Source organism: Enterococcus sp. AZ080 (assembly GCF_051714945.1).
GTDB classification, from domain to species: domain Bacteria; phylum Bacillota; class Bacilli; order Lactobacillales; family Enterococcaceae; genus Enterococcus_B; species Enterococcus_B pernyi.
The window spans coordinates 1-57,671 of the sequence record NZ_JBIOSV010000002.1; the positions used below are offsets into that span (position 1 = coordinate 1).

A 57,671-nucleotide genomic window follows, 5' to 3' on the forward strand; every position below is an offset into this window, starting at 1 on the left:
TGCTTACCCTGCGGACACAGAATAAGCACAAAGTAACAAAACCATAGACCGGATTTGCTACTACTCAAAATATATCATAAAAGTGAGTAGTAGCAAATAATAATAGCTACACTCCAACTCTGGAGGAATAACTATGTATGCGAACAAAGAAAAAATTCAATGGTTACTGACGAAAAGTGGGAAATCAATAGCTGAATTAAGTAAAAGATCCGGTGTTGCAAAGATGACAATCTCGGATCTTAAACATGGAAAGTCGTCGATTGATAGAATGCGCTTTGATAATGCTTATTTGCTTACTAAACTAGCAGAGAAGCTGATGGCTGAAGAGAGTGACGAAAAGAGTTAGAGTCCTGTCACTATTGACCTATAGAAGAAAAAGGATCGACCGGCTACTAAAAGGGCATGGAAATATTTATTTTAAGGACAATGGAGAAATCCGTAATTATATGAAATAAAAGGAGATTGATATGAAACGTAAGTCAAAATTCATACTCGCAGCATTATTTAGTTTGTTTGGGTTTACTGCTTCTTTGATGGACTTATCTGAAATCAATGTTCAGTTGCCTGCTTTTTTCGGTGATTGGGCCTATCAGGAAGAAATCTCAGTTGAAGAGGTTGAGAATCTGCCTGATTATGATGGTCAGAATGTTGTTATCCAAGTAAACGGCAATTATCCGAGTTTTAAAGCTGAAGAGATGTCGATAGATGCAGGCACTTGGCAAACATTTTCTAATCTCGACTCCCTTAATCGGGTCGGTGTCGCAGATGCACTATTGCACCAATCTATGATGCCAACAGAAGAACGGGGAGATATATCGAACGTTTATCCAACAGGCTGGAATCAGAAAAAACTAGAAAGTGGTGTGTGGCTCTATAATAGAAGTCATTGTGTGACACGTTTCCTTATAAGTATGTAAATACGAAATAGGAGAACTACAAAATATGTAGTTATAACTAATTAAGTGAAGTTTGGAATGAAAGCCTTCAAGTTGAGCTGAAACAAACTATCTGATACTCCTGCATGCAACAAATAGGAATAGCTATTTATTGTGTGAAGCCAGGTGAAGTCGGCTGAACAAAGCCTAAGTCTGTACCTAAGATATGGCTGAGGATAGGTCGGGATGCTATAAATTATCTATGGTAAGAATGTCAAACGTTGACTGACGAACTTGCGAATGAACGGGTCTAAATCGGTAATATAGTGAAAACTATATACTGCGTGCGCAGGGTTAATTACCGAAAAGTATGGTGATGAGGAAGAAATTCGGAATACCTAACAAAGAAGATATAAATTAACAGGCTCAAAGTAAGTACCTAAGGATATATGCAAAGCTAACTTAATTGGAACGTGGAAAGCAAGGAACTGCATGAGAACCATCTAATTCATGAGCAGGTATATATAAGAGAACAATCGAAATTATTTTATCCTTGTGAGAGTAGGGGCACAGTACTGTTGATATGTGGTAATTCGCATGGAGGGATAGCCCCAAGTCTTATTATTATTGAATTTTAAAACAACTGAATGAAACTTACAGGGTCGAGTAAGATGATGGGACTTCCAAAATAGGAGTGAGTTATCCATCGGTGAGTACGTATTTACGATATGTAGAATATTACGGTATGCAAGAAGTATTAGACGATTTATATGAGAGAAGCAAAAACAAATCCACAACATTTGTCCCTTTGTATGAACGAATTATCTCCAGAGAAAATATCCTCTTGGCATACAGGGTGATTAAAAATAATACAGGTTCAAAAACAGTTGGAGTAGACGGGATCGCGATCGATGATTATAAACTAGCAAATACAGAAATGTTTGTCAGATATATTCGAAGTGTACTGTCGGATTACAAACCTCAGAAAGTAAGAAGGGTTTATATTCCAAAAAGTAACGGTAACAAGAGACCACTAGGAATTCCAACAATGAGAGACCGAGTTATCCAACAAATGTTTTTACAGATCTTAGAACCAATATGTGAAGCAAAATTCTATAACCATTCGTATGGATTTAGACCTAATCGGTCAGCTAAACACGCAATGGCAAGATGTAAATTTCTAACGCGAAAGAATTTTCACTACGTGGTAGATATTGACGTAAAAGGATTCTTTGACAATGTAAATCACAATAAGCTGATAAAGCAACTATATACGATAGGGATAAAAGATAAACGAGTTTTAGCAATTCTAGCCAAGATGTTAAAAGCCCCAATTGAAGGAGAGGGTGTTCCGAAAAAGGGGACTCCGCAAGGAGGGATATTGTCTCCCTTGTTATCTAATGTGGTATTAAATGAGCTTGATTGGTGGATTGCCAACCAATGGGAATTCATGAAAACGAGAGAGCCATATCACCCATCTTCAAGATTAAGGGGCTTAAGGCGGAAAACAACGCTAAAAGAAATGTTTATCGTTCGTTACGCTGATGATTTCAAGATATTTACTAAAAATCACCAGTCAGCAATTCGAATTTACCACGGTATAAAAGGCTATTTGAACAATCATTTATCTTTAGATATTTCACAAGAAAAATCTAAAATAACTAATCTAAGGAAAAGAGAATCAGAATTTTTGGGCTTCACGTTAAAAGCTGTCAAAAAGCGAAAATCCTATGTCGCTCATACGTATATAACAAAAGCCAAAAAGAAACAGATAAGTGAAAAACTTAGATGCCTTATTCGTGAAATTCAGAAAAGCCCTATACAAAAATCAGCCTACAAATACAATGCGTATTTACTAGGAACAAAGAATTATTTTCAATCAGCTACACATGTAAATAAAGACTTTCACGAAATCGCCTATCGTCTTATGCAGACTTTCCGTAATCGGTTGAAATCAGCAGGGAAATATGGACCACCCACTAAAGCAAACGCAACTTATAAGAGATTACACAAGAACAGCTATAAAACCTACAATATTGCAGGAGCGTACCTATATCCGATATCAGATGTCCAAACGAAAAATGATATGTGCTTTAGCCAAGATATATGTTTCTATACAAAGAAGGGGCGAAAGAAAATTTACAGCCAACTTTTGCCCAATATATGTACAGAAATTTCAAAAATGGTTATGTACCTTTCTGATAATAAAAATATAGAATACGCGGACAATAGAATTTCAAAATATTCTATGCAACAAGGCTTATGTGCAGTCACAGGAGCATTTCTTAAAGCGGAAGATGTCCATTGCCACCATAAAATACCCAAACATTTAGGTGGTACGGATAGCTTTGATAATTTAGTTATTGTTCATAAATGGGTTCATATTTTGATTCATGCGGTTTCTAAAGGCACGATAAATAACTATTTAAATATCCTTCAGTTAAACGGAAAACAACTGACAAAAATTAAACACTATCGTGAGTTATGTAATTTAGTTGAATTAGAAGAAATGATATAAGATGGAACGCCGTATGAGGTGAAAGTCTCACGTACGGTGTGGAGCGGGGGAAAATCCGGAGATAATATCAAAGGATTACCTATCGCTATTACTCGGATTTCAACTAACAGGCGAAAATGCAAACTGGAAAAACCTATTTACTGGCACACAAGAATTAAATCAGATTCACATGGTCAAGTATGAGAATGAGATTGCGCAATACTTAAAGAGTACAAATAATCATGTACGTTATAGAGTAACACCTATTTTTATCGATACAGAGTTAGTCCCACGCGCTATCCAATTAGAAGCGAAGAGTATTGAAGACAAGCAGATAGATTTCAACGTTCTGATACCAAATATACAGACAGGAATAATGATTGATTACTCAACAGGAAAAGCGACAAAAGAATAAGTAAAAAACAAGAGATCAAGATCAAAACCAAAAGGCAAGTTCAAGGTCAAGGGCATAAATTTCAAAGCGATTTTCAGCTCGTTCGTCCGATGTCTTGATTAAGCTCCATTTCTTCCCAACTGTTACCCTCAGCGTCACTGCTTATACACCTTCCGCATTCAGAAAAAAAGGGGCGGGAAAACTTTTGAGAAAATCACTCAAAACTTTTCCCTACAGCACTCCCTTTTTTTCTGCCTGCTACAGGTGTAGGGCATAAGCACGCCAAGGATGACAGTTGGGAAGAAATGGAACGAAGTTTAATCAAAGAAAGGAGCGAAATCTAACGATCTGAAAATTGAAATTTTTTAAAACCTTTCGCCTCAGAAAAACGTTAAAAAAAAATGTATGTTGAAAAACCAAAACCTTAAAAGAAATGAGCTGAATTTATGGAAAAAGTTTATGAAGAGTTTCCTCCGTTAATGATTAACTTGATTTTTGTATTACAATGTATTACAATAGATATATATAAGGAGGGATTACGATGAGCATTACTACAATAAGGTTAAATGAGCAAGAAGAGGCATTTTTTCAAAGTTATGCTGAACTAACTGGTCAGCCATTATCAACATTAATGAAACAAGCATTGACAGAAAAAATTGAAGATTACCTAGATTTGCAAGCTGGATCTGAAGCTCTGAAAAATTTATCTGGCGAATCTGTTTCTCTTCAAGATATGATGAAGGCTGAAGGTTTATGAAGTATCACGTTGAATTTGATAAACGCGCACATAAAGAATTTTTGAAGTTAGATAAGCCCATTCGAAATCAAATTTTACTTTGGTTGAATAAGAATATAGAGGGTTGCGAAGATCCAAGGTGGACTGGCAAAGGTCTCACGGCTGATAAAAGTGGTTTGTGGCGTTATCGAATAGGAAAATATAGATTAATATGTGATATTCATGATGATTATGCTTTAGTTCTTGTTGTTAAAGCAGGCAAACGAGAAACCATTTATGAAGGCTAGTTATTTCACGGTATAAAGGGGTCAGAAACTTTTAAGTTTCTGACACTTTTTTTATTATTGTCTTTAGACCAAGTTGAGCTCGCAAAGCGAGTGAAACAGAAAACCACCTGCTATGCGGGTGGGGAATAAAAGGTTCTACCAAAAAGCCCTTCCTATCGTTAAAATATGATTGTTCAGGTCATATTGATAACGAAAGGAAGGGAAAAGAAATGGCTAATAAAGCAAATAGTTTAGCCCATACAAAGTGGCTGTGCAAATACCACATTGTATTCACACCAAAGTATAGAAGAAAAATCATCTATAATCAATATCGAGCAAGTATTCAAGAAATTATCAAACGACTATGTAAGTATAAGGGAGTAGAAATCTTGGAAGGACATATGATGCCAGATCACGTCCATCTATTATTGAGTATCCCACCAAAAATAAGCGTGTCAAGTTTTATGGGTTATCTTAAAGGAAAGAGTGCATTGATGATTTTTGATAAACATGCAAATTTAAAATATAAATTTGGCAATCGACATTTTTGGGCAGAAGGATATTATGTAAGCACAGTGGGATTGAATGAAGCGACCATAAGGAAATACATTCAAGAACAAGAGAAACATGATATAGCGCTAGATAAATTGAGCGTTCGAGAATACGAGGACCCTTTTAAGGGTTAGAGAGTAGAACAAAAACCTTTTTAAAGGTAGGCAAAAGTGACAAAGGCAATATGGCTTGAACATGAAATGAGAAAGCCAGCGTCTTTAGGCGCTGGCCGGTGTTAAGGGCTTATAGCCCTAGAGCAAACCACCCTTTTGAAGGGTGGTTATGATTTTTATTGCTCAACTTCAATGTCATTTTCTAATTTAAGTTTTTAACAGCTAAATAGAAAGTCCAGCATTCGCCTTCACATATACTTCAACTTCGTTTACAGGAATTGAGGGGAGTCAATAGTAATCGGACGGATTCCAATTGTTACCATAAGATTGTTTATCATCTAAAAGACAACAGATTGTATTCTATTTTAAATTTCCAGATGATTTAATTTTCAAAATATTTGTAATCTAATGTTTTATAAGTCTGATATTATTTTTTTATTTTTAAATGCATTATCTGCGATACATTTGCTTGTTTTCATCTTTTTACGTAGTTTACTAAAATTCCTGAGCGTTATTTAAGCAATGTTTCTTTTTTTAGTACATAATTATTATAACAATTTAAGAAAGGAGAACTCTAATGAAAACTTTAGATGCTATTGCATTAACCTTATTGATTGTGGGAGGGCTGAACTGGCTGTTAGTCGGCTTGTTCGAACTTGATTTAGTTGCTATGATTGCTGGTGGTTCAACAACTATCTTTGCAAAAATCATTTATATCGTCGTAGGCATTTGTGCAATCTACTGCATGAAATTCTTCCCAATGATTACTAAAAAAGTTGACGAAACATATTAAAAAGCTATTATCTTCATGATCCTTCCCGTTACTGGGAAGGATTTTTCGTTTGTGATCATCTGTTTTACATATTTAAATATAAAAAAGAATCAAAAACTTAAGAGTTTTTGACCCTTTTTTTATTCCTGGTTTAATAGCTCTTTCAGTAGCTCAATTAATTAGGTCAGAAAGTTTCTTTTTAGGAGGACACAAGAGTATACTCCAATGTCATTAAGTTAAGGCAAAAAGCAGGAAAACATTTAAGTTTCCCTGCTTTATTTTTTCTATGTAAAAGGACACTCTCTTGATACAATTATTTTAACAATAATACAACGTCATAGCGCTACTTATTCTGGAGGTGCCCTTATGTCTAATACTATTAACATTTCATCCACACTTCAAGCAGCTCATAAAATCAAACAAAATTTAGAAGATCAAATTCGCGGTATTACAAATCAACCTGAAATTTTTGCTCAATCTCCGACTGATTTTTCTCGAAACAGAAAGTTATCTTTTGAGAAAACTCTCAAAATTATTCTCTCTTTCGGTGGACAAAGTCTTTCTAGTGAATTACTCTCTTACTTTGATTTTACACTTCAAACGCCAACTGCTTCCGCATTTGTACAGGCTCGAAGTAAAATAAAGATTGAAGCTTTCAAACAACTCTTCTACCGAACCATTCCTTCAAATAATCAAAACAAGCAATATAAAGGGTACCAACTATTGGTTCATGATGGCTCCGATATTAATATTCCTTATGATGAAAACGATCCTGAATCCCATTACACCATCGGAAAGTTTGATAAACCTGTAGGATCTTTTCATCTCAATGCTTTATATGACCCATTAAATAAATACTATGCATCGGTAAACTTCCAAAAAATTAGACAGCTAGACGAACGGAGCAGTTTGTGCCAAATGGTTGATGAGTTTACTTTTGAAAAGCCAACAATTATTATTGCAGATCGTGGTCATGAGTCATTTAACGTGTACGAACATATTAGAAAAAGTGGTCAAAAATTCGTAATTCGAGTAAAAGATACCAAAAGTAATGGCTTTCTTAAAGGACTTGGATTACCTCAAAAAGGAACATTTGATAAAGAGGTTAACCTTTGGTTAACAAGAAGACAGACAAATAAAATCAAAACTGACAAGAGCTATCAATTTGTGCGTAAAAAAGCCAGCTTTGATTATCTCCCATCCGATTCAAAAGAAAGCTATCCCGTTAGTCTCAGAGTCGTTCGGATTAAGTTGAGTGAGGATAGTTATGAATCTTTAGTCACGAATCTTGATTCCTTCACTTTTAAAAGCGAAGATTTAAAAGTACTTTATCACTTACGCTGGGGAATTGAAACTTCCTTTAGAGAATTAAAATATGCCTTAGGTTTAAACCAATTCCACTCAAAGAAACTAGAGTTTATTATTCAAGAAATTTACGCTCGTCTCATTATATACAACTTTTCAATGGAAATTGCTCAGGTAGTGGCGTTATCAGCTCCTTTAAAGCAGTTCTATCAGCTTAATTTCACACAAGCTATAGGCATTTGTAAAAGATTTTTTCTTGATCAAACCGTCAATGTAGAAATTTTGATAAGAAGATATTTCCTCCCCGTACGCCAGAATCGGAGTAACCAGAGAAATATAACAAAAAAGAAATTTGTTGGTTTTTTATATCGTATTGCCTAATATTATAAATCGGACTATACCATATAGGACGTTTTATTGTGTTGCTCGAAAATATAAAATTAGTCAAGTTAATAAGAAAAAAGCGATATACTTGAGACTATTATTTGTTTTTTTGTCTTAACTTAATGACATTGGAGTATACTCTATTGGGTTCCTATCAACTATTTAAACGAGCTTAATTAAGTCAACTCTCCATGAACAATTAACTTAATCAAACTTTAGTTTTCCACCTTTTAGAAGGGTTGCTCTGAAAAATAGTGAATGCGTTATTTGACTGAATCTAGATTTCGTAACGATTTATGACCAAAAAATATTTTCTAAATTACATGGATCAATCAAAAGTATCCAGAGAAAAAATTGCTGTACGCTCTTTTTAATGATTCTTTTTTAATATTCGTTTTTCTAAATTTGCATACCGAAGTGAAAATTTCGATTATTTATTTTGGTGAGAATTTTGTAATATAAGAGATGCAAATAAGGCTTCAAGTTGATCCTTATTTTGTTTAATGATTTGCATCAAAAACCATGATTTTTGAGACATCTAAGAATATAGGGGGAGGGATATGAAACACCAAAAAAGATACATACTAAGTATGGGTATGTTACTGATTCAAGTATATGTACCACTAGTAGTTTATGGGACAGAAGTACGCTCTGTGGAAACAGAAGGTACGATTGGTTTTACTGGCATATATGAAACACCAGGAACACCAGATCCAGCACCGGAAGGTGCGATCAAACCAGATTTACCAAAAGAAATTGCTCAACACCCCTCAGGGGTCAATCACCCAACAGCCAGAAGATTACCGAAAACAAACGAGGAAAAGATGCGCATTTGGTCAATGTTTGGTCTCTTGCTTGTCATCATAGTACTTGGCTTTTGGTTTTGGCGGCACAAAAAGAAAAAAACAAATAAAAGAAAGTAGGATTTAAATACATGGAATTTGTTAGATTAGTAACCATTGCAGCATTAAGCTCAACCATTTTTGTCGGAGGAATCACAGCCTTCGCAGCTGAACCACCCGAGGAAACATCAAAAGAAGTACGTAATGTCACTACGGATGGAACGATTGAATTTACACCAAATGAAGAGGAAGACCTAGTCGTTATTCCACCAGAAGATGGGCCAGATGTAGACATTGAGCCTGAAGTGCCAGGAACGACCGGACCTTTATCGATCATGAAAGCTGTCACGATGAATTTCGGTCCACAAGTGATCTCGAATCAGGATCAAACCTACAATATGATTGCAGAAAAGCAACAAAAAGCGGGTACGACGGGTGAAGAAAATAAAGTCCCTTATGTCAGTTTTGCGCAAGTACAAGATGTCCGAGGAACGAATGCTGGTTGGGACCTGCAAGTACGTATGACCGACTTTAAAGCAACGAAAGAAACAGTCAATGATACCTTGCTTGGGGCAGAGATTTCATTGGTAAGCCCAAGAATTCAGTATGAAGGAAGCACGGCTGGAAATGCACCAGTAGCTCATACAAGTGGATTGAAATTGATCCCAAATGCTTCTGCTGTATCCGTGATGACCGCAGAAAAAGATAAAGGTGCTGGTGTTTCTTCCGTTGTTTGGGGCAATCAAGCAGACTTAAACGCACAAGAAGCGGACGATAAGGTTGACGTGGTGACAAATAATGCGATCCAATTATTTGTTCCTGGTAAGACAGCGAAAGATGCGGCACAATACAAATCCACACTAACTTGGGAATTATCCAATATACCTGATAATAATGAAGATATTGATAAATCAGGTGAAAATGGCGCCGTATAGTTTTGACGAAACCGAGGGTTTCAGCTGATAGAAGTGAACGGTGTAGCGTTACAATTTTGTAGCGCTACTTTCTTTAAAGAAAGGAGTAAATGAATGAAACAAGCAAGTACATATCGAAAAAATAAAATCCAACAAGCAGGGCTAGTATTGCTTATGGTGTTCGTCAGTTTGTTGGCACCAATGCGCGTAGGGGCAGAAGAAGGAACCTTAAATTTTTATGTGACACCGGAATTCTCAGATAATCAAACAGCAGGTAACAAACGTTACTTTCAGTTAACCCTTGCGCCAGATACGACAGAAAAACTAACGTTGAAACTACAAAACGCAAACGCAGAAGCAAAGAAAATCAAAATCACGCCACATACTGCTTATACGAACGTGATGGGGGTTGTAGAATACGGGCAAGACGCGGAAAAAGCAGATCCAACACTCAAGCATTCGCTTGCTGAATTGATCGAACATCCCGAAATCATCGAGCTTGGTGGTAACGAAACGAAAACAGTGACACTTGATCTGAAGATGCCTAAAGAAGCCTTCGAAGGCTTCTTAGCGGGTGGCTTACGAATCGAAGAAGTCAAAGAAGACACAACGGAAGAAACAAGCGACGAAGAAGGGGTCGCCATCCAAAATGAGTTTGCCTATATCATCGGTGTGGTGGTGAGTAATAACCAAGACGCCGTGCAACCTGATTTAGAGTTGGTAGATGTTTTTGCCGATCAACTCAACTATCGTAATGTCATCAGTGCGAATATACAAAACTTCACCCCAACATTCGTGAATCGCTTAGAAGTTGAAGCCACGGTACAAAAAGTGGGGGAAGAAGAAATTTTATACCAAGCCAGTCAAGAACAGATGCAAATGGCGCCAAACTCCAATTTCAATTTTCCGATTTCTTTAGAAGGCGATCGTTTTCGCAGTGGTGAATATTTGTTGAAAATGACGGCACGCTCTGGGGAAGAGGAATGGCAATGGGAACGGAAATTTACCATTGATGCGGATGAAGCGAGAGCATTGAATCAACAAGATGTCACGATTGATACGAGTCTCAATTGGTGGATGATCGTCGCTATACTTTTATTGCTATTTTTAGTAAGCTATTTTCTTTTTATTTTTTATAAAAAGAAAAAAATGAGAAAGAACAACCGAAATGAGAGGTGGCAAGACATTGAATAGAAAACTAAGTGACTTATTCAGTATCTTGGTAATTACCATGCTACTCTTACAAATAAGTTTTAATCAAGTAGAAATGGTTGATGCAGATACGCAATCTAGTAATGATGTAGAACCTGTTGAGACATTTAATGCAGAGCAAAATAGTTTATTAAATACAGTTAGCGCAAGAGCAAATTTAGAAAACAATGGAGAAGAGATTCAAGAATTTTCATTTGAGGTAAAATCATTCCGGACTGTAATTGGTCAACCCACTACTTTCAAATTTACTAGTAAATTGCCTTCGAATGAAGTATTGATCCGAATTCCTGAAAACGGAAAAATTATAGAAAATCAGTTTTCTAATGGAGAATCAATTCACCATTCTCATGGTGAATATTGGAGTCTATCTACTAACGATGAACAGAAATCTTTTGAAGTATCCGTTCTTTTTGAAATTCCTGGAAACTACTTTCTTACGCTTGATAACGATGCAGATCATGTCTATGTGGAAGTACAGGATTCTCCTTCAGTAATGAGAACGGAGAAACTCAACGAGTTAGAAGAAGCTGAAATAATTAATCAATCAGAAGAGATGACCGAACAAAATAATACAAAAGACAGTATTAATAATTCAACAACTATTCAACCGGTGATTGCTGTAGAAGAAAACTTATCTATACCAGAAGAATTGATTGTAATAGAAGAAGAACGTATTTTGGAAGAAACAAGAGATATTCAAAATCGATCTATTAGCAGTGTAAATAATTGGAGCCAATTTAGAAGCGCATGGAACTCTTCTACTGTCACGATAATAATTCTTGGTAATATATCTTTTTCTAGTTCCATTTTAGGAGATTCTCTTAATACAAGATTATCATCCATAACACTTAATGGAGGGACTCTTAATTTTCAGAACTCCGGATATAGTTTAGTAATGAGTGGTGTAGCAGGTCTAACTATAACTTCTACAGGACTAACTGATGAGCCAGCTCTAATTGGAAGAGATTCTCGTACAGCTCCCCTCATTATTCATAATGGAAGTGGGCTAATAGAAATTAATCATGCAAATATTACTATGTCAACTGGTACGGCAGGCTCTATAATATCTGGTCAGAATATAAATTTAAATGGAGCTATACAGATTAGAGCTGACACAGCTGGCGGAGCTAGTGCAACAGTGCGTGCGACAGGAATAGAGTTGGTTCGGAATGGTACTCTGAAAATCATACCTATTAGTAATCAATATGGATGGATTCTATCATCCACTAATTCTGGTTTAAGACCGGTTCTTTCAACTGCTGGGAGTACAATAATTATTCAAGCAAATAGGTTCTCTATGGTAGAATCAAGGAATGGAGTGTTTTTAGGTTTAAATTCTTGGAATAGTATAGATGTCATGCTTAGTGGATTAAATGGAGCGACTGTTGTGAATAGCAATAGTAATCCAAATGATTTTAATGAAAGGTATCTTACTACGTTTAATGACCGTCGATATACCGGTATGGTCTTTAATGCTAGTGGTAGTGGATGGGTCACACCTCCTGTTTCTTACAATCTCTCTTTACAAGCTAATCCCGATGTTGGAGGAAATCCGAGTGCAACAAACACAACACTAACGCAAGGAAGTACGACAACATTAAACGCAAATCCCAACAGTGGTTATCGCTTTGTACGCTGGGAAGTTGTATCAGGGACTGGGGCGAATATCGCAAACGCAACTTCAGCTACCACTACCTTCACGATGGGGAGCGCAAACACGACAGTACGTGCTGTATATGAAGAAATCACCTACAATTTGACCCTTGAAGCCAGTCCGAGTGATGGGGGAAATCCGAGTGCAGAGGCTAGTACTTTAGCTCAAGGAAGCACAACAACATTAAACGCAAATCCCAACAGTGGTTATCACTTTGTACGCTGGGAAGTTGTGTCAGGGACTGGGACAAATATCGTAAACACAACTTCAGCTACTACTACCTTCATGATGGGAAGTACAGATACGACGGTTCAAGCTGTTTATGAAACAATTACCCAAGTCTCACCAGTCGATCCTTTGGATCCAGAAGTCGAAGTGGACCCAGAAAATAAACCAGATTTGCCTGAAGGTCAAGGGCTGTTGAGTATTGACTTTGTTTCGCAATTCAACTTTGGGTTACAAGCTATTTCTGCTCGTGATCAAACGTATTATGCTCAACCACAACGTTTAATGAATGAAGATGGAGTAGTTAGCGAGAAAGAAGAACGACCAAACTTTGTGCAGATCAGTGATCGACGCCCAGAATCTGAGCGTAACGGCTGGGAATTAGCAGTGACACAAAAAGAACAATTTAAAGGAAAAGAAAACCAAGTATTGAATGGCGCTAGTATAACTCTATCAAACCAACAAGTTGTTACTGCTCAAGGGAAAACTGCTCCAGAACTTCAATCTGTCCATTCCCTAATACCTGGAAATCGCCAAACATTGATCAAAGCTCAAGGTAGTGAAGGAATGGGAACTTGGATCTACCGGTTTGGTGATGCAGAGACGGCAAAATAGAGTGTTGCACTCAATGTTCCAAAGGGGGCGAATCCAGAAGCAACTAGTTATTCGACAAAGTTGACGTGGGAATTAAGTGCAGTTCCTTACAATTAGAAAAGAATACCGTTTTTTCTCTAGTTTTATCTTTAGAATCTCTGATAAATCAAATTTTTATCCAGAATGATGATCTACAATACTGTATATAGATCAATAAAAAAGTAGAAAATTTTATCAAATCAATCAGAAATGAAGGAAAAGGGCAAGAGAAAGGAGCACACAACATGAACCCATCTCTAACGAAAGATGAATATATGCGTCAATTTCAAGAAAATATACCACAAGATAAAAGAAAATCAGAAGAACTGAATGTTTATCTGGCACAACAGTTCGAACAACTTGACCAATTGACAAGCACAATTTCACCAGAAAACTTTTGGGAAAATCTTCCTATAGTTCTAGGAATTGACGCAAAATTAAGTCTAATCACCGAGCTAATTCATTATGACTATAATAAATTACCAATAAATGAAATCTTACGAATTGTTGAGAAAGATTATCGCACGTACTTCAAGGAACTTTGTGGGAATAATTTAAGTACAAATAATTACTATTCGATGGTATACAATCTGAAATGAAAATAGGCTAAAAAATTGTCCAGAAAAAACTTTCTGGGCAATTTTTTTTTGTATACTTTAGAAAACTCATTTTCCATCATAAAATCCCTTAAATAATTTATGTTCAGTTAATCAATACATTCAAGAGATAATATGGGTCCAACAAGGTATACCCCAATGTCATTAAGTTAAGACAAAAAAACAAATAATAGTCTCAAGTATATCGCTTTTTTCTTATTAACTTGACTAATTTTATATTTTCGAGCAACACAATAAAACGTCCTATATGGTATAGTCCGATTTATAATATTAGGCAATACGATATAAAAAACCAACAAATTTCTTTTTTGTTATATTTCTCTGGTTACTCCGATTCTGGCGTACGGGGAGGAAATATCTTCTTATCAAAATTTCTACATTGACGGTTTGATCAAGAAAAAATCTTTTACAAATGCCTATAGCTTGTGTGAAATTAAGCTGATAGAACTGCTTTAAAGGAGCTGATAACGCCACTACCTGAGCAATTTCCATTGAAAAGTTGTATATAATGAGACGAGCGTAAATTTCTTGAATAATAAACTCTAGTTTCTTTGAGTGGAATTGGTTTAAACCTAAGGCATATTTTAATTCTCTAAAGGAAGTTTCAATTCCCCAGCGTAAGTGATAAAGTACTTTTAAATCTTCGCGTTTAAAAGTGAAGGAATCAAGATTTGTGACTAAAGATTCATAACTATCCTCACTCAACTTAATCCGAACGACTCTGAGACTAACGGGATAGCTTTCTTTTGAATCGGATGGGAGATAATCAAAGCTGGCTTTTTTACGCACAAATTGATAGCTCTTGTCAGTTTTGATTTTATTTGTCTGTCTTCTTATTAACCAAAGGTTAACCTCTTTATCAAATGTTCCTTTTTGAGGTAATCCAAGTCCTTTAAGAAAGCCATTACTTTTGGTATCTTTTACTCGAATTACGAATTTTTGACCACTTTTTCTAATATGTTCGTACACGTTAAATGACTCATGACCACGATCTGCAATAATAATTGTTGGCTTTTCAAAAGTAAACTCATCAACCATTTGACACAAACTGCTCCGTTCGTCTAGCTGTCTAATTTTTTGGAAGTTTACCGATGCATAGTATTTATTTAATGGGTCATATAAAGCATTGAGATGAAAAGATCCTACAGATTTATCAAACTTTCCGATGGTGTAATGGGATTCAGGATCGTTTTCATCATAAGGAATATTAATATCGGAGCCATCATGAGCCAATAGTTGGTACCCTTTATATTGCTTGTTTTGGTTACTTGAAGGAATGGTTCGGTAGAAGAGTTGTTTGAAAGCTTCAATTTTTATTTTACTTCGAGCCTGTACAAATGCGGAAGCCGTTGGCGTTTGAAGTGTAAAATCAAAGTAAGAGAGTAATTCACTAGCAAGACTTTGTCCACCGAAAGAGAGAATAATTTTGAGAGTTGTCTCAAAAGATAATTTTCTGTTTCGAGAAAAATCAGTCGGAGATTGAGCAAAAATTTCAGGTTGATTTGTAATACAGCGAATTTGATCTTCTAAATTTTGTTTGATTTTATGAGCTGCTTGAAGTGTGGATGAAATGTTGATAGTATTAGACATAAGGGCACCTCCAGAATAAGTAGCGCTATGACGTTTTATTATTGTTAAAATAATTGTATCAAGAGAGTGTCCTTTTACATAGAAAAAATAAAGCAGGGAAACTTAAATGTTTTCCTGCTTTTTGCCTTAACTTAATGACATTGGGGTATACTCTATTGGGTTCCTACCAACTATTTAAACGAGCTTAATTAAGTCAACTCTCCATGAACAATTAACTTAATCAAACTTTAGTTTTCCACCTTTTAGAAGGGTTGCTCTGAAAAATAGTGAATGCGTTATTTGACTGAATCTAGATTTCGTAACGATTTATGACCAAAAAATATTTTCTAAATTACATGGATCAATCAAAAGTATCCAGAGAAAAAATTGCTGTACGCTCTTTTTAATGATTCTTTTTTAATATTCGTTTTTCTAAATTTGCATACCGAAGTGAAAATTTCGATTATTTATTTTGGTGAGAATCTTGTAATATAAGAGATGCAAATAAGGCTTCAAGTTGATCCTTATTTTGTTTAATGATTTGCATCAAAAACCATCGTTTTTTAGAATTTATATTCGCTATTTATATTCTGAAATAGAAAGACTAATTTAATAACTTTTTTAAGACATTTGATTCTATCGAATGTCTTTTTTTTTGTCTCCTTAAAAACGATGAATTTTGAGAAGAACATTAAAGGAGGAGGGAATATGCGAAAAACGGTCGGCCAAATAATCGTTCTATGTTTCCTAATAATAGCGATGCAGTTTCCGTTGCTGGTTTACGGTACACAGGTCCAATCCGTTGAGTCAGAAGGATCGATTGGATTTACCGGGGCCTATGAACCAATCGGTCCGCCAGCCCCACCACCTAGCACTAGCCCACAAAAGCCAGACGGTACTTTGCCGAAAACCAATATGATTGATAGCTCACTTGGACTATGGATCGGCAGTTTCTTAGTGGGTAGCGTTTTATTAGCCTTAGGGTACAAAAGAAGAAAAGCAACACAAAAAACAATTAAATGAAAGTAGGAATTTAAGAATGAAATTTATCCGGTTAGCAACTGTAGCTGCATTATCAACAACCATTTTTGCCGGAGGCGTACAAGCCTTCGCCGAAGAAACTGTTCAAGAGAAGGAAACACAAGAAGTTCGCAAAACAACCACTGAGGGTCAAATCACCTTCACGCCAGGAAATGATGACACAGTCGTTGATCCTGGACCGGATGGTCCTGATGTAACTATTCCGCCAGTCACTGGTCCTGATGGAGAAAACAAAGGACCTTTAACAATCACAACTGTGCCAACAATGAACTTCGGTTCACAAATTATCTCAACTACAGATGAGCATTACAATATGGTCGCTGAAAGACAACAAAAAACAGGAACAACCGGTGAAGAAAATAAAGTTCCTTATGTAAGTTTGGCACAAGTCCAAGACACCCGCGGTACCAATGAAGGATGGGAATTAAGTGTAAGTTTAACAGAATTTGAAGCACCTACGGATACATTAAACAAGGTATTAAAAGGCGCAAAAATCACGTTATTCGATCCGGCCCTACGCTACAGTATCGATGATGCAGCTCAAGCACCGAGCATTCATGCAAGTGGATTGGAATTGATTCCAAATAATGATGCCGTACCGATTATGACGGCAGCTAACCAAAAAGGTGCTGGTACCTCGACGGCTGTTTGGGGAGATCATGATGCGATTGCAAAACAAGTAGAAGATGGCGCAGCTGTTGTAGAGAATGAAGCGATTCAATTATTCGTTCCTGGTTCGACTGCTAAAGATGCGGTAACGTATACCTCTACCTTGACATGGGAATTAGAACTAACACCTGAAAATGACCTTTAAGAAGTAACAATTTCCATGTTCCATTAGTCACTAGCAGCGTTACAGATCTCTGTGGCGCTGCTTTTTTTAGAAAGGATTAAAAAAATGAGACACAAACAAATTACGCAAAGCGGGCTGTGGCTCCTAGTGATACTTTTCCTTTTCTTGCCCATTTCAGCCCAAGCTGAAGAGACGGCCTTAAATACACATGTCACCCCGCTTTTTCCCAAAAGTCAAGTCGATGAAGGTAAAGGGTATTATGAGCTATTACTCGCTCCTGGTCAAAAAGAGACCTTGCAGCTGAAAGTCGGTAATTCCAGTTCAGAACCAATCAATGTCCAGGTGACACCGCATACGGCGTATACCAATACTTTGGGAAATGTCGAGTATGGCAAAGATGCCGAAGAAGAAGATCCAACCTTGGTTCACTCCTTGGATGAACTGATGACTCCTTCGGAGGTCATTACACTCGCAGGAAAAGAAACAAAGGTCATAGACATTCCTTTACAGATGCCTAAAGACGCCTTTGAAGGGTATTTAGCTGGTGGTTTACGAATCACCGAAGTAAAAGAAGAGGAAGAAAGTGAAGCACCAGAAGGAGAAGGGGTAGCGATCAAGAATGAATTTGCCCATGTGGTAGGTGTGGTCGTCAGTAATACCCGAGACTCGGTGCAACCGGAGTTGGAACTATTAGATGTGTTTGCGGATCAATTGAACTATCGCAATGTGATCAGTGCCACGCTACAAAACTTCACGCCCACCTTTGTCAATCAATTGGCGGTGGAAGCTACCGTGAAACGAGCAGGAGAGAGCGACGTTCTCTATGAGGCCAGTAAAGAGAAGATGCAGATGGCGCCCAATTCGAATTTTAACTTTCCGATTTCTTTAGAGGGAGATCGTTTTCGAAGTGGGAACTACGTGTTAGAACTAACCGCAAAGTCGGGAGACAATGAATGGTCTTGGACTCGTGAGTTTACGATCGATGCCGACGATGCCCGTAAGTTGAACCGGGAAGACGTCATGATCGACAACAGTCCCAATTGGTGGATGATCGGTGCGATTATTTTGCTCATTTTAATGCTTGGACTTGTGCTTTATCTGATGTGGCAAAAGAAAAGAGCACGTGAAAGTGAAAAAGAAGGATAGAGAGGAGGATTCTATGAGAAAGCTAATGAAAAAAGGAGTGCTCATTTTAGGAACGACGATTCTTATTCTGCATGCATTCCTCCTACCAGTAGGCATCGTCTATGCGGAAACCACGGAGAAAAAAGAAGAGGCGCAGATACAGGGAGAAGAACAGTTGGAACTTCCATCCATAAAAAACTATCTAGAAGTGGAAGAAGAAAGTGAACCTCGCTTTTCCTTTTCTAACTCTCACCTACAAGGAACGATTGAATCGCCATTAAAAGTGACTTTTTTTTCTGATCAAGAAGTGTCCGAAGCACGAGTATTCTTACCTGAAGAAGCAACGCTTCTCAAAGATCAATTACCAACAGGGATTTCAGTTGAGAAAGGAGAGCAGTCTAATGAATGGATTGTTCAGTCAAAACGTGCGCAAAATACATTTGTTCTTCCATTAGTATTCGATGTGGCTGGGATGTATGAAGTATCTGTGGGTGAATCTTCAGTTGAAATTGAAATTTGTGATCAGGAAGAAACACAAATAGATGAGTCCAATTCAATGGAAGGAAATTCGGACCAAGACGTTGTTACTGAGCATGATCTGGAGCATCAGAAAAATAGTGACACTCAATTTCTTGATATCACACCAAGAAGTTGGAATGTTGATAATTTCCCTTTGCTTATAAGTAGAGGAGACCAATTACTACGTCCGGAATTGATACCTGAAACCTATTATTACGTTCAAGCATCTAACGCTAACATGTCACCGACTGCTAGCTTTTTACGGACATCCGATCGTAGTGCAGCTCGTCGTGAGCGAGTGACAGCCGATAGTTATATTCTTCCTGATATTGTTCAAGACACAACTGGAAACAATCTCGATTTATTTTTTGATGTTTCACAAGCTTCACAGATAGATTTTAGAGACTCGCCTGGGGCTATGTGGTCAACTAGTTATGGAACTAGCGCGAGCATTACTGCAGATATATCATTAAAAAATTCCGATGGTTTGTTACTAGAAGAACCCATATACTTTTATCAGTCCGACAGTGAATATACATTATTCATCAAAAAGGACGATCTTATTGGAATAGTACTCCTCACTACTGGACAAACTCTATCCGTAAGTGAATTTGGGGACTCTTACAGAATTTCTGTACCTAGCGGCATCAGTAATAAAGGATTGATACTGAGAAATGGCGCAGAGTTTCGGGCAACTTCTAGTAATGCACATGGGTTCCGTATGTTTATGAATAGGCCAGCAAATTCTGTAGTTAAGAATTTAGCGTTCGAAAGTTTTCCTATAGAAGGTGGTAATGCTAAGTCAAACAAGACTTCTGTGTTTCAAGGGGAAACAGTGGACATTAGCGCTTCCCCTAATCCGGGCTACCAATTTAGTCGATGGGAGATTGTATCTGGATCAGGTGGCGTAATTGAAGATGTAGAAGCGAGGAACACTAAATTTACGATGGGAAGTTCTGATACCATTCTTCGAGCAGTATTTGAGGAAATTAAATACGAAGTCGTTTTAGAAGCCAATCCAATAAATGGAGGAACTCCGGAAGTAGAGACATTCCAACTATCTCCAGGAGAAAAAACAGTGATTCGTGCAAATCCAAACCAAGCATATGACTTTGTTCGATGGGAAATCATTAATGGAGAGGGTAGTACGATTGACGACCCCTTCAATGCAGTAACAAATGTTACAATGGGAAACGAAGATACTACGATTCGAGCAGTTTATGAAATGAAGGTTGTCTCACCAGTAGATCCGATGAATCCAGAAATTGAAGTCGATCCAGAGAATAAACCTGAGCTTCCTGAAGAACAAGGGACACTGAGTATTGATTTTGCGTCACGCTTTTCATTTGGAACCCAAGGCATTTCTGCGCAGACCAAGCGCTATTATGCACAACCCCAACGCTTGTTGAATGCTGACGGAAGCATCAATGACGCAGAAGAGCGACCAAATTATATCCAAGTCAGTGATCGTCGCCCAAAAGAGGAGCGTCACGGTTGGCAATTAGCAGTTACACAAAATAATCAGTTTACGGATCGTCAAGACAATCAACTTAGAGGCGCACGTTTGTTGCTTAATAACCAACAATTTGCATCTGTCCAAGAATCTAACGAACCAATGCTTCAAAATCAAGACGGGATTGTGCTGATCCCAGAAGAAAAAACGCTTCTTGTGACCGCGCACGATGGTCAAGGAGCGGGGACTTGGATTTATCGTTTCGGCAACAGGGAAAGTGCAGGTGAAAGTGTCGCCCTTGAAGTTCCACCAACGGCGAACCCAAGAACAGCTACCTATCAAACGACCCTTACGTGGGAATTGAGTGCAGTTCCCGACAATTAGTTGAAAAAGAAAAGGGCTGCGGCTCTTTTCTTTTTCTTCACAGAAAGAAAAAATTCAGAATTTATTTTATCATTTAGTCTTTATTACCAAAGACTATGTGTGGAGTAATATTTTTAGGGCTATCAGAAAAAGAGTGCATCATAGCTCAGACTCTGATCAATCAAACTGGCTTTGGACGTCGAATGATCATGTAATACATATAAGTAGAAAAAGATTATTTCGATGAGATGATCCAATTGGTCGGTAATGAAAAAGGTTACCAATTTTCTTTTTTTACGCGAAGGAGGTATTATGATAAGAAAGAAGCACTGATTCATGAAGAAAAGCCTTTTTTTGTTTGTGGATCAGTTAACTATGGGGAAAGAACTGACCATCCTTTATAGATGATTTTAGCGAATCAATTATGTTTCCTAAGCCATATCAAAGTAATGAATCAAGTCCCAAAAAAAGTACGCACAGGAAGGCTTGAATTAACAACTTTGCCCACAAGAGAAACAATCTAACGAACATTGTGTGGTTATTGTGAAGGGAAAAGGAACAAAATGAAAAAGTGAGGATAGGTATGCGCGAATTACAAATTGCTTTTATTACGAATGCCGAGATCCGTCGCTGGATGCGGATTTTGACTATTATTGAACGAGAACACCACTTTACGATTGTTGCGGTGAGTGAACGCTTGATGATCTCGCAACGAACGATGGTCAAAGATATTCAAGCAATCAAAAGTTACTTTGGGAAGACCATTGAATTGCTTTCACTGTATAACGGTTTTCATTTTGACGAACGTGACCGGGTAGGATACCAAGAAAAGAAAGAACAACTGTTAGAGAACGAAGTTCTCCTTGATATTGTCGGGACGATTTTTTACGGAGAGCCTATCGCATTAGCTGACTTGGCACACCAGTACAGTTATGCCGAAAGTACGTTGCGTCGGTTTTTAGTGAAAATTGAACCGATCTTAGCTGAATATAATCTAACATTGACTCTTACCCCCGTGAATTTTGTAGGGGAAGAAGCCGACATCCGCAAGTTTTTTTTTGATTTTTATTACAGCAGTGAACAGACCCCCTTTACGATTCGTCCGCCCGAAGGGCTGCATGCATTGGTTCTGGATGAACTATCTAGCAAGCTGGGGGATTATGAGCTGGGGACAGGGACGACCGTTTCTGCTTTTTATTACCATCTTTATATCACGATGGTTCGTGTCAAACAACATCAGTTTATTTCATTGCCTAAGTGGTTGAAGAACGTCGATTATCAGGAAAAAGATTTTCAGCTACTTTATTCTTTACAAGCGAGGATCCATGAGGAATATGAGATCTATCTGCCAAAGGAAGAATTCGCTTGGGTCCATCTATCGATCATTTCCAAGCGAACGATTCATCGAGTAGATCAAGAACATACATTCAGTCAACGATTCAATCAGTGGGATGGCCTTGAACAAGTGGTATCAGATTATCTGTCGGATCCCTTCTTTGCACAATGGGATACCGACACGTTAGGGGAATTTATGACGTCGTTTTTAGTCTCACGTCTGATCAATGAAGCGTTAAGTCCGGTATTGAATAAAGAGTTAGAAGAAGTCCGTATCATGGCCAAGCAAACCTATGGACAGATCCATGAGATCAATTCCTGCTTCTTACAAAAGCATGCACAGACACTTCGCTTTTCAGCAGTGACCTTTGAAGATGTGGCCGTCAGTTTTACGTTATACATGGATATGTTGTTTCATTATTACCAACCCGTCAAGCAGGTTTTGTTTTTACTGGAAGGAGATTATTTGGTGGTGCAATCGATTCGACTGCAGGCCCAGGAGCTCTTAGGTAAGCATTACAATTTACTCTTTCTTCCACTGCAGGAATTGACGCAGGAAAGCTTGAATGATGCGCAAATTGATCTGATTGTCACCAACTACCGACCGTACCTTTTGGATTACGCACTGGAAACCGAGTATATCTTGATGAATAGTCTTCCGACGGCGCAAGACTGGACACGGGTCAAACATCGATTGAATCCATTGATCGACCGGATTGTTTTTTAAAAGAAAGAAGGAAAAGAAGCATGACAGGATTTACGACAAAGGAGGCCTATTTACAGGGCTTTCATAAAACTTTTGAAGCAGCAGGAAAACGAAAAAGCCCAGTCCTAAAGGACTATTTACACAGGCAAACGGACCGATTGGAGACCCTCATAGCACAAATCTCTCAAGATAATTTTTGGCAAGTCTGGCCAGAGATCTTAGGGATCGATGCGAAGCTGGGAATTGTTTCGGAAGTGCTTGTCTTTGATAATTTTTCGGATGAGGCCATTATTCGAATGGTTGAAACGGATTACCACACCTATTTCAAAGAATTATGCGGGTATGATCTCAGTATGGAACCGAAACATTCCATAATTTTCAATGTTCTATGATTGTTTAATGGGTAGATCGTCCAAATTATTACGAAAAAGATTTTGTAGAGTGTTCAAAAAATTACATTTTGAACACTCTTTTTGATAAGTATTGTTCCAGAAAAAAATTTTTCAACTCTATAAACACGACTAAATAATCTTTTAGTGAAAAATGTGAGTAAAGCTTCTTGTTCAGATAGGGGTATGATCAAAATTAAAAGTTATTGCTTCTTATTTATTGTTCTTTTAGCAGTTAAATAAATTAGGGCAGAAAGATATTTTTTAAAGTCCAGCAGAGTATGCTTTTTTGTCCGTTCTGTTTATCTGCTGAAGAACTTAATTAGAAAAGGACATTGAAGTTGAGCAAGAGAAATAAAAGATAAAGTAAGGTGTTTATCGGTTCAAAAATCCATAGAATGTTAATCCAATTTAACAGGAAAGGATTAACAATATATATACATTGTTTCTCGGGTGTGTTATACTATGTATATACGTAAAGGGGTGTCTAATATGGAAATGTTATCTATAAAAAAATGGGGAAATAGTAATGGTCTTAGATTGCCAAAGTATATTATGGAATATCTTGGAATTCATACAGAAGACAAAGTGAAGATAATACAAGAAGAAGTAAACGGTCAAAAGCGTCTAATCATCGAAGCTGCTAATTTAGAAAATGAATTAACAATTGAACAGTTATTTGAAAATTACACTGACGAAAGAAATCAGGTGACGATTCAAAACTTAGGTGAAGCAGTAGGTAATGAAAAATGGTGAGAAAGCCTAGACAAGGCGATATTCTATTATTGAATACAGCACCTCGATCTGGACACGAACAAACAGGAAAAAGACCTTATATTGTTTTAAGTCATGATATTATTGCAGATTATAGTAACGTTGTTACAGTTGCTCCGATTTCTAGTACAACTAGAAACTATCCGTTATATGTAAATATTAATTCAAAATATGAAATGAAGACAACAGGAAAAGTATTATTAGATCAATTAACGACAATTGATTATGAAGCCAGAGAGTGTATTTTCTTGGAAAAAGCACATGATAGTTTGGTTGAGGAGTTATTGATGAAAGTTAGAACAGTATTTCAAAAAGTAAGTAAATAAAATAGAAACAACAGCATGATCAACTATTCGTCATTGATCATGCTGTCTTTTTTTATTCTATATACGGTTTGTCTTGTAACATTGTAGTCTTTCGCAATCTGAGTGATCGCAACATCTTTTTTTAGATCTTCAACGATGCTTTTATAAACAAGGCGACGTTGGGGATCTTTTGTATCTGCGCTGTATAACTTTGGACGGCCTTTATAAACACCATTCGCTTTTGCAATCTTAATCCCTTGTGCTTGTCGACGCTTTGATTCCGTACGCTCTTGCTCTGCAATCATAGCCAAAATTTGAATGATTAAATCCTTGATGAATTTATCTAGGAGCGGGTTTCCAATTGCTTCAGCCATGATTGGTAAACTAGTGATGATTAGTTGCACATTTTTCTTTTTGAGGTAATTGACTGTGTCAATGATTTCGTCATAATTTCTGCCTAATCGATCGATGGCTTCGACAATAAAAATATCTTGTTCTCTTACAAATTCTAAAGTTTCCTGGAAAATCGGTCGTTGAGTGATCGTTGCTCCAGATTGTTTCTCGATGAAAATTTTTTCTGCACCAAACTTTTTCATTTCTGTAATTTGTCGTTGTTCATTTTGATCAATCGATGATACTCGAATATAAGCAACTTTCAATTTTTTACCTACTTTCTCAAACTATTTAAAATACACCCTAATCATACATTAGAAATCGAGATTTTTCAATGATCTCTCGGTGTCTATTTAGGGTAAACTTTAAAAATACAAAATTTGAGCATTTATTATTAAATCAAGAACTAATTTTTTAACATATTCCATATTTTAATTAAAAAATATTTTTGTTTTATCGGTAAAAATAACGTATAATTTAATTTTGGTCTTATTGATTCTTAATAATACCTTTTGGTTATGAGTAATGACTTTGATTTAAGTAATTTTTAGAGCAACAGAAAAAAGAAAGTGGGTAAAAAAATTGAATCAAATATCGAGGCACCAAATATTTGGCAAAATACTTTTTGTGTTTGTGATAATATTAACAATATTTCCAAGTAAAGCTTATAGTACAACTAAAACTACTTTTAATGAAAGTGGCGTAGAACAAAATAGAAAAAATAGAATTCTTAATTTTGAAAATGATTCTGAAGAAAGTATCAACTGGAGTAACAGTAATTTTCCTGATATACCTTCTAAATTAAATAGAAACGAAGATATTCAAATGATCGAAAACCTTAATGATAGTTTAAGAAGAAAATACATGAATAGAAGTGAGTTATACGAAAATACTACGCTGCTTGAAGAAATCGACAGCTTGTTTACAAAATCGTTTAATCAAGAAACTGTATTATATGCAAATCTTTCTATGGAAGATTTTGGAATAAATTCGGAATATTTATTGGATGATTCTGAAACCGTAATAAATTCAACTTTAAATGATAGTTTGTATGGGATTGATCATGGTTATTTATTGGGTAGCCTAACACCGCAGCCATTTAACAAAGAAAGGAAAGAAAACATTCAGCTTAAGCTGACTTTACCTAAAGATACTGAAGCGGTAAGACTAGGTTCATTAAGTAATTCTTATTACATCTTAAAGAGAGACCAAGCGCTTAACTATACTAAAAAAGAAATTATTCGGGAAGGTGATCTTACTCCATCTATCAAAATCAATGCCAATATTGTTCCAAAAAGTACGATTGAAGAAGCGATAGGTGAAGCTAATGAAGATGTACAAAATATTTTGATGGAATATTTTGATATTTCTACTACTCTAGTACAAATAGAAGCTGTTGGTTTAAATGCTGGATTTGTTTTAGCCAATTCAAATTATGAAGATGTTATACTAAAATCCTTAACTAATCTAAGGAAAAAAAATTTTCTAAATGAATATGAAACTAAAAATTGGCAAATCTTCTTAACTAGTGGTTACTGGCAGCATTCTAGTGTATTTGATAATAAAACAATGAATTTAACTTTGGAGGAAAAACGAATTGAGTTTGATAACTCTTTTGATTTATCAGATGCTGGATTGACTTGGACAAAATCAACTCCTGAAGGGTACATAGCTTCTACAGCTATTTCTTTCAATCAGTTAAATCACCTCCAACAAATAAAAGAAAATCGTCTTCTAGATGAATATGCTAGCACTATAATACATGAATACTTTCATTTTGCTATAAGAACTAACTATTTTTTTCAAAGTCACCCTATGCTTAGTGGTCAGATTTTTGATGAGGTAATTGAAGAGTTAAGAGATTTGGAAATAAAAACGTTGATAGATATTTTAGATAGTAACTACGCAGAAGAATCTTGGGAAGAGTACATTTGTGAAGCATTTCGAGCTAAATTGCATCCGTACAAGCCCATTGCTGAAAGATCTGCAACTCAGATGGTTTTAACCAATCGTTTTTTAGATAATTTATTTGACACTGTATCGCCCACTATTCCTAAAAACTTACAAAAACTAGATGTGACAGGAAATACTGTGAAATTCACATTTGATCATTCTACTGACAATGTCAGTGTAGAAAAATACAATATCTACATGGATGGAGAATTAATAGAAGATTACAACACAGTTCCAGATGATAATGTATTACACTCACCAAATCCAGGTGAAAATCAAAAAAGAATTGAGGTAGATGTTAAGAATTTAAATCAGGTGACAGAATATGAATTTAGAGTAACAGCTATGGATGAAGCTAAAAATGAGTCTGAGAAAAGTGAGCCTTTAAAAATAAAAACAAAAGATACTGAGCCTCCAAAGTTGTCCGGAAATTTAAAAAGTCAAGTTTTATCATCTTCACATGCAAATTTTAATTTAGCAACAGCTACAGATAACGTTGGCGTTGTTAAAAAGAAAATAAAGCGCGAAGAAACCTCTTCTTTATTTAATATTTCTTACCTACCAGGAAAAGAAGTTATTTTTGAAGTTGAAGGGAATGCCCGTCATTTTAATGATGTTTCGATACAAAAAGGAAAACGGTATACGTATTCTATGACGGCATTGGACGAAGCAGGGAATGAATCGAAACCAAGTAATGAAGTGATTGTAGAAACGAGCGACGAAGACGATCGAAAGCGGAATGAAGATAAAGCAAGGGATACTACATCAACCAATGCAACACTTGACTGGAGCGGTTCTTTTTCGGAGATTTCACCATCTAGTTTTCAGCTATTTGGATGGGCACAAGGAATTACTGGATGGACATTTACCGGTGTTACAACAATAGGTAGCTCATTAAGCTCAGTAGTTGTTGGATTAACTCCTGGATTATCACATCTGTATTTAGTTCTACCAATTGATGAAAATGGAAATCCCATGGCTGAAGGATTAGATATTAGTGTAGATGCATTGCCTCATTCAGTGATTGATTTGCGAATAACAGATGTACAGCATACACAGATTTCTTTGAATTGGGAGAGTCTAAATAATCAAGCTTCACTTCCTGGAACACTCTATCATGACATTTATCGAAACGATGAGAAAATCGCGACTATTGACGGATGGACAACTTCCTACACAGATTCTGGGCTAACTCACAGTACAAAGTACGAGTATTATGTAGTTGCTAGAATAGGAGACACTCCTTCAGAAAAAAGTAAGACGGTCACAGGAACGACTCTAAAAGTATATGATGACACTATGGTTCGTTTTGAATCCGTTCTTTTTCCGTCTGAAATCCTTACGCATTCGAAACAAGTAAATGAACCGATTACTGTGGCGGAATTCCATAATAAATCAACGCAATTTATACATTTGATATTTGATGAAACTAGGAATGCCTATCAATTATTCAACAAAGAAACAGGTATGGTGTTTGGTATAGATCAAAGAGATAATAGCACAATAATGATGCAAGAGAACAAGACTCAAGATGATCAGTTTTGGGTATTAAATCAAATCGAAAATAATATATTTGAGCTAGAAAATTATCAATACAACAGTAAAGTTTTAACAGTTAATAATAACCGGACAACTCAATTAAGTGATAAAAATGAGTCTACTAAAACGCAACAATTTGATTTATTAATGGATGAAGAGCCTCCAACCGTACCGCAGGACTTCACGTATCACGATTTAACAGATACTAGTGTTCGTTTAAAATGGGCTCCTTCTACAGATAATGTTGGGGTTTCTGGTTATCTCGTTTATAATCAATCTCGTTTAATTGGTCAAGTAGATAGTAAAACTACCGAATATGTAGTGAATGACTTGCTTTCTTATACTGATTACCATTTTTCTGTAGTCGCTATCGACCACTCGGGTAATCAATCAGAATCTAGTGATATCTTAGAGGTGAGAACAAGACCAAAAGTGCCTATGAATTTGAGTGCGTCAGATATGACACAAACTAGTTTTACGCTTCATTGGGAAAATTTAGAAAAAGAAGAAGTTATTACTGAATATGAAATTTACCAAGATGAAACCCTCATTCGAACTGTAGATAGAGATACGCTTTCATTGTCAGTTGAAAATCTAGACACGGCAATGTACTATAATTTTACAGTTAAGGCCAAAACAGCAGTAAACTCGTCCCTAGCAAGTGAAAAACTGACGATTAAAACACAATCACTGCCGCTTTCTGAGATAGTAAAAGGATATTCTTTGACAGATAATGAAATAATCATTACCTTAGATAGGGCGTCGTATGAAGGGCATAATCGAATAGTCTTATTGAATCAGGGAGACTATGTAGGAGAAACGTACAACAATCGATTCTTCTATGCAAGGCTTGTCAATTCAACTGAGGACACCGTTGATATTCGATTTGAGACGAATACAACCACAAATGATCTCACATTGGAAATTCGTAGTGGCCAGCCAGGGGGGCAGCAAGATGACGTCCTTGAAACATTATCGATTCTACCATTAAGTCCCCCAAAGAATTTGAGTTATGATGAAATTGATGATTCGTCAGTAAGATTGTCTTGGGAACCAGGTGACAATCATTCTTCAGAAACCGGATATGAGATTTACCAAAATGAAAAACTTATTCAAACCGCACAGGGTTCTGAAACCACATTTACGGTTGAAAACTTACAATCAGCTACTGATTATAAGTTTACGGTTAAAGCCAGAGTAGGTTCTCAAACTTCACAGCCGAGCAACGAGGTAGAAATTACTACGTTACCTAAAGCACCAAGAAATCTACAGGCAAATAATATAACTGATAGTAGTGCTTTACTAACATGGGAAGCCGCGGAACCAATAGAAATTGTAGCTGGATATGAAATTTATCAAAATAATGAATTGATTCATCAAGTAGATAAATTTACAGAAGAGTTACAGTTAGAGGATCTAGATTCAATGACTGAATCAATATTAACGGTTAAAACCAAAACAGAATCGGGGCGATCTGTTCCTAGCAATGACTTGAAACTAGTAACACTTCCGAAAGCCCCACTAAATCTTAGAATCGAAGATAAAAGTCAAGATAGTGTGTTGCTGGCATGGGAAGCAGGAGAAACCAATCAAAATATCCTCGGCTATGCCATTTATCAAAATAATCAATTAATAGAAACTGTAGATAGTGATACACTTTCCTACAAAATAGATCAGTTAGACCCTTCACTTACCTATGATTTTAGTGTGAAGACAAAAGCTAAGGAAAATCTATTTTCTGCGTCAAGTAACACTGTAGAATGGCAGTTCGTAAAAGAGAATAAAAACTTAGTTAGGAATGGAGACTTTTCAAATGGATTCGATGATTGGAATTTACGAATTGGATCGATGGAACAAGGTGGGCGATCAGAAATAAGAAAAGAAAGTGGAAGAAACTATGCTCATTTAATGGGGAGAGATATAGGTGATCTCGAAGCATTATCTCAAACTATTGATACTTCTGAAGTGAATGATATTTCTATATTTTTTGAAGATCGAAGTCCTTTCTTCGGTTTAAAATTTAACATTGATTTTTATAGAGGTGGACAACAAGTAAGATCGGATGTTAAACTTTTTTACACTTCCACTAACTGGCAAAAACGTGAAGTATATTATAATGTTGACGCTATAGACAATGTAGTTATTACTTTTAACAATTTTACATTTGATCCAGTAGAAATTTCTCACGTAAAAATGCTTGGAAATAAAAGTAATAATTAGATAAATGTTAGTTACTAATATCTCAATCGCCAAGTATAAATTAATTTATATTTGGCGATTGGTTTTAGTATAAAATTTTAAACAGCTTTTCGTAGAGATAAAAACAAATTAAGCATATATACGAGAGATTGAAATCAAAGATCTATAAAAAATAGAAGGTGAAAGTAGTTACACACCAATTACGATCAAGTGACTATATGATAAGAAATGCTGAAAAATGGAGTAATGTGATATTTTGACGTGGATTGAAGTAGTTGAAGTAATAGTGATTTTTATTTAGCAAAAGAGAACAAGTAAATAAAAAAATTTGTTCATATGAGCATTCTAAGGTCAGGTTCACTCATTAAGATGTATCATTGGTCGAACGAATCGTCATACCAGCTACGAATAGACATATTTTTAGGGAGGAACGAAGCAAATGAAAGAACAACAAGTAGGCTATACTTTTTGGGGACGTCCATTATATGGATTAGAACGAAGAACGGCTGTATCGATCGATTGTGCTTGCGGTGAGCTGATTCAACTCAATATTCAAACGAAACAATACCATTGTGAAAATTGTGGGAATTGTTACCAATTTATTGATCAAGACTTCCAATTGCTAAACGAAAAAAATAAGTAGGTTAATTATAGTCAGACAGTCGTCTGGCTATTTTTCTATTTAGAGAAGACCCTCGTTGCAAATGCGAACATATGTTTGTATAATGTAATGGAAGAGGGGGAGAACAACATGCTTGATTACTCAAAAGAGCCAGTCAATGATTACTTTCTAATCGATATGAAAAGCTTTTATAGTTCGGTGGAATGTGTTGAAAGAAACTTAGATCCGTTAACAGCTGAATTGATCGTGATGAGTCGAGCAGACAATACTGGATCAGGGCTTACATTAGCAGCGTCACCAACGGCCAAAAGTAAATATGGAATCACGAACGTCAGTAGACCGCGTGATCTACCTTATCCTTTACCTAAAGAATTACACATTGTACCACCAAGGATGAACCTATATATCAAAAAAAATATGGAAGTAAATAGTATTTTTCGGCAATACGTCGCAGATGAAGACTTATTGATCTATTCCATCGATGAGTCGATTCTAAAGGTAACAAAATCGCTGAACTTATTTACAACACCAGGTACAAGAAGTGAGAGACGAAAACAGCTCGCAAGACAGATACAGTTACACGTTTACCGTCAAACTGGTTTGATCGCAACTGTCGGGATTGGTGATAATCCTGTTTTAGCTAAATTAGCCTTAGATAATGAAGCGAAGCATAATAAAGGATTTGTTGCGGAATGGACGTATCAAAATGTGCCAGAGAAAATTTGGGCAATTAAAGAAATGACGGATTTTTGGGGTATCGGATCACGCATGAAAAAAAGATTGAACCATATGGGAATCCTGAGTATTAAAGATTTAGCAAATTGGGACCCATACGCGCTCAAGAGGCAATTAGGGGTTATTGGACTACAGCTCTATTTTCATGCGAATGGGATTGATCGAACGGATATCGCAGAACCGCCAGAACCAACCAAAGAGAAATCTTATGGCAATTCTCAGGTGCTACCGAAGGACTATACGAGGAAAGAAGAAGTTGAAATCGTGGTGAAGGAAATGGCGGAACAAGTGGCTGCACGTATTCGACAGCATAAGTGTAAGACTGGTTGTGTTCGCTTGTATATAGGTACGTCGATTCTGGAAACAAAGTCGGGGTTTTCGCACCAAATGAAAATCCCACTCACTGATAACACGAAAGAGCTTCAGTACTATTGCCTTTATTTATTTAATAAGTACTATGAAGGACAAGAAGTGAGACACGTTGGAATTACGTATAGTAAACTCGTTTATACTGATTCCCTTCAGCTAGATTTGTTTAGTGATCCACAACAACAGATTAATGAGGAAAAACTAGATAAGATTATCGACAAGATTCGACAGAAATATGGATTTACGTCGATTGTACACGCTTCTTCTAAGTTAGAAGGCGCACGTAGTATTACTAGAAGTACATTGGTTGGTGGACATGCTGGCGGAAATGGAGGGCTTAATAATGATTGATTACAACGATCGAGGTCGTCTAAAGTGGGCAGGTTTCTATCTCTCGGATCACACAGAAAAGATCGATGCCGACGTCGAGCAACGAGCCAATCAAAATTTGGCCAAAGAGCAGATGACAACGGAAGAGATTACGGAAGTATTGAACGCTGCTGTCCTTAAAAGAAAAGTTGTTTGTATCCAAAAGGAAGAACGTGATACTGAAGGCTACTATCCGGATGATATTAAGGGAGAAATTCATGGTTATGATGGACTAGGTATTTTTATTGGAGAACATAAGGTCCATTACGACGAAATTCGCCACATTGAAATCCAGGAGTTAGATAAATGGAGTCAGCTATGAATATCATTCAGCAGTACGAATGGCGCTATATTTGCTATGAAGAATTACTAGAGGAAATTTGGGGATATGGGCAACAATTAATCAACCAAGTGGGACTTGATTGCTTTACCTTTTATCTGGAAGCTAGCGCAGGCTATCATAGTTTCTACTATTATATTGCGCCGTATGAAAAGAGTTAGAGAAGTACTGGGAGCAAAAAGGCTTTTTAGGGATCACTGGATCATCTGTACAGAAAATAGCGGTAAGGAAAGTCGAATAGATGCTAAATCACCCTTTCCAAAATCTAACGCTATTTTTTGTTTAGTTGTTTTAGTGATCACTTTTCTACTGAAAATAAAGAGAATTGATGTGTGATAGAATAAATAGAAAGCTATTTGAAGAAAAAATTTATGATGTGTAGATCATAAACAAAAGGAGTAAAAGAAGTGAATCGATCAGAGTACAAACAAATGCTGACACTGAAATATTTTTATGAGGAGAAATTGCAAGAAATCAAAAAGAAACATAAGTCCGATCCGGATTTGTTTCATCCGATTGGTAAGGATCGTTATTGTCTATACTGTGAGCAGTATCGAGAAACCCAAGACAAGCTACAGCCTATGGTAAAACAATTAATGGAGTATGAAAAAACACACGAAGTCAAACAACCAGTGATTCAACAGTTAGCCGCAGTCCCCAAAAAGGAAAAGGCGAAGCCAAAAAAAGTGTATCAAGTCTATTCTCTCTTGTTCAAAGATGGTTCAGAATATTTGGTTTATACCTTCGCCCAGGAAACTGGTTGTCGTTTATTAGGGAGACAGATTTCAGAATTAAGCAAGGCAGTTCCTCTTTCCAAGGATTATTATTCTTCCATTTATTTAGAACAAGAAGATGGCTCGATTATTTCAGTAGAAGCACGCTTGCAAGAGCATTCGACTAAGAAAAGTTGGTTATTAGCAGAAAAACAGCAAACGAGAATAAAAGCGACAGGGAATTGTTTTAATGAGAAACCCTTTGAATATTTGAAATACACTGAAGGACAATACGGCTGTTTGAGAACTTTTTGCGGAAATACGGCGATTAAAAAAACAAAGAAATTCTCAAAAAATGGGAAAGTAGCTTTTGAAACAGCGCGTGGCATGATTGCGTTGGAGTACGGACAAGTCCTTCTGAAGCTCTTTCCAGGCACGTTCATGGTCATTAGTGAACAAGAATTTAGCGAATATTTTGTAGAAGACGAATCATTAGTATGGATGAAGAAAGAATAGAAAAGCAAGAAGGGTTAAACCTATTTTTTTGATGACGATATTAGGGATTAGTCTTGGTGAATAAAAGAAGTAGACAATAGCAGGTTATAAACGTTAAAATATTATTGCGAACGCAATAATAATAAGAGAGGTAGGCTCACCCACCATGTCTCGAAATACCTTTGTTTATTCCCACCCAATCAATGTATTTATTATCAAGTATCTAGGAGTTACTGTCGATCAATTTTGTGAGTCTTATGGCTATAGTCAAGGGACTGTCGCTAGTTGGATCACACGAAATCGACGAGTTGAATCACTACCTGTAGGTTTCATTTATGACTTAGGGCTTGCGGCAAGTTCAAACATGTCTTCTACTTATGAGGAACTTCTCTCTCTTCAAGATGAATATGAAATATATATATCGTCAATTGGAAAAAGAAAGAAAAAACGAATTGAATAATTGTAAGCTGACAACATTTTTGATAATTTAAAAAATCAATATCACAATATCGTAATATTTAAATATTACGTTTTCACGATATCATGAATCTTAAATATTGTAATATTGTGATTCGATTTAATAATATCATGCTTTTAAAGGTATACGCCAGACAATAAATAGTTAAATTTTGCCTTTTAGTCTAGTACTCAACGGACTAAAATTAATTTGAGCAAAAAAAGAAACTTTTTCTCTTTCTTTAAATCAACGGATCATTGGAATATTCAGCTTAATATATTGAGTATATTTAATATATTTACAGAGATAGAAATTTTAATCGTTAAACCTAAAAATATATTAACTATATTAGATGTACTTAATATAGTTAATATATTTTTTTTAAATCAGTTGTCGATTATACTGAGTTTTCTTCATTATTTAACGTAGTGACGTATGAATTAATTGCTAGAATTAAAATATCTTTAACATGACTAAATTTTAAAATTATCACATAACACAATACTACACCATTGTGATATCATAGTATTGTTGTATTGCAATTGCATAATATCATAAATGTGTAATATCGGAATATTTTACTCAAAAGGTCCATTTGATTACAAATAGATTTGGTATTATTATACAGAAAAAAAGGTGCTTCCGCGATATCACGATTTTATAATATTGCAATTTCAGAATATTGTGATATAATGATATTACAAAACAAACAGATTGGAGTATTAATATGTCTAGAATAATTTCTGTAGCTAATCAAAAAGGTGGCGCATCTAAAACTACTACTGCTGTTAACTTAAGTGCTAGCCTGCATTTTACTTTTGGGAAAAAAGTTCTGTTAGTCGATATGGACCCTCAAGGTAATGCAACAGATAATCTCGGTTTTGATATCGATGGAACCGACAAGCCAACGATTTATGAAATATTAAAAGGTGAAGCCGGCGTCTCAGATGCAATTCTTAATTATCAAGGGATTGATGTTATACCTGCTGATATTGCCCTATCTTCAGCAGAAAGAGAATTTACGCAGGTTGGAAGTGAACACAGGCTTAAACGTGTACTTCAACCAATTAAAAATAACTATGATTACATTATTATCGATTGTCCACCGAGCTTGGGTATGCTTACGGTTAATGCCTTCACAGTATCAGACGAAATTATCATACCGGTAGAGGCTGCGTATTTTTCACTTAAAGGATTGATCAAACTAAGTGAAACAATTGAAACTGTTAAAGAGTATACAAATGATAAATTAGTTATTCGTGGTGTTGTGTTCACTAAATATAATAAGAACTATAAAATATCTAAAGAAATGACTTCAGCAGCAAATGAAATTTCCGTAGTAATTAATGCAAAAATTTTTGATACTTACATTCGTAGAACAATTATAGTTGATGAGGCTCAAGCAGCAGGTAAAGATTTAATTAGTTTCAACAAACCTTCTACAGCAGAAGAAGATTATAGAAAATTCACAGAAGAATATTTAAAAGAAGTTGGTGATTTTAATGACAAATAATAATCGTAGTCAGGCTGCTGTTAGCAGATTACTAGGAAATAAAAATAAACAACCTGCCAAGCCAAAAGAGCTAGAACACTCTGAATTAAATAAAAAGACAATTAGTGCATTAATAAAAGATCAAGGAAGTAGTTATAGAACAGCTGATAGTATCAGAATTAACCCAATATTAATGGCTGCACTTAAATATTGGACAACAATTGCTGAATCTGAAAAAAGTAAACCTGACGTTATTGAAGAAGCTATATTAAAAACAATTCCTGAAGAATATTTAATTGAGGGATACAAACTAGCTAAAAAACAAAATAAAATTTAAAAAAAATGTATAAGCAAAAACACACCATTACAATATCGCAATATTGTAATGGTGTGTTTTGCTAAAGTCTATGATACCAATATTGATAAGTCGCCTAACACAACATCACGATATCACAATAATATTATATCGTGATATCGTGATACTACAAAAAGATCAAGAAGACTGTTGTATAGCGGTTTGCTTTACATTATTAAATCAGTTAAACTAAAGAAAATAAAAAAATACTACTGCTACAATAAAGTTTGGCGACTTATCAGCAGTAGAAAATATAAGGATAGAAATTTATATTCGTTTCAAGTATTATAACATATTTGAACATAAATTACTATCCCATGACAAGGGGAAAAATATGAACGAATTTAACTTTTATAAATCAAAAGAAATTTATAGAGAAAAATATTATCAAATGCCTAAAGTATTTTTTACAAACGAGAAATATTTCCAACTTTCAAACGATGCAAAGATTGCATATATGCTTCTCAAAGATCGATTTGACTATTCTGTCAAAAACAATTGGGTGGATAAAGAGGATAATATTTATTTTATTTACACTATTGATGAATTAATGAAATTATTAAAGTGTCGAGAAGGTAAAATCTCAAAAATAAAAAAAGAATTAGAATCAGCAGGTTTACTAAAGCAAAAGAAAGGGCGTATCAAAAAGGCAAATGGAAAGATTGAAACTACTCCGAATCTTTTGTATTTAGGTAAACCAGAAGTAACTTCAGAAGACGTATTTAAAATAAACGAGGAAGAGAACCTAATTCAGAATCCTGTAACTGCGAAAATCGCAAATACAAAAAAAGCTGATGATATCAAGGTTATTCCTGTAACTGCGAAAATCGCAAATACAGGAAAAGTCAATAATACCAACGATTTTTCTGTAACTGCGAAAATCGCAGACAATCTATTATATTCTTCTAGTAATTCTTTAGACACTAATAGACACAATATAGACACAGAGAAAGACCAGCTACAAGATCAATTATTGCTAGATAATTTTGAAACGATCATGAAAGACAATAGCATTGCTACCTTTGTCCCTGACCGAGTACTAAGTTTGATTAAAACATTCTCGTCTAGTTACAGTGAAGCTCAAAAGACCGTTCAGACAATCCATAACGCAAAAGCAAAAGCAGAAAAAGATACTCAGACTAAAATTATTTTTGAGGATATAGATATTTATGGTCTTAATGCCGAGCAAGAATTGTATCAAACACTGTTAAAAGCCTATCAAAAACAGAAAACAGAAAAAGTTGAAAATATTCAAAATCTAATCTTTGTTTACGTTAAGAACTGGTTTATGGAAAATCCGATTGCTGCAAAACAACAAGCTGAATCAAGCGAAGAATTACCGAAAGTCCCTTTGCATGATTGGCTCAACGAAGGTTAAAATCAGTCGAGACTATGGGGATTGTCTAGGTGTGTCTCAGCGTAGCTGATGTGTCTTTATCAGTAAAAAATTTACAAATTACTTGCTAGAATTGCTAATTTTAATCATGTTATGAGGGTTTTTAGTCAATAAAGTAAGCGACTTTCCCAGGCATTCCGGTAGTTATTAGATTATTTAGGCTATATAAAACAATATCTGCGGTTGTTTGTATTTTATTTCCTTCATAATTCCGCATGTTCGCGATAAACTCGACTTCTTTTTGATATGTTTTAGCTTTTTCTAATGCAATGGATTTTTCTGCTTTGGTTTGCGCTTGATAAAACTCAATACGAATTCTAAATAGAGTCAGTAACAGATTGTAATTGAATAAAGGACTTATTTTTAAAATTTGACTCAATTTGTCACAACTAGCTTTTGCGTAAGCGAGTAATTCTTGGTCGGGCTTATTTTTATCCAAAACAGCAAGGTCAATCAGAGCATCGGTTATATTTGATATGGTGGTAGGAAAGACATGTAAATACTGGCAATCTAATGCACTGATAAATTCGACAGGATACTTCTCTAATGTTTCAAAAAAGTAAATAAGGTGTTCTTTTGAGAAATATGGAGTGAAATCAGCTATTAACTGAAGATAATAATTGGTTAAATGGTTCTTATTTTTTATCTCCAGAAAAAGTCTATTAATTTCTTCTGTCGTAATTGGATCAATAATCGGAAGCACATGATTAAATTGATGTTTTAAGAATAAATAGTTTCGATAAGCGCGCATAGACTTATTATTATCGTGTTTAAGCTGTAAATATAGTTTCTCCAAATGTTTTAGGTCAAGTGTATTGTTCAAATAATCTTGAACCAGTTGCCTGATTTGTGCAGCAAGTGGATTTTCTAAATTTTCGATATCGTTTAAATCGGAAACTTGAGCATCTAATCTTGTCATGATCAAGTCAAATTCACTAGAGGTTAATGCCCGATCGCCTAACTCAAATCTGGAATAGGCAGAGCGGCTCATGATTTGTTTTGAAACTTCGTATTGGCTAAGCCCATGTTTAAGACGTAAGCTTCGAATCAATGAGTGTATTTCCATTTAACATATCCTCCTTTGTATGTCAATAAAAAAATGGCGATGTGCTAAATTAGCACATCGTCACTTTTTACCAGACTTTTGTTTCTAATTGTTGTATGCTAATTAAGACGTCAATTCAATTAAATGTTGTACAACATAAATTTTTAACGAGAGGGGGAACTGCTGATGTTTCCATTTCCAATCGATCCACGAGATGCGCAAATCATTCGTCCTTAATTATGGTTATTGACTCTTAATTAGATGTAGACCAATTATTTTAATCTGGTTTGTGAATCTTTTTATTATCTTTTAAAAATTTTTCCTCATACATTTATTATAAATTAGAATAACTATTAAAACAAACTTTTTATAGTTATAAAACCTTAGAGTATGCGTTTCTTTCTTGAATTAAATAAGGATCTAGAGGGATTTATTGATGGGAATTTTTACTAAAAGAGAATAGAGTCTGAATAAATTTGGGATATTTTACTGTTGCCAGAAATATAAAAAGCATGTTATCGTTAAAAAGAATTAAATAAAGTACTAGTTTTTGTTTGTCGAAAAGCAACTAGACATTTTAGTCTAGTTCTTGAAATAAAGGCAAACAAAAAGGAGCACCTTTAGCTCTCTCGCTCCAAACTGACGCCAATCAGTTTGAAGGTCGTTGAGAGTCAAAGGGTCCAAACAACATAGATGACATGTTGCTGGATTGCTCCTTGATAATTGTAGACGACGTCTACAACGTTGCTATTATAACAAACAACTGAGGGGTATTCATTCGTTTTTACTTATTTTTTAAAATCTTTTTTATGAGACAGTTTGAAAAGGTAATTTTAAGAAGATGAGTGAGGACGTATGCGTATGGACTTGGACTAATACGAGTCGTTTTTTTACACGTTTGATTTAGTGGGGGAGTACGTGTAAAACGAGCGATCAAATTAGCTGTTATGGGGCGTTGTTGACAACTACAATCTTTGAGGAGGAATTTCACACATGTGGAATTCCTCCTTTTTGTTTGCCTTTATTTTCTGATATTTGTTCGAGAAAGTTAGTGAAGGAGTGATAAAAAAATGAATAATTCTACACGAATGAAGTCCTGTTCTCCTCGATTGATTTTACAACGAGCGATTACGGTTCGTCTAATCGATGGCAGTATATGGGCAAATCTTGGAAATGGAAAATTTGTGCATCAAACGGACCTAACGGTCAAAGAAATAGAGGTTCTCTATCCTAAAATTAAAACAGTCGTTGAAAGTGGCGGAAAAATTATGGCAAAGAAAAAACATTCGGCTCAATCACTGGTCATACTTGACCCACCAATGAAAGTGAAGGACTGGGCTTGAAAGAAGTCGTTTAACGAAAGACATAGCTGTTTGTAAAGAACGTTTCTCGTTGTTTACATGATCCTTGAAAACTGGATAGTATCGGACGTTTATCCAGGGCGCTGTGTTTAGCTTTGGAATCAAACGAGAAAATGTTTCGCTGTTTTCTGTCTGGCGAAACGGATACATTCAAAAACGACAGACTGCTTGACTTGGTAACTCAAGCAGAAGATCGTGTCTCTGGCATGTGGCGAGAAAAGTAGCGCAGTTGAACGCCTTAAAACCCAACTGTTTGTTCTGAAAAGGAATACTTTGTAACTCTCAAAATGATGAAGAGAGACAGGTTGTCCGTCCCCCTAAAACGGTCAGGTTCCCACTTATCCGAAAAGTGTCGTACCATTTTTATTACTTGTTTGCGGTTCTTTGTGAACAGGTATGTCTTTAGAGAAAAAGAAATAGGAGTGAGTTGAATGACTGAAATACAAGTATTACTTGCTTTTATGCGGCAGTCTAAGCGCAAGTCAATCAAGCGTAGTAGTTTAGAACATTGGTTTGAAATGAATGATTACTGGATAAAAGAAAGACAACTCAAGTTGTTCCAACAGCTGCAGCGAAGCAAGGTACTAAGAATCATGGAAAATGGCGAAATCATCCGAGTCGAAGCAATGCGGGAATACCTATTGTTGCTTGATTATATGAAGACTCAACGAAGACCATTATTAGCACAGGATTACTTTAATCGGTGGATCGCCGAACAACCAGAATGGCATGCGAAAAAGACGGAACGACTGATTCGTCAATTACAATGCACAGAAACAATGAAGATAACTGAATTTGGTGTGGTCATTTCATACGAGCAGCAAAAGAAAGGGGAAAATGGATGGCAAAAGGTACAGCAAAGAAGAGCATAAAAGGCAAAAAGAAACGATTTTTCCAATTGGAAGAACTATTGTTAGAGGAGAAGGACATGGAGTTTGTGATCGGACAAGAAGATTTATTTGCGAATAATATCCAGTTCGAACATGATGACGTGTTACCTGGCGAACGAGCCTATATCGTCACAAAAAAAGTCGTCCAGTCTACCCCATTATATAAAAAGCAATTGATTTGTTTGCGTTATATCCGTTCGTTGAGAGTCGTGAATAACTTGGAAGAAGGGCGACTGGTAAAAGAAGTCCCGGTAGCAAAAATTATTCGTTCAAATAGAGGGTTTTATTTCATCGTTGATCGAGAAAGAGTGACACAGTCGTATCATCAAAGAAAACAAAGAAAACAGCGTAACCAACTAGCAGGAGTCATTGCCGAAGAGACGTTTCGAAATTACTAAGAGACATAAGTGTTCGCTTATAAAAATGTGAATACTTTCGCAAAAATGGCTTATTACAAATTTTAATATTTTGAAAATGTTATCTTTATAAAAATGGTTTGGAAATATATTTATATAAATTCAGTGTTAAAGTAGCTATTTTTGATATAAATACCAATTGGTCTATATTAATATATGTTTTATTAAAATTGTATGAAAAAGCACAGGTTATCGTTTGGCGAAAATTATTTGGTTTGATATGCTTAATTTATAGTTATTTTAATTTAAGTGAATCCTAGCTTAATAGTTGCCAGGGAGATCTTTAAAACCAAACTCCAATTTTTAGTTTATTAGTTTAAGAAGACCCTTTTGAAAGTCTCAACACTTTACTCTTGAAATATTTCAACCCTAAGCGCTCTTTTTGTGAGAGACGCGATCCCTGGCAACTATTAGGCTAGGCGTCATTCGTTTTCCAATGAATAATAATAATGTTGCTGATTCGTATCTTGAGCTAGTCCAAATGTTGAGCCAATCGTTAAATCAGATGGACTATCTGCTAAACCGATTAATTCAAATTGGTTTTTATCGATGTTTGTGACTGATATCGGGAAATGAATTTCTTCGTCACCTATCGAAAGAATAACCTGATTGACGTCTTCAAAATGAACAAAGGTAATCATTGCTTCTCCTAAGTCAGTAAGATCGGACTTAACTTCATATTGTAGTTGTTCAAAGGGGGATCTAGGTGATGTATCAGAAGATTCTTTTTGAGTGACATTTTCAGATCTAATTTGATTCGATTGATAAAATAATCCTCCAGCTAAAGTAAGAAAACAAATAGGTAAGAGGTAGAATATATACTTTTTCATCGGTTCCTCCTTTTTTTTATTTCTTTAGTATAATACAAGGGAATGAAAAATAAAAATACCTATTTTACTATTTGAACTCACTTTGAGTTTGCATTGCACTCAAATGTATGATATAGTGAATTTAGCCTAAGGAGGAAACATTATGGCGACGCCAAGTGTACGTGTAAGCGAAGAAACAATTCAAATGTTAAAGGAAATACAAGAACATTGGTCTAAAGATCAAGCAATCCCAGTTAAAATATCTCAGCGTATCGTGGTAGAAGCATTGATAAAAGCTGAATATGATAAAATAAAAAATTCTGAATGAGGAGAGAATATATGAAACTATTAAAAGTGTTAGCAGTCGGAGTAACAGTTGGAGGGATGGCGTTAGCCATTCATACGGAAAAGGCAGAGGCCACAGAATGGACACCACGTTCGGTCGAACAAATTAAAGCAGATATCGCAAAAACAGACGGTAAAGAATACACGATCGTCACTGGTGATACTTTAAGTGGTATCGGAGAAGCTACAAACATGACAGTGAAGGCACTGGCAGAAAGAAATTCAATTGCAAATGTAGATTTGATTTATGCAGGGAATAAGTTAGTATTTGAAGGTAATGTAGTCACTGTTCAAAACCCTCAAGGAGAAACCATTGCGCAGTCTGTTGTTAAAGACGAAGATAAAATAGATCCAAGTCAACCAATTGGTCAAGCACCGACAACTGGTTCTGATACTAATCAAGGTTCACAAGCAGTGACACCGCCAGTAACAGGAGATAGTGGCTCAGCAGGCGGAGGAAATACAGTAACACCACCTGCGACAGGAGACAATGGCTCAACAGGCGGAGGTAACACAGTAACACCACCTGCAACAGGAGACAATGGATCTACAGGCGGAGGAAGTACAGTAACACCGCCAACAGGTGGCGATAACGGTTCTACCGGTGGTGGCAATGAAACGACACCAGAGGAACCAAAACCAGAAGAGCCAACAAGAGTGACACCACTTGGAAACAGTGGCATGGAGTTTGATACTGTTGACGAAGCCTCGGCATGGGCTCACAATCAAATGATGGATTTAAATAGTGAATGGAGCCAGAATTATAGTGGTTTTGTTACGAAGCCATTGATGTGGTCAGATGGATTAGTAAGAAGCTATTCAGTTGATTTTTATAATTAATAATCTAATAGTCTTATCAAAGCAATTAGAAGGAAAATCTCCTTCTAATTGCTTTTTATTTTGTCAGAAATGAGGAAAAGAAATGATTCGTTCGCCATGCAAGAAGTCTAAAAGTAGATAAATATATTTAAATCAGGAGGAATATAGATGGGAATAGGAAGATTTAAGAAGATCACCACGTTTATTGCATTGCTACTAACAGTGGGGCAATTACTGGTATCACCTACGTTGGTGGTCGCTGACCATATCGAGCAAAGTAGAACGAGCCAAGTCGCAGAAAATGAAGTAGAAGAAACAGAAAAGGAACAATCAGACAAAACGATGAGTTCCGAGCCAAGTGATACAGAAACACCACTAAGAGAAGCCTTACAATCACAGAATGCCCTTGCAAATGATAGCCCTAATGAAAGTGATTTGCCTATTGTAGAAACAATTGGCGATTCGCTTTTTATTTTACCTTCAGGTACAGATGTACAGCCAATAGAGGGTGGAGAAGAAGCAGAAATATCTGGTGATTTCGATAGTCGCTACACGATGGCTTATATTCTCGAACATGCCAAAAGTACTTCTGAACAAGAAGCCATGTTAGAAAAGTCAGAAGAGTATGCCCGATTACAAAATAATTTTACACGTTCAACGGGATATACGATTGAAAATCTGGGAACAATCAACCATCAGGTGTGGCGAAATCTTCCGAACGGAACTAATTTTTTACATGACAAATTTTATAAGTTTCGAATTCGTGAAACAGGCCAAATTGCTTTTTGTATAGAAGAAGGTGTCCCAATTGTTTTAGGTGGAGGCGCGTCTCAAGAAAATGTCTCCCAAGTAATTTCAAATGCGGCATTGAGAGCGAGACTCTCATTAATTGCCTATTTTGGATGGTATGGGAATACCGATCAATCAAACGAGCAGTATGTGGGAGTCCAACAAATGCTTTGGGAAGCGTTTGGAGGGCAAACATTATCTACTACTGTTCCAAACTATGCGTCACGTAAACAATCCGTCGAAACGGAAATATCAAGATATAATACTCGTCCAAGTTTCCATAATCAAAAAGTAACTGTCAAAGTTGGAGAAACCGTCACAATTAATGATACGAATGGCGTATTTACACATTACGCAATGGATAATGTTGCTAATGGATCAAATGTGACATTGCGAAAAGAAGGCAATCGACTGCATATTACAGCTCATGCAAATTCAAATGAATCTGGAAGTATAAGAATTGCTAGAATTCCTAAGGAGTTTGCAAATACCTCACTAGCTTATCGAGTAGGTAATGGACAACGTGTTGGTGTGCTTCATATTCAAGATCCAATTTATGCTAACTTAAATATTGAGGTACTGAAAGAAGGGCATGCAGAAGTACTAAAAGTCGATGAAGATACTAAAAAACCTCTTGCAGGTGCTGTATTCAAATTTACCACGTCAGATGGTCAAACAAAGGAAATAACGACAGGCGCTGATGGGAAAGCACGATGGGAAAATATCATGGTGGATAAACAAGTGACCATGGATGAAATCAAAGCCCCGAATGGCTATGTTTTGAATTCAAAACCACAAACGATAACTATAAAAGCTAATGAAACAACAACGGTAACTTTTGATAACAAAGAACAGCTGGCAGATTTAACAGTGATCAAAGAAGATGAAGAAACAGGAAATAAACCACAAGGTGCAGCGACACTTTTCGGTGCCAAATATGAATTAACAGATTCAGAAGGTAAATCGGTTGCTGAGTTGACAATGGAAGATGTCGAAGGACGCGCACAAGCAGAAATCAAAGGACTAAAATTAGGCACTTACTATTTACAGGAAGTTGAAGCGCCTGAAGGGTACACGTTAGATCCTGAGAAACACGAAGTTCAATTAACCTATGCCGGACAAAACGAAACAGTTGCGATCCACAGTAAAACAGTAACGGATCGTGTCATTAAGGGGCATATCGAAGGGTATAAATTCGGTTCACGACCATTAATTCCGAATACAATTGAAGCGTCATTAGAATTGATTACTGGAAAAAATCAAGATATTAAACCTCCGTTAGAAGGCGTTGAATTAACGGCGACTTCTCATACAACCGGACAAGAATACGTTCAGGTCACAGGAGAAAATGGCTTTTTCCGTTTTGAAGATTTACCATACGACACGTATACAGTTGAAGAGACGAAGGGAATAGATGGATATCTATTAATTGAACCTTTTGAAGTAACAATCACAGAAGACGGCTATACGCATTTCTTCTTACTAGAAGATCGAATCATTGAATCTCGTTTGCACATTGTCAAAGTGGATGAAGAAACAGGTGAAAATATCCCTTATGCTGGTGCGCAATTTAAGATCTTTGATACATGGGCAAATGATGGCGAAGGTGCCTTTGTATCGATGCAACGTCCAAATGATACTGAAAACACCGATATCTTTGAAACAAATGGAAAAGGCGAAATCGTTACTACAGAAAGCCTTGCATGGGGCGTTGATCGTTATGAATTACATGAAGTGAAAGCTCCAGAAGGATACGTACTATTAGAAAAACCAATCGTCTTTAGCGTGACTGAAGAAGATTCTGACGGTATGATCCGAATTGAAGTGCCTAACCGTTTGGCTCGACAAGACGTGCAATTGATTAAACGTGACCGCTTGAATGACCAACCTTTAGAAAATGTACCGTTCAATTTGTACCAAATTGAAAAAGATGGATCTGAAACACTTGTCGATGAATTCTTGACAGATAAAGAAGGAATGATCTCAATTGAAGGGTTGCCTTACGGTGAGTATAAGTTCGTGGAAGGACAACCATTGCCAGGATACCTTGAGTTAGAAGAAGACATTGAATTTTCAGTAACCGTTGAAAAAGACGGAGAATTGATCGTATTAGAAGCCGTGAACGAGCGTGAAGACTTGGAAATTACGACACTATTTGCGACAGTTGATGGTGAGAAAATTGTTGATCCAACGATTGATAATCGATTTGAGGATAAAGTTTGGTTAAAAGGGGACGCGATTGAGATTGGTCATACGTATACGATTGTGTCTGAGTTCGTGAATCGCTTTACTGGTGAAGTTGTGAGCCAAGATACGACAAAATGGACAGCGAAAAGTAAAGAAGACGAGTTGTCAGTTTTCCTAGACTTGCCAGCTAATACCTTAAAAGATGGGGACGAATTAACTGCGACACATATCATTTACTATGATGAAGACCAAAAAGAGGAAGTTGGACGAGAAGTTGATTTAGAAAATATGGATCAAACTGTTCATTTCCAATCTCCAAAAGTTGAAATTAAACGTGACGGTGAATTACCTAGAACGGGCAGTAAGACTGGAACGATATTAACTGCACTTGGTGCTTTAAGTGTAAGTATTGCATGTGGAATTTACGTATCACGCAAAAAAAGAATTTAGGAGCAAAAGAACGTATAAGAAATTTTTTTTAAGTTTAACTAATGGGAGAAGATAGATGATGGAAGATTTATTTTATAAAAAACTTTCGGACCTATTCGATTAAGCATGCTTCTTTTGACTATGGATTTGCATGATCTGTTTAAGGATGTTACACTCTAAACAACAAACGATATAGAACGTGTCATATGAAGACGATCCCGAAGCATAACGTAAGGGAGCGTCTTTTTTATTTTGCTAAGAAAAAAGATAAAGGAGGAAGATTGATTGCAAAAAACGAAAAAATGGATGGCAATTGCGTTAGTATCCAGTCAACTGTTAACGAGTTTACCTGTATCAGCGGCGATCCTGTCTGTGGAAGATTCATCAATCCCTGATACTTCGGAAACAGCTGAAGAACAGCCGACACAACCAGAGGGAAACGAAGCGTTACCCGAAGGAAATGAACAAGAAGTGGAAGATCAGCCGGTCGAAGAACAACCGACAATACCGGATGAACCGCCCAAAGAGCCTGAGCCACCAAAGGATACGCCAAAAGAGACACCAGAGGAACAACCGGTGCTTGTTCCAGAGTCGGATCGTCCAACAGAAGAACCAGTGAAGGAAGAGTCTATTATAAAAGAAGACACACCAGCGACACCAAAACCAGACGTTCAAGTAGATCCAGTTAACCAAATAAATGAAATGCCTTCTGTCCCACAAACGATGGAAGAAGTGCGTGTTCCTGGAATGACTGAACAAACACCGTCAGAATCTAGTGAATCCGGTGTATTCAAAGTTACACCAGTAAAAGAAACCTGGGATTTCATTCAAGAAATTGGGGAAGAAGCACGAGAAATTGGGTTAAAAGAAGATCTTTATGCGTCAGTTATGATTGCACAAGCGATTTTAGAATCAGGGAGTGGTCAAAGCCAACTGAGCCAAGAGCCCTACTTCAATTTATACGGAATTAAGGGTAGCTATAATGGGAATTCAGTGACCTTCAAAACACAAGAAGACGATGGATCAGGCACCCTTTACTCGATTGATTCTGCTTTTCGTCAATATGAGAATTATGAAGAATCGTTAAGAGACTATGCACGTCTAATGAAAGATGGCTTGACCCATGACCAAGACTTCTACAAAGGATCATGGAAATCGGAAACAGAAACATATGAAGACGCTACAGCGTACCTCACGGGGCGGTATGCCACAGACACACAGTATGCGGATAAATTGAATGCGTTGATTGAAGCCTACGCATTGACGAGTTATGATCAAGCAAGAGCGGAATTACCAGAGGGTAGTGAAGAGTTTATTTATCCAGTCAAGAATGCCGTTATTTCTTCTCCTTATGGACCACGTGGGGGTGAGTTCCATCGGGGAGTAGATTTTGCAGCACCAACAGGAACACCTATTTTTGCCAGTCAGGCTGGCATAGTTATTCGCTCAGAAGTTCATTCTTCTTGGGGAAATTATATTGCTATCATGCACGAAAATGGACTAACTACACTATACGCACATAACAATCAGAACCTTGTAACAGTAGGACAAAACGTTGCTCAAGGGGAAATCATTGCTTCAGTGGGAAGCACAGGCAACAGTACAGGCCCACATTTACACTTTGAAGTGAATGGATCGCCAAGTCTTGCCCAGGATCAATTAATTGACCCGATTCAGGTACTGATAAAAGAATAGCCAATAAAAAAGGAAGTATCGTTGATACTTTCTTTTTTATTTGGACTCAAACGACTACAAGCTATTTTATGTATCAGATATGTAAGTAGTGGAAAGGAAAAAAAGATGGAAGGATTTATCTTACTTGGCACATTTTTTCTAGGAATTGCTTCAGGCTATGCGTTACAAACGGTTATTTTACCTGTATTCATGTTTGATGAGTGGTTAAAAAATCGTACGATCCAACAGTATTTTCAGTGTAAGAAAAATGAATATACGTATTTTGAAGAAGGCACAGACGATTTTTATATTCTCACGCTAAATAATAAGGAAAGACGCATTAAATTCTCTACCAAACGACCGTATACGATCGTCTATGATCGAGAGGTCTATGTGGACTAGGAGGTGTCCTTATGAAGTGTCGATTTGTTGAGGTAGAAGGGCTAGACATGACCTGTCCACAAACACTCACTTTAAAAGAAGCCAATCGCTTTTTGACTATAAAAAATGATGAAGCGGATATGGAAGGTGTGGAATACACCATTCATTATGAGTTAGTTCAAAATGATCGAGCGATTCTACGATCTAAGCTAATGTTACCCGTTTTTTCTTTTGACTGGTGGGAGATACTGGAAGAATTTTTATATGAGCAAGGAGCAGAAGACAGTCAAATTACTCTGTTTGCGGATGTCTTTAAACAAGAATTGTCCGATGAATCCATGAAGAAGAGCAAAAAAGTAAAAGAGCCGAGGACTAAAAGACCAATTAAATCGCCTAAGCTCATCCAACCATTATCTAAAAAGTGGTTGTTTCGCCTAGGAGGGTCTCTTCTGATTCTTCTTTTATTATTTATTGGTAGTTTAGGTGTCAAAGAATTTTTTTTAACCGAACTGGAAACGCCCTCTTATGAAGAACTCATCGATCAGGAACAATTCGAAGAGGCTTTTCAGTACTATCCTGAAGAACAGGGACAAACAGAAACATTGTTCTACGATTATGTGTTGGATCAACGCTCGCAAGAAAATCTTAGACGCTTTCGAGAATTTCATAAAAATCATGAAACGACGTATGGTGATTTTGATTTAGCGGTTTTAGAAAACAATTACGAAGCTGCGGTCACAGCATATGAGCAACAATCCGAAGTTTTTTCTGACGATTCAAACCGCTTAGCTATTGCAGGTTATTGTTTTCTAAAAGAAGGCAAGTTGGACGAAGCAAAAGCAATTAATCAACAAATTAATAGTCTTGAACTTGAAAAGAAAATTGTTCAGTATGAACAGCTTTCCTTACAAATAAAGGCAGCTGAAAAAATGATAGAAGAACTGCAAAAAGAAGATTCCGTGGATCGAGAGAAATTAGAAGAAGAATTAAATGATCTATTTGACTTAAAAGAAAAACAGATGAATCTTTGAAAGAAGGAGAATAAGAATGTCGAAAAATTCAAAATGGCAGAAGTTGCCAAAGTGGCAAAAATTGGGATTGGGTTTTCTTTGTATTAGTGCTTTATCTGGCTTTATTTATCCTGTCTTTAGCCAAAATGAAAATCTGGAACAGACACAGTCTAAAGAAGAGAAAAAACCAGCATTAGATCGAATTGAGTCAGCGAATGAAAAAGATTCACTACTTGACCGTTTAAAAAAAGAAGATGATTCGCCGTCTGTTTTTGATCGAGTATTTGGTGAAAATCAAGCTAATTCAACTTTTCAACAAGTATTTGGTCGTGGAGAACAGGAGCCAATCGACCGAAGTATGATCCAACAAGTGTTAGCACAAGTCAATGAACGTGAAAATGCTCAAAATCTTGTACATCAAACAGAAGATCAAGAACCTATTTTAGTGAGCGTAAATCGTCCAGTTGTTCCAAGTTTACCAGAAGAAAAACCGATCATTTTAGATCCAATAGAACCGGAGAATGAGGATACGGAAGACTTACCTAGCCTACCAACTCCACCATTGGTACCAGAAGAACCAGTACTTCCATTACCACCGATAATTGGTCCAGAAGAACCAATCAATCCGCCGATCAATCCACCAATCATACCACCTGTTGTGGAAACAAACTATTCGGTATTAGAAGAACTTGTTTCACAGGCTCAATCGATTGAAGTGTCGAATTATTTGTCTTCAAGTGTCTCGACGTTCGTTTACGAACGACGTGTGTCTGAAAGGATGCTCGCTGATCAAAATAGTACGCAAGTACAAGTGGATACACAAGTGTCTCGTTTACGCCAAGCAATGGATCAACTGGTAAGGAAAGGTGATTCTAGCGCTTTGAAAGAGACAATCAAACAAGCAGAAGCCATTGATCGAGAACGCTATACAGGGGCTACAGTTGCGACGTTGGATACTGTGCTTGAAGAGGCTAAACAAGTGGTATCGACAGATGAACATACGCAAGAAACAGTTGATCGAATGAATCGCCGATTAAATCGTGCGATCAGTCAATTGGAGGAGAAACCTTCACTGGATTTAGCTTTATTAGAGTTAGAACGCTTGATTACTCATGCAGAAACCTTAAATAAGGAAGACTATACGTCAGCGAGTTATGATCAATTCAATCATGTCCTAACAGACGTAAAAGCTCTTATTGGTGAAACAGATTTATCAGAAGAAGAAGTAATTGAAGGACGAAAACGATTAGAAGAAGCCATTGCACAACTGGAGTTAGTCGGAAACACCGATCAGCTAGTCGCTTTACTCAGTGAAGCACATAGCCTGGATTCTACGCAATATACTGTAGAGAGTTGGGCTATTTTTGTTCATGCACGACAAGAAGCCGATCAAGTGATTCAGTCTAACGAACCCACACAAACAGTGATTGACCAAGCGATAGAAGCGTTGCGTTTGGCTATGTCTAATCTCGTAGTCATTGATCTAGAGGATCAACTACCAGAGATAAAGAGGATTGCACCGATTGTTATTGAAGCTTCAGAGGATCATAGGATCAAAGAAACAAATTTATCTACTATAAGCTCTACTCCTTTACTGGATGTTCTTCTTAATGAGGAGGAAGAAACAACCGGTGTACAGTACGTTGAAGGAGAAATGCAAGAGACACCAGAAAGACCTGAAACACAACAGATAGAGGAGACAACGGGGACACAGGAGACCCAAGAGAAAACAGTGGATTCAAGTATATCAATGGACGCAGAGACATTCGAGAAACTAGGTGAAAATGATGAACAGGAACCTCTTAATGCTTTTGAGTTGATTGATGAATGAAAAAATTTCTGATGATCCAAATTTTACCAAGCCTTATTTTTATTGGGCTTGGTTTTTTGTTGTTGGTTGGTCTTTTCGCGACTGGAAACCAACAAACGTTGAATTCTGAAGTTTCTTCTGTAGGAAGTATCTGTTCTCCTTCTGGCGAATACAATAAGGATCAAATCGATGAAGTATTAGAACGAGCTGGCGCCTTTAAGGGGCAACGAGCAGCGTTTGAACATGCGTCAAAAAAACACAATGTTGATCCAGTATTGATGATTGCGATTTCCATTCATGAAACAGGTTGGGGAACCAGTCGTGCCTTACTTGAACACAACAACCCTTCAGGACAAATGCGAGGGAATCAGATCATTCACTTTGACACGTTGGAAGATGGATTAGAAATGACGGGTCAAACCTTAAATAATCTTTGGAATGAACGTGGATTGAACACAGTGGAAAAATTAGGTTCTGCGTATGCACCAGTAGGAGCCGGCAATGATCCGACCAATCTGAATATCCATTGGGCGCCTACGATTCATAAATTTATCGATGAATTAGGTGGTTTATCTGGCGGGTGTGAAGGAGAAAGCGTCGAGGGCGATTTAGTGACTGGATCAGATGGGTTTGCCATCCCAGTAAAAAACTACACGTTCACGTCCCCTTATGGTCCAAGATGGGGAAGCTTCCATCGAGGAATTGATTTAGCCGCTCCTGAAGGCGAGCCAATTTATGCCGCAAAAGACGGCATCGTTAGTCGTTCTGAGTACCATTTTTCGTGGGGAAACTATGTCACGATTACGCACGAAGGTGGCGCCACGACGTTATATGCCCATAATCAGCGAAATGTCGCTACGGTAGGACAAAAGGTAAAACAAGGCGAACTTATTTCTTATATGGGCAGTACAGGGCATAGTACCGGTCCACACTTACATTTAGAGCTTTGTTTGGACAATAGTTTGGCTCAAGATCGATTAATTGATCCGTATCCCGTATTTTTTGGTAATAAGTAAGCGATAGAAAAGGAGGAAACCAATGATACCAATGAAAAAAGTCTTAATAGTTGGTGCGTGTGTCTTATTAGTTGGTACAGGGTTCTTTTTAGTGACACATCGTTCCACGAATGAGGACCCGCAAGAAACAGGGCAAACAGAACTACCAGCTACAATCGTTTCGCAACAGTCAACGGAAGAAGCGTCGACTCAGTCGAGTAACAAGAAGGAAAAAGATACTAACGAATGGCAAGACAAAGCCTTACAAGACGTACATCAGGCATTTCTAGAAGCGGCTTTTTCATATGAATCGTTAGATAAACAACGTGAACAAATCAAGGCATTCGCTTATTCGGAAGATCGGTATTCAGACCTAGGTGTTACCGATGGCGTGCCAGTATATCAAGAGCTATCTTCTGAAATTGTGGAAGAAACAAGTTATTTTAGAGAAATCAATGCAGAAAATCAGGAGGTATTGACACGCGTTCATGTGCGGTATGATTCAGATCATAATCACGATCATGAAACAGGGGAACATGCCCATAAAATTACCAATCAAGTGTTGCTAGTCACTATTCATTATCGAAAACAGGGTGATACCTGGTTCGCTTATGATTTAACTTATGAAGAAGATCCAAAAAACAGTCAATTTTATTCGAATTAGCGGAGGACAAAAGAATGACACAAGTCGAACAGTCTATGACAAACAATCAAATGGTACAAAAAAAGAAAAGTTACGCTCAAAATTTTGAGCGGTACGAAACGAAAGAGCAGACGATTATTTATGTTCTATGGCAAATTCATAACAAAGAATTACGGTTAGGAAGCAAGTTGTTTTTTGAACCATTGGAAGAAAAATTAGGATTAAAAAAATCACAGTGGCCATTAGTCAAAGAGTTTTTATCTGGCGCTGGTTTACTCGTGGATCAGGTGGTCATTGCCGAAGCGATTCCTAAGAGTCTTAAAGAAAGGTATGGGATTTTGGATGCGTGAATCTGATTTTTTTGATCCAGGCGCCCTCCAGGAGTCCACCGGCAAGACTTCGAAAGCGAAAGAAGAGCCTACGCCTAAGAAAAAAGAGAAATCTAAGAAGAAAAAAAAGAAAGAGAAAAAGGAAAAGCCAACGAAAAATTCAAGTGTTCGATTTCATCCGAGAACGGTTGGACAATGGCTGACTTACTTTTTCTACTTTACTTTTTTAACGATGTGCGTCGTCTCGTTTCTAACGTTTAGTCGAATGAATCAACTCAGTCAAATTGCTTCTTCTGGTGTGAAAGAGGCACGAGAAGTCGCAAATATTGCGTTGAAATCTTCTCAGGAGGGAGACTGGAGCCGCTATATCGGACAAGAGTTTTTGACCACTTACTTTACAGTGGAAGACGGAATGTCTCGTCAAGATATGGAGGAGAAGTTACAAGAATATTTGGCACAAGGAGTCTCAACGAATGACTTGCTTCAATTTTCAAATGGGACAACACGCGAAGTTCTTTTTATTCAAGCAATCACCCAAGCAGAAAAGGAAGAAGATGATGGTCGTGTATTTGAAACCATTTATGACGTGGATTTTAAAGAAAACGATCAGATACATTCCGTTAGAGTCTCATTGATTACGCATGTTGCTAATGGAGAAGTTAAGTTACTTCACCCACCTAGTTTTCTCAGTCGTCAACTACCACATAATGAAGCAGGCAACACGGTCAAAGGGAAAGTCAATGAATTCCTGACAGAAGGCGAGCTAGTCGATGAAGTGGAAACGGAGCGGATTGTCTCTTTTATTGAAGACTTTTTAGGTCTCTATGTTAAAAACGATGGAAATTTAAAACTGATCAGTCATGTTTCTGGAATTGAAGCAGATGAGGTCAGAAAAATTGACGTGTTGAATTTAGTGAAAAAACAGGAACACTATATTGCAGAAGTGACGTATGAATTCTCCTTCTCAGAAGGCGTATTCTATACGTCTACGGCACGTTTAAAGATCAGCGGGGCAGATAGTTCTTATTTTGTGGAAGAGCTAGAACCTTTTTAAAAAAACAATGAAATGTTATAGGAGGAAGAAATATGTTTAATTTTAGTGATTTTTTTAGTGAATTCGCGCCACAGTTAGTGTTTATTTTGGCTTTGGTGGCAATTGTGATGGCGATTGGGGCATTTTTAACACAGGGTGTCGGACGTGCGATCATGTCGATTTTAGGTGTGATTGTTTTGATTGCCTTAATTATGGTCTTAGATAACGCTTGGGATATTGGAACTTGGATTAAAGACTTATTCTTTGATCCTACTGCTTCAATGGTTCTTCCAATTTGGTTACGTTGAGGTATTTTCATGGAATATAACTATACAAGAGAATGGAAACAGCCGCATAAAATTTATAATCTAGGACCAATAAATGTGAGCCGGTTTTTCCCCGAAGGGCTAAAACTATCATTTATAGTCGGTGTTGCTTCGATTATAGGCGCGGTGCTTGCCGCGTGGCTTTTATCGGCGGTGTTAGGGATTACTTTTTTAAGTAATCTCTTTCGCCAGTCGTGGATCATTATTATCTTCTTATTCGTGGTTGCTTTATGGATTTTATTTAGCTTGTCCTGGGATAAGAAAGGGTTTTTCCGGTTTGTGAGTGGACGTTATACTGCCAGTAAGCATAAAGGAATCCAAACGGAACATACCCATAAGGTCTGTTTCATGAATACCCCGATTTCATTCAATGATCAAAAGAAAAAAGGACGTGTCTTACAATGGAGACCCAAGTAAAGTATGCAGAGAATCCTTATGATAGCTGGTATCGTAATTTTCTTTTTATGAAAGATGGCCATGTCTGGGTAGCCTATATCTTAGATAAAACCTATTTTCCATTAAATGATTTTGACTTTTTCAAGCCGTTTGTCACTAAGGGGAAAGAGCTGTTTTCTCACGATGAATACGAGTATCAATACATGAATGTTCCGACAAGGTTTTCGTTAAAGAAACATATGGAGACGACAAAAAACGAATTAGTTCGTGGTGAATTAAAAGAAGTAGGCGACTACTACTATGATGAAGCGTATAGTATTTTAAACCAAGAAGTAAAAATTTCGCGTTATACTACTGTGCTACTCGTGAAATTAACAAAACAAGCCATTCCTGTGACCCCAATTGAATTTATCACACTGTTTAAAGAATCGTTCGGTAAACGAGTGAGAGAAACGCTTACTGGTCAACCGGCACAGACACAAGTGAATCCTAAAGTCTATATCGATAAAGAAGAAGAATTGTATGAGGACCTTTCACATACCAAGCGGATACGACGAGCAAAAGAAGAAGAACTAAAACGTATCCAATATTACTTTTATCATCGAAACGCCGCGGTCATTCCAAAGGATTTTACTGAACCAGAAATCAACGAGGGAATCGTCACCATGCACGAGAAAGGGTATTTGACGATTCAACAAATGGATCAAACCCATTACATTGCGCATTTACCACTCGTTGAATTTCCTAGTTCTTTACTTGGGAGTGGATTTGTCCATGAGGTACAAACGAGTTGTTACTTTCCGATAGAAACACAGATACGTTTGAGATTTCAGCCTAAAGAAAAGGATAAAAGTCATGTGCGGAAAATGTTTAAACGAATCAAGGAACAAATGGAAGACCATGATTTTGCCGATGCAGAACTAGACGATGATGAAGTGATTTTGATTGGGGATCAACGGCTCAAACAGTTGAATCGAGACTTAAAAAGAGAGAATCGACGAAAAGTCGATCTCTCTTTTTGGTTTGTCGTATCCGCAGGATCATTGGAGGAATTAGAACAGCGTATCAATCATTTACAGCTGGTTTTGAAAGGGACGGACTACAAGTTATATCGTCCAATCGCCGATCAACTAACATACTTCTATCAAAGCCAATTAGCCACTCCCTATACGTTTTTTGATTACGAACAACACGTAACGACAGGCTATGTCATGGACTTTGGTTTAGATCTTTACCGAAGCGTAGGGAATCATTATGGGCTGCCATTAGGACGAATCATTACACAAAAGGAATTTAAAAACGTGAAAGAAGCGATTCAATTTTCTAGTAATTTGGTGTTCTTTTCGCCACATTTAACCAAAAAAAATGTCGAGGGCAGTATACATGCCAATGGGAATACAGTAGTTACAGGTCCACCTGGTCAGGGGAAATCCATGCTTGTGAAATTGATATTCTTTTGGCTCATGTTCTTTGGGCAAAAAACGTTATACATTGATCCCAAAAACGAAATGGTTAAATTTGTGACGAAAGCGAAAGAACAATATGCCCATTATCCAGAGTTTGTTCAACTGTGTACCAACATTCATTTTATTACCTTGTCCACTGATCCCAAGTACCAAGGGATTTTAGATCCTCTACTCTTTTTACCAGGAGAAGAGGGAAAAAAAGAAGCGCGACAAGTACTTTTTCAGATGGGTGAGATCAACCAAGATCCAAGTAAGGCAAGAGGATTAAAACGGATCATTATCGATGCAGTGGATCAAGTGGTGGAATCAGAAGAAAAGGCTCATTTAAGTGCGGTCATTGCCCGAATCAAACAACAAGACAACGATTTAGGAACCGTGCTAGAAAGCTATAAAGAAGGTATTGGAAAAGTGATTATTGGAAATGAGCATAGCCAAGCGATCGACTTTCGTTCACAGGTGAATGTTTTAGGTATCCAAGGGTTGACCATGCCGACGAAAGAAGAAAAAGAATTGGGCGAACTATCCCCTGAAAAACTAGCTAGTGAAGCCGTCATGGATGTCATTATGCACCTTGTTCAAGTATTTTCGACGAACAAAGACGAAGACGCTAGTGTCATTATCGATGAAGCCAAAGGGTTTATGGATACGCCACGTGGGAAATATCTCGCTGAAGACAATCTACGTAAAGGGCGAGCGAATAATACGGATATGACGATACTCATGCAAGC

General features: G+C 36.8%; 51 protein-coding genes and 2 pseudogenes (1 of these 53 running past the window's edge). 49 read left to right on the top strand and 4 right to left on the bottom strand.

Annotated features, from left to right (window positions below):
• The first annotated feature begins 133 nt into the window (after positions 1-133).
• From IGK01_RS13915 to IGK01_RS13980, 14 genes and pseudogenes are all read left to right on the top strand, one after another.
• Positions 134-346 (top strand): helix-turn-helix domain-containing protein, encoded by a 213-nt coding sequence (locus tag IGK01_RS13915; protein WP_301357021.1) that lies wholly within the window; start codon positions 134-136, stop codon positions 344-346.
• Positions 347-467: 121 nt separating this feature from the next.
• On the top strand, positions 468-917 hold the full coding sequence (locus IGK01_RS13920) for a hypothetical protein (protein ID WP_438749080.1): 450 nt from the start codon (positions 468-470) through the stop codon (positions 915-917).
• A 703-nt stretch (positions 918-1,620) separates the two neighbouring features.
• The gene (gene ltrA, locus IGK01_RS13925; protein WP_438749078.1) at positions 1,621-3,393 is read left to right on the top strand and encodes a group II intron reverse transcriptase/maturase; all 1,773 of its coding nucleotides are present in this window, start codon (positions 1,621-1,623) and stop codon (positions 3,391-3,393) included.
• A gap of 82 nt (positions 3,394-3,475) precedes the next feature.
• Positions 3,476-3,787: pseudogene (locus tag IGK01_RS13930) on the top strand (DNA/RNA non-specific endonuclease); the annotation flags it as partial.
• A 520-nt stretch (positions 3,788-4,307) separates the two neighbouring features.
• On the top strand, positions 4,308-4,523 hold the full coding sequence (gene relB, locus IGK01_RS13935) for a type II toxin-antitoxin system RelB family antitoxin (RefSeq protein WP_034690365.1): 216 nt from the start codon (positions 4,308-4,310) through the stop codon (positions 4,521-4,523).
• Positions 4,520-4,789 carry a type II toxin-antitoxin system RelE family toxin gene (locus tag IGK01_RS13940; RefSeq protein WP_034690364.1) on the top strand — a complete coding sequence of 90 codons (270 nt, stop codon included), beginning with the start codon at positions 4,520-4,522 and terminating at the stop codon, positions 4,787-4,789. Before relB ends, IGK01_RS13940 begins: the two co-directional genes overlap by 4 nt.
• Positions 4,790-4,998: 209 nt before the next feature.
• Positions 4,999-5,454 (top strand): IS200/IS605 family transposase, encoded by a 456-nt coding sequence (gene tnpA, locus IGK01_RS13945; protein ID WP_100917284.1) that lies wholly within the window; start codon positions 4,999-5,001, stop codon positions 5,452-5,454.
• A gap of 556 nt (positions 5,455-6,010) precedes the next feature.
• Complete coding sequence (locus IGK01_RS13950) at positions 6,011-6,226, top strand: DUF378 domain-containing protein (RefSeq protein ID WP_071868076.1); 216 nt, start codon at positions 6,011-6,013, stop codon at positions 6,224-6,226.
• A gap of 345 nt (positions 6,227-6,571) precedes the next feature.
• Positions 6,572-7,891, top strand: a complete 1,320-nt coding sequence (locus tag IGK01_RS13955) for an IS4 family transposase (RefSeq protein ID WP_438749118.1) — start codon at positions 6,572-6,574, stop codon at positions 7,889-7,891.
• A 563-nt stretch (positions 7,892-8,454) separates the two neighbouring features.
• The gene (locus IGK01_RS13960) at positions 8,455-8,817 is read left to right on the top strand and encodes an LPXTG cell wall anchor domain-containing protein (protein ID WP_438749116.1); all 363 of its coding nucleotides are present in this window, start codon (positions 8,455-8,457) and stop codon (positions 8,815-8,817) included.
• An 11-nt stretch (positions 8,818-8,828) separates the two neighbouring features.
• Positions 8,829-9,671, top strand: coding sequence for a WxL domain-containing protein (locus IGK01_RS13965; protein ID WP_438749051.1), 843 nt, complete (start codon positions 8,829-8,831; stop codon positions 9,669-9,671).
• Between the two features lie 93 nt (positions 9,672-9,764).
• Positions 9,765-10,844, top strand: a complete 1,080-nt coding sequence (locus IGK01_RS13970) for a DUF916 and DUF3324 domain-containing protein (RefSeq protein ID WP_438749114.1) — start codon at positions 9,765-9,767, stop codon at positions 10,842-10,844.
• Between the two features lie 571 nt (positions 10,845-11,415).
• Positions 11,416-13,452: pseudogene (locus tag IGK01_RS13975) on the top strand (WxL domain-containing protein).
• A 167-nt stretch (positions 13,453-13,619) separates the two neighbouring features.
• The gene (locus IGK01_RS13980; RefSeq protein ID WP_023523770.1) at positions 13,620-13,973 is read left to right on the top strand and encodes a DUF7006 family protein; all 354 of its coding nucleotides are present in this window, start codon (positions 13,620-13,622) and stop codon (positions 13,971-13,973) included.
• A gap of 288 nt (positions 13,974-14,261) precedes the next feature.
• Here IGK01_RS13980 and IGK01_RS13985 read toward each other — a convergent pair whose 3' ends face one another.
• Positions 14,262-15,581, bottom strand: a complete 1,320-nt coding sequence (locus tag IGK01_RS13985) for an IS4 family transposase (protein WP_438840845.1) — start codon at positions 15,579-15,581, stop codon at positions 14,262-14,264.
• Between the two features lie 687 nt (positions 15,582-16,268).
• Here IGK01_RS13985 and IGK01_RS13990 point away from each other — a divergent pair.
• The 8 genes from IGK01_RS13990 to IGK01_RS14025 all read left to right on the top strand — a co-directional run bounded on the left by IGK01_RS13990 (position 16,269) and on the right by IGK01_RS14025 (position 24,384).
• Positions 16,269-16,583, top strand: a complete 315-nt coding sequence (locus IGK01_RS13990) for an LPXTG cell wall anchor domain-containing protein (protein WP_438749043.1) — start codon at positions 16,269-16,271, stop codon at positions 16,581-16,583.
• A gap of 16 nt (positions 16,584-16,599) precedes the next feature.
• Complete coding sequence (locus IGK01_RS13995; protein ID WP_438749041.1) at positions 16,600-17,415, top strand: WxL domain-containing protein; 816 nt, start codon at positions 16,600-16,602, stop codon at positions 17,413-17,415.
• Between the two features lie 84 nt (positions 17,416-17,499).
• On the top strand, positions 17,500-18,540 hold the full coding sequence (locus IGK01_RS14000) for a DUF916 and DUF3324 domain-containing protein (RefSeq protein WP_438840846.1): 1,041 nt from the start codon (positions 17,500-17,502) through the stop codon (positions 18,538-18,540).
• 13 nt (positions 18,541-18,553) lie between these two features.
• A complete protein-coding gene (locus IGK01_RS14005) occupies positions 18,554-20,875 on the top strand; it encodes a WxL domain-containing protein (RefSeq protein ID WP_438840847.1) in 2,322 nt (773 codons plus the stop codon).
• A 562-nt stretch (positions 20,876-21,437) separates the two neighbouring features.
• A complete protein-coding gene (locus IGK01_RS14010) occupies positions 21,438-22,916 on the top strand; it encodes a helix-turn-helix domain-containing protein (RefSeq protein ID WP_438840848.1) in 1,479 nt (492 codons plus the stop codon).
• Positions 22,917-22,936: 20 nt separating this feature from the next.
• Positions 22,937-23,287 carry a DUF7006 family protein gene (locus IGK01_RS14015; RefSeq protein WP_438840849.1) on the top strand — a complete coding sequence of 117 codons (351 nt, stop codon included), beginning with the start codon at positions 22,937-22,939 and terminating at the stop codon, positions 23,285-23,287.
• A 489-nt stretch (positions 23,288-23,776) separates the two neighbouring features.
• Positions 23,777-24,040, top strand: coding sequence for an AbrB/MazE/SpoVT family DNA-binding domain-containing protein (locus IGK01_RS14020; RefSeq protein WP_438840850.1), 264 nt, complete (start codon positions 23,777-23,779; stop codon positions 24,038-24,040).
• The gene (locus IGK01_RS14025; protein ID WP_086311656.1) at positions 24,034-24,384 is read left to right on the top strand and encodes a type II toxin-antitoxin system PemK/MazF family toxin; all 351 of its coding nucleotides are present in this window, start codon (positions 24,034-24,036) and stop codon (positions 24,382-24,384) included. Before IGK01_RS14020 ends, IGK01_RS14025 begins: the two co-directional genes overlap by 7 nt.
• Positions 24,385-24,407: 23 nt before the next feature.
• On the opposite strand, the gene IGK01_RS14030 is transcribed toward IGK01_RS14025, so the two are convergent.
• On the bottom strand, positions 24,408-25,022 hold the full coding sequence (locus tag IGK01_RS14030) for a recombinase family protein (RefSeq protein ID WP_438840851.1): 615 nt from the start codon (positions 25,020-25,022) through the stop codon (positions 24,408-24,410).
• Positions 25,023-25,338: 316 nt separating this feature from the next.
• On the opposite strand from IGK01_RS14030, the gene IGK01_RS14035 reads away from it, so the two are divergent.
• The 10 genes from IGK01_RS14035 (at position 25,339) to IGK01_RS14080 (ending at position 37,772) form a co-directional block, all read left to right on the top strand.
• On the top strand, positions 25,339-30,468 hold the full coding sequence (locus tag IGK01_RS14035; protein ID WP_438840852.1) for a fibronectin type III domain-containing protein: 5,130 nt from the start codon (positions 25,339-25,341) through the stop codon (positions 30,466-30,468).
• 418 nt (positions 30,469-30,886) lie between these two features.
• Positions 30,887-31,090 (top strand): DNA helicase UvrA, encoded by a 204-nt coding sequence (locus IGK01_RS14040; protein ID WP_438840853.1) that lies wholly within the window; start codon positions 30,887-30,889, stop codon positions 31,088-31,090.
• A gap of 108 nt (positions 31,091-31,198) precedes the next feature.
• Positions 31,199-32,524 carry a Y-family DNA polymerase gene (locus IGK01_RS14045; RefSeq protein WP_438840854.1) on the top strand — a complete coding sequence of 442 codons (1,326 nt, stop codon included), beginning with the start codon at positions 31,199-31,201 and terminating at the stop codon, positions 32,522-32,524.
• A complete protein-coding gene (locus tag IGK01_RS14050; RefSeq protein WP_438840855.1) occupies positions 32,517-32,864 on the top strand; it encodes a hypothetical protein in 348 nt (115 codons plus the stop codon). Before IGK01_RS14045 ends, IGK01_RS14050 begins: the two co-directional genes overlap by 8 nt.
• Positions 32,861-33,043, top strand: a complete 183-nt coding sequence (locus tag IGK01_RS14055) for a hypothetical protein (protein WP_438840894.1) — start codon at positions 32,861-32,863, stop codon at positions 33,041-33,043. Before IGK01_RS14050 ends, IGK01_RS14055 begins: the two co-directional genes overlap by 4 nt.
• Before the next feature lie 246 nt (positions 33,044-33,289).
• Entirely contained in the window at positions 33,290-34,111 is an 822-nt protein-coding gene (locus IGK01_RS14060; RefSeq protein WP_438840856.1) for a hypothetical protein, read from the top strand.
• A gap of 145 nt (positions 34,112-34,256) precedes the next feature.
• The gene (locus IGK01_RS14065; protein ID WP_438840857.1) at positions 34,257-34,550 is read left to right on the top strand and encodes a type III secretion system protein PrgN; all 294 of its coding nucleotides are present in this window, start codon (positions 34,257-34,259) and stop codon (positions 34,548-34,550) included.
• A gap of 724 nt (positions 34,551-35,274) precedes the next feature.
• Entirely contained in the window at positions 35,275-36,060 is a 786-nt protein-coding gene (locus tag IGK01_RS14070; RefSeq protein ID WP_207700448.1) for a ParA family protein, read from the top strand.
• The gene (locus IGK01_RS14075) at positions 36,050-36,376 is read left to right on the top strand and encodes a hypothetical protein (RefSeq protein WP_438840858.1); all 327 of its coding nucleotides are present in this window, start codon (positions 36,050-36,052) and stop codon (positions 36,374-36,376) included. The genes IGK01_RS14070 and IGK01_RS14075 overlap by 11 nt, the downstream gene beginning before the upstream one ends.
• Before the next feature lie 352 nt (positions 36,377-36,728).
• On the top strand, positions 36,729-37,772 hold the full coding sequence (locus IGK01_RS14080) for a replication initiator protein A (RefSeq protein WP_438840859.1): 1,044 nt from the start codon (positions 36,729-36,731) through the stop codon (positions 37,770-37,772).
• A gap of 121 nt (positions 37,773-37,893) precedes the next feature.
• Here IGK01_RS14080 and IGK01_RS14085 read toward each other — a convergent pair whose 3' ends face one another.
• A complete protein-coding gene (locus IGK01_RS14085; protein ID WP_438840860.1) occupies positions 37,894-38,856 on the bottom strand; it encodes a helix-turn-helix domain-containing protein in 963 nt (320 codons plus the stop codon).
• A 1,049-nt stretch (positions 38,857-39,905) separates the two neighbouring features.
• Between IGK01_RS14085 and IGK01_RS14090 the strand changes: the two genes are divergently transcribed.
• The 3 genes from IGK01_RS14090 (at position 39,906) to IGK01_RS14100 (ending at position 41,484) form a co-directional block, all read left to right on the top strand.
• Complete coding sequence (locus IGK01_RS14090; RefSeq protein WP_438840861.1) at positions 39,906-40,178, top strand: hypothetical protein; 273 nt, start codon at positions 39,906-39,908, stop codon at positions 40,176-40,178.
• A gap of 449 nt (positions 40,179-40,627) precedes the next feature.
• Complete coding sequence (locus IGK01_RS14095) at positions 40,628-41,068, top strand: hypothetical protein (RefSeq protein ID WP_438840862.1); 441 nt, start codon at positions 40,628-40,630, stop codon at positions 41,066-41,068.
• Positions 41,038-41,484: a hypothetical protein gene (locus tag IGK01_RS14100; protein WP_438840863.1), complete on the top strand. Its 447-nt coding sequence runs from the start codon at positions 41,038-41,040 to the stop codon at positions 41,482-41,484. Before IGK01_RS14095 ends, IGK01_RS14100 begins: the two co-directional genes overlap by 31 nt.
• 440 nt (positions 41,485-41,924) lie before the next feature.
• Here the strand turns inward: IGK01_RS14100 and IGK01_RS14105 are convergent, their stop codons facing one another.
• Positions 41,925-42,332 carry a hypothetical protein gene (locus tag IGK01_RS14105; protein WP_438840864.1) on the bottom strand — a complete coding sequence of 136 codons (408 nt, stop codon included), beginning with the start codon at positions 42,330-42,332 and terminating at the stop codon, positions 41,925-41,927.
• A gap of 142 nt (positions 42,333-42,474) precedes the next feature.
• Between IGK01_RS14105 and IGK01_RS14110 the strand changes: the two genes are divergently transcribed.
• The 14 genes from IGK01_RS14110 to IGK01_RS14175 all read left to right on the top strand — a co-directional run.
• Positions 42,475-42,639 carry a hypothetical protein gene (locus IGK01_RS14110; protein ID WP_438840865.1) on the top strand — a complete coding sequence of 55 codons (165 nt, stop codon included), beginning with the start codon at positions 42,475-42,477 and terminating at the stop codon, positions 42,637-42,639.
• Positions 42,640-42,650: 11 nt separating this feature from the next.
• Entirely contained in the window at positions 42,651-43,496 is an 846-nt protein-coding gene (locus IGK01_RS14115; RefSeq protein WP_438840866.1) for a LysM peptidoglycan-binding domain-containing protein, read from the top strand.
• 147 nt (positions 43,497-43,643) lie between these two features.
• Positions 43,644-46,901 (top strand): SpaA isopeptide-forming pilin-related protein, encoded by a 3,258-nt coding sequence (locus IGK01_RS14120; RefSeq protein WP_438840867.1) that lies wholly within the window; start codon positions 43,644-43,646, stop codon positions 46,899-46,901.
• A 285-nt stretch (positions 46,902-47,186) separates the two neighbouring features.
• Positions 47,187-48,575, top strand: a complete 1,389-nt coding sequence (locus tag IGK01_RS14125; protein ID WP_438840895.1) for a peptidoglycan DD-metalloendopeptidase family protein — start codon at positions 47,187-47,189, stop codon at positions 48,573-48,575.
• Positions 48,576-48,680: 105 nt separating this feature from the next.
• Positions 48,681-48,956, top strand: coding sequence for a hypothetical protein (locus IGK01_RS14130; protein ID WP_062806295.1), 276 nt, complete (start codon positions 48,681-48,683; stop codon positions 48,954-48,956).
• A gap of 11 nt (positions 48,957-48,967) precedes the next feature.
• Positions 48,968-49,966 (top strand): hypothetical protein, encoded by a 999-nt coding sequence (locus tag IGK01_RS14135; protein WP_438840868.1) that lies wholly within the window; start codon positions 48,968-48,970, stop codon positions 49,964-49,966.
• A 16-nt stretch (positions 49,967-49,982) separates the two neighbouring features.
• On the top strand, positions 49,983-51,776 hold the full coding sequence (locus IGK01_RS14140; RefSeq protein ID WP_438840869.1) for a hypothetical protein: 1,794 nt from the start codon (positions 49,983-49,985) through the stop codon (positions 51,774-51,776).
• On the top strand, positions 51,773-52,771 hold the full coding sequence (locus IGK01_RS14145; protein WP_153830649.1) for a peptidoglycan DD-metalloendopeptidase family protein: 999 nt from the start codon (positions 51,773-51,775) through the stop codon (positions 52,769-52,771). Before IGK01_RS14140 ends, IGK01_RS14145 begins: the two co-directional genes overlap by 4 nt.
• Before the next feature lie 22 nt (positions 52,772-52,793).
• Complete coding sequence (locus IGK01_RS14150) at positions 52,794-53,414, top strand: hypothetical protein (protein ID WP_438840870.1); 621 nt, start codon at positions 52,794-52,796, stop codon at positions 53,412-53,414.
• Positions 53,415-53,428: 14 nt separating this feature from the next.
• Entirely contained in the window at positions 53,429-53,743 is a 315-nt protein-coding gene (locus tag IGK01_RS14155) for a hypothetical protein (protein WP_438840871.1), read from the top strand.
• Entirely contained in the window at positions 53,736-54,776 is a 1,041-nt protein-coding gene (locus IGK01_RS14160; RefSeq protein ID WP_438840872.1) for a conjugal transfer protein, read from the top strand. Before IGK01_RS14155 ends, IGK01_RS14160 begins: the two co-directional genes overlap by 8 nt.
• A 32-nt stretch (positions 54,777-54,808) precedes the next feature.
• The gene (locus tag IGK01_RS14165; protein WP_438840873.1) at positions 54,809-55,063 is read left to right on the top strand and encodes a hypothetical protein; all 255 of its coding nucleotides are present in this window, start codon (positions 54,809-54,811) and stop codon (positions 55,061-55,063) included.
• A 9-nt stretch (positions 55,064-55,072) separates the two neighbouring features.
• Positions 55,073-55,498 carry a TcpE family conjugal transfer membrane protein gene (locus tag IGK01_RS14170; RefSeq protein ID WP_438840874.1) on the top strand — a complete coding sequence of 142 codons (426 nt, stop codon included), beginning with the start codon at positions 55,073-55,075 and terminating at the stop codon, positions 55,496-55,498.
• A protein-coding gene (locus IGK01_RS14175; RefSeq protein WP_438840875.1) for an ATP-binding protein crosses the window boundary here: on the top strand, positions 55,483-57,671 show its 5' portion. The gene runs 307 nt beyond the window's last position; the window shows 2,189 of its 2,496 coding nt (coding positions 1-2,189); the start codon lies at positions 55,483-55,485; its stop codon lies off the right edge, out of view. Before IGK01_RS14170 ends, IGK01_RS14175 begins: the two co-directional genes overlap by 16 nt.

Bases quoted from the DNA above. Each gene is read 5' to 3' on its own strand.
- IGK01_RS14170 (WP_438840874.1), top strand. From the start codon at position 55,073: ATGGAATATAACTATACAAGAGAATGGAAACAGCCGCATAAAATTTAT.
- IGK01_RS13990 (WP_438749043.1), top strand. From the start codon at position 16,269: ATGCGAAAAACGGTCGGCCAAATAATCGTTCTATGTTTCCTAATAATA.
- IGK01_RS13955 (WP_438749118.1), top strand. From the start codon at position 6,572: ATGTCTAATACTATTAACATTTCATCCACACTTCAAGCAGCTCATAAA.
- IGK01_RS14115 (WP_438840866.1), top strand. From the start codon at position 42,651: ATGAAACTATTAAAAGTGTTAGCAGTCGGAGTAACAGTTGGAGGGATG.
- IGK01_RS14140 (WP_438840869.1), top strand. From the start codon at position 49,983: ATGTCGAAAAATTCAAAATGGCAGAAGTTGCCAAAGTGGCAAAAATTG.
- IGK01_RS14155 (WP_438840871.1), top strand. From the start codon at position 53,429: ATGACACAAGTCGAACAGTCTATGACAAACAATCAAATGGTACAAAAA.
- IGK01_RS13940 (WP_034690364.1), top strand. From the start codon at position 4,520: ATGAAGTATCACGTTGAATTTGATAAACGCGCACATAAAGAATTTTTG.
- IGK01_RS14125 (WP_438840895.1), top strand. From the start codon at position 47,187: ATGGCAATTGCGTTAGTATCCAGTCAACTGTTAACGAGTTTACCTGTA.
- IGK01_RS14120 (WP_438840867.1), top strand. From the start codon at position 43,644: ATGGGAATAGGAAGATTTAAGAAGATCACCACGTTTATTGCATTGCTA.
- IGK01_RS14130 (WP_062806295.1), top strand. From the start codon at position 48,681: ATGGAAGGATTTATCTTACTTGGCACATTTTTTCTAGGAATTGCTTCA.
- IGK01_RS14100 (WP_438840863.1), top strand. From the start codon at position 41,038: ATGGCAAAAGGTACAGCAAAGAAGAGCATAAAAGGCAAAAAGAAACGA.
- IGK01_RS14000 (WP_438840846.1), top strand. From the start codon at position 17,500: ATGAGACACAAACAAATTACGCAAAGCGGGCTGTGGCTCCTAGTGATA.
- IGK01_RS14025 (WP_086311656.1), top strand. From the start codon at position 24,034: ATGGTGAGAAAGCCTAGACAAGGCGATATTCTATTATTGAATACAGCA.
- IGK01_RS13960 (WP_438749116.1), top strand. From the start codon at position 8,455: ATGAAACACCAAAAAAGATACATACTAAGTATGGGTATGTTACTGATT.
- IGK01_RS14065 (WP_438840857.1), top strand. From the start codon at position 34,257: ATGTCTCGAAATACCTTTGTTTATTCCCACCCAATCAATGTATTTATT.
- IGK01_RS13915 (WP_301357021.1), top strand. From the start codon at position 134: ATGTATGCGAACAAAGAAAAAATTCAATGGTTACTGACGAAAAGTGGG.
- IGK01_RS14055 (WP_438840894.1), top strand. From the start codon at position 32,861: ATGAATATCATTCAGCAGTACGAATGGCGCTATATTTGCTATGAAGAA.
- IGK01_RS14050 (WP_438840855.1), top strand. From the start codon at position 32,517: ATGATTGATTACAACGATCGAGGTCGTCTAAAGTGGGCAGGTTTCTAT.
- IGK01_RS14085 (WP_438840860.1), bottom strand. From the start codon at position 38,856: ATGGAAATACACTCATTGATTCGAAGCTTACGTCTTAAACATGGGCTT.
- IGK01_RS14150 (WP_438840870.1), top strand. From the start codon at position 52,794: ATGATACCAATGAAAAAAGTCTTAATAGTTGGTGCGTGTGTCTTATTA.
- IGK01_RS14020 (WP_438840850.1), top strand. From the start codon at position 23,777: ATGGAAATGTTATCTATAAAAAAATGGGGAAATAGTAATGGTCTTAGA.
- tnpA (WP_100917284.1), top strand. From the start codon at position 4,999: ATGGCTAATAAAGCAAATAGTTTAGCCCATACAAAGTGGCTGTGCAAA.
- IGK01_RS14090 (WP_438840861.1), top strand. From the start codon at position 39,906: ATGAATAATTCTACACGAATGAAGTCCTGTTCTCCTCGATTGATTTTA.
- IGK01_RS14145 (WP_153830649.1), top strand. From the start codon at position 51,773: ATGAAAAAATTTCTGATGATCCAAATTTTACCAAGCCTTATTTTTATT.
- IGK01_RS14005 (WP_438840847.1), top strand. From the start codon at position 18,554: ATGAGAAAGCTAATGAAAAAAGGAGTGCTCATTTTAGGAACGACGATT.
- IGK01_RS14105 (WP_438840864.1), bottom strand. From the start codon at position 42,332: ATGAAAAAGTATATATTCTACCTCTTACCTATTTGTTTTCTTACTTTA.
- IGK01_RS14070 (WP_207700448.1), top strand. From the start codon at position 35,275: ATGTCTAGAATAATTTCTGTAGCTAATCAAAAAGGTGGCGCATCTAAA.
- IGK01_RS13965 (WP_438749051.1), top strand. From the start codon at position 8,829: ATGGAATTTGTTAGATTAGTAACCATTGCAGCATTAAGCTCAACCATT.
- IGK01_RS14165 (WP_438840873.1), top strand. From the start codon at position 54,809: ATGTTTAATTTTAGTGATTTTTTTAGTGAATTCGCGCCACAGTTAGTG.
- IGK01_RS14040 (WP_438840853.1), top strand. From the start codon at position 30,887: ATGAAAGAACAACAAGTAGGCTATACTTTTTGGGGACGTCCATTATAT.
- IGK01_RS14010 (WP_438840848.1), top strand. From the start codon at position 21,438: ATGCGCGAATTACAAATTGCTTTTATTACGAATGCCGAGATCCGTCGC.
- ltrA (WP_438749078.1), top strand. From the start codon at position 1,621: ATGCAAGAAGTATTAGACGATTTATATGAGAGAAGCAAAAACAAATCC.
- IGK01_RS13980 (WP_023523770.1), top strand. From the start codon at position 13,620: ATGAACCCATCTCTAACGAAAGATGAATATATGCGTCAATTTCAAGAA.
- IGK01_RS13970 (WP_438749114.1), top strand. From the start codon at position 9,765: ATGAAACAAGCAAGTACATATCGAAAAAATAAAATCCAACAAGCAGGG.
- IGK01_RS13950 (WP_071868076.1), top strand. From the start codon at position 6,011: ATGAAAACTTTAGATGCTATTGCATTAACCTTATTGATTGTGGGAGGG.
- IGK01_RS13995 (WP_438749041.1), top strand. From the start codon at position 16,600: ATGAAATTTATCCGGTTAGCAACTGTAGCTGCATTATCAACAACCATT.
- IGK01_RS14095 (WP_438840862.1), top strand. From the start codon at position 40,628: ATGACTGAAATACAAGTATTACTTGCTTTTATGCGGCAGTCTAAGCGC.
- IGK01_RS14110 (WP_438840865.1), top strand. From the start codon at position 42,475: ATGGCGACGCCAAGTGTACGTGTAAGCGAAGAAACAATTCAAATGTTA.
- relB (WP_034690365.1), top strand. From the start codon at position 4,308: ATGAGCATTACTACAATAAGGTTAAATGAGCAAGAAGAGGCATTTTTT.
- IGK01_RS14160 (WP_438840872.1), top strand. From the start codon at position 53,736: ATGCGTGAATCTGATTTTTTTGATCCAGGCGCCCTCCAGGAGTCCACC.
- IGK01_RS14080 (WP_438840859.1), top strand. From the start codon at position 36,729: ATGAACGAATTTAACTTTTATAAATCAAAAGAAATTTATAGAGAAAAA.
- IGK01_RS14135 (WP_438840868.1), top strand. From the start codon at position 48,968: ATGAAGTGTCGATTTGTTGAGGTAGAAGGGCTAGACATGACCTGTCCA.
- IGK01_RS13985 (WP_438840845.1), bottom strand. From the start codon at position 15,581: ATGTCTAATACTATCAACATTTCATCCACACTTCAAGCAGCTCATAAA.
- IGK01_RS14045 (WP_438840854.1), top strand. From the start codon at position 31,199: ATGCTTGATTACTCAAAAGAGCCAGTCAATGATTACTTTCTAATCGAT.
- IGK01_RS14015 (WP_438840849.1), top strand. From the start codon at position 22,937: ATGACAGGATTTACGACAAAGGAGGCCTATTTACAGGGCTTTCATAAA.
- IGK01_RS14075 (WP_438840858.1), top strand. From the start codon at position 36,050: ATGACAAATAATAATCGTAGTCAGGCTGCTGTTAGCAGATTACTAGGA.
- IGK01_RS13920 (WP_438749080.1), top strand. From the start codon at position 468: ATGAAACGTAAGTCAAAATTCATACTCGCAGCATTATTTAGTTTGTTT.